This window comes from Pseudomonas sp. SID14000, assembly GCF_002165135.1.
Taxonomy (GTDB): Bacteria; Pseudomonadota; Gammaproteobacteria; order Pseudomonadales; family Pseudomonadaceae; genus Aquipseudomonas.
Window position 1 is genome coordinate 1 of record NZ_NFZQ01000021.1, and the last position, 56,338, is coordinate 56,338.

Here is a 56,338-nt window from a genome sequence, read left to right on the forward strand (position 1 = left end):
GATGCATTCTTTATCGGCGCTTTGGTGGAAGGGGTGGGGCGATGTCTCCCACGGTCTGTACTGCTGTGAACAGTCAGAATCGGGCATTTAGTCCCACCCCCCCTTCAAGTCTAACCATACAAGCGGGCTTGTCCCGCGAAGCGCCGCGCGGGCGGCGCTCGATCTCGACGCACACACAAACCTGAAGGCATGCGTCTGAGGCCCCTTGGTCGAAATGGCGCGATGCGCGACAATGACGATCATTTGCGGAGCCCCCCATGACCGATTTCACCCCCGACGCCATCCTCGACGCCACCGGCCTGAACTGCCCGGAACCGGTGATGATGCTGCACCAGCACGTGCGTGACCTGGCCGCTGGCGGCTTGCTCAAGGTCATCGCTACCGACCCCTCGACCCGCCGCGACATCCCCAAGTTCTGCAACTTCCTTGGCCACGAACTGCTGCAGCAGCAGGAAGACGCCGGTACCTTCCTGTACTGGATCCGCAAGAAAGCCGACTGAGCCGCTCTGGATCAAGCCCGGCGTTGCGCCTACACTGCGTTCCCCAGACAGGAGAGCGCCATGCTGATAGTTGCCGACGAGAACATCCCGCTGCTCGATGCCTTCTTCCAGGGTTTCGGCGAAATCCGCCGTTACCCGGGCCGAAGCCTCGACGCCGCCAGCGTCAAGGACGCCGACATCCTGCTGGTGCGCTCGGTGACCAAGGTCAACCGCCAGTTGCTCGAAGGCAGCCGCGTGCGCTTTGTCGGCACCTGCACCATCGGTACCGACCACCTCGACCTGAACTACTTTGCCGAGGCCGGTATCTGCTGGAGCAGCGCGCCGGGCTGCAATGCCCGCGGCGTGGTCGATTACGTGCTGGGCAGCCTGCTGACCCTGGCCGAGCTGGATGGCGTGGCACTGTCCGAGCGCGTGTATGGCGTGGTGGGCGCGGGTGAGGTGGGCGGCCGCCTGGTGCGGGTGCTGCACGGCCTGGGCTGGAAGGTGCTGGTATGCGACCCGCTGCGCCAGGCCGCCGAGGGTGGCGATTACGTCAGCCTCGAGACCATCCTGCAACAGTGCGATGTGATCAGCCTGCACACCCCCTTGCAACGTGGCGGCGAGCACCCGACATGGCACCTGCTGGGCCAGGCGCAGTTGGCGCAGTTGCGCCCGGGTGCCTGGCTAGTCAACGCCAGCCGTGGCTCGGTGCTGGACAACGCCGCCCTGCGTGAACTGCTGCTGGACCGCGAAGACGTGCATGCGGTGCTGGATGTGTGGGAGGGTGAGCCACAGGTCGACCTGCAGCTGGCCGACCTGTGCACGCTGGCTTCGCCGCACATTGCCGGCTACAGCCTCGATGGCCGCCAGCGTGGTACGGCGCAGATCTACCAGGCGCTGTGCCGCTTCCTCGGTGTGGATGAGCAGGTGCAACTGGCCGACCTGCTGCCTCGGCCGCCGCTGGCGCAGATCGAGCTTGATGCCAGCACCGACCCGGCCTGGGCCTTGGCCACCTTGTGCCGCGCGGTGTACGACCCACGCCGCGACGATGCCGATTTCCGCCGCAGCCTCAGCGACGACCCGCAGCAGCAGCGTGCAGCGTTCGACCAGTTGCGCAAGCATTACCCGCCGCGGCGCGAGATCGAGGGGCTGGCGGTGCGCTTGCGTGGGGAGTCGCCCCAGTTGGCGCAGCTGGTCAGTGCCTTGGGTGGGGTGTTGGTCTGACGGTATGTTGAGCGCAGCACTGGCCTCTTCGCGGGTAAACCCGCTCCCACAGGTGCCCCGCTGATCTCAAGGCTTGTGTGGTCCCTGTGGGAGCGGGTTTACCCGCGAAAGGGCCAGCACAGGATTCAGGCAAATAAAAACCCGGCGCAAGCGCCGGGTTGCAAGGAATTCGCCGATCAACCTTTGCGTACGCGCTCGACCCGGCTTTCTTCCAGGGCCTTGCAGGCCTGCTGGATCATCTGCTCGGTGATCGGTACTTCGCGCCCCTGGGCATCGATGATCGAACCGCACACCTGCGGCTGCGGGGTGGTCCGGGGCTTCTGGTTGTCGCTGCCATGCTGCAAGCTCATGTATTGTCTCCTCATCAGGTTCAAGCTCAGGGTAACCCTGTGCCGTGACTGGCCTGTGACAGTTCCTGCAGGGTCACGGCAGGAACAGTCCACCAGAAACGGCAGTAAAGCTCCATAGCCTGGTTAGAACAATGGGCTATAGCAACCTTGCAAGGGTTCCCCAAGCCTGGATGAGTGGTAGGCTGCGGTTTCCTCGCCATTGTGGTCAGCGCCATGCCCGAATCGGTTTCCCCGCGTCAACGCCGCGCCTTGCGCCTGGGTTGGCAGTTTGTCCGTCCGTACCGTCGTCAGGTGCTGCTGGCCTTGCTGGCCCTGGTAGTTACCGCCGCCATCACCCTGTCCATGGGCCAGGGCATCCGCCTGCTGGTGGACCAGGGCTTCATGACCCGCTCCGCGCATCAGCTCAACCAGACCATCGGGCTGTTCCTGTTGTTGGTATTGGCCCTGGCAGTGGGTACCTTCAGCCGCTTCTACCTGGTGTCCTGGATCGGCGAGCGCTGCGTGGCAGATATCCGTCGGGCCGTGTTCGATCACCTGATCGGCTTGCATCCTGGGTTTTTCGAAGACAATCGCAGCTCCGAGATCCAGTCGCGGCTGACCGCCGACACCACCTTGCTGCAATCGGTTATCGGCTCTTCGTTGTCGATGTTCCTGCGCAACGCGCTGATGGTCATCGGTGGCGTGGTGTTGCTGTTCATCACCAATCCCAAGCTCACCAGCATCGTGGTGGTGGCCCTACCGCTGGTGCTGATGCCGATCCTGCTGTTCGGCCGCCGGGTACGCAACCTGTCGCGGCAGAGCCAGGACCGGGTGGCCGATGTGGGCAGCTACGTGGCCGAAACCCTCGGGCAGATCAAGACCGTGCAGGCCTACAACCACCAGGCGCATGACCGCGAACTGTTCGCCGGCACGGTCGAAGCGGCGTTTGCCGTGGCCCGGCAGCGGATTGCCCAGCGTGCCTGGCTTATCACCCTGGTGATCGTGCTGGTGCTGGGAGCGGTGGGGGTGATGTTGTGGGTTGGCGGCATGGACGTGATCGCCGGGCGCATTTCCGCAGGCGAACTGGCCGCCTTCGTGTTCTACAGCCTGATCGTCGGCAGTGCCTTCGGCACCCTCAGCGAGGTGATCGGCGAGTTGCAGCGGGCGGCGGGCGCGGCCGAGCGCATTGCCGAACTGTTGGCGGCGCGCAGTGCAATCCTGCAACCCGCCGTGGCGCAGGTGCTGCCGCAGCAGCGGGCCAGTGGGCGTATCGAGTTGCAGCAGTTGGTGTTCGCTTATCCGTCACGGCCCTCGGTGGCGGCAGTCGATGGCCTGAGCCTGGCCATCGAGCCGGGGCAGACCGTGGCGCTGGTGGGGCCCTCGGGGGCGGGCAAGTCGACCTTGTTCGATTTGTTGCTGCGCTTCTACGACCCCCAGCAAGGGCGCATCCTGCTCGATGGCCGGGCGATTACCGAACTCGACCCCGATCAGTTGCGCCAGCAGTTCGCTCTGGTGGCACAAAACCCCTCGCTGTTTCGCGGCACGGTCGAGGCCAACATTCGCTATGGCCGGCCCGAGGCGACCCTGGCCGAGGTCGAGGCAGCGGCCCGGGGTGCTCATGCCGACGCATTCATCCGGCAATTGCCGCAGGGCTACCAGACCCCGCTGGGCGAGGGCGGCATTGGCCTGTCGGGTGGGCAGCGGCAACGGCTGGCCATCGCCCGTGCGTTGCTGGTCGATGCGCCGATCCTGTTGCTGGACGAAGCTACCAGCGCCCTCGACGCGCAAAGCGAACACCTGATCCAGCAGGCGTTGCCCAGCCTGATGGCCGGGCGCACCACCCTGGTAATCGCTCATCGCCTGGCTACGGTGCAGCATGCCGACCGTATTGCGGTCATCGACAAGGGCAGGCTGGTGGCGGTGGGGACGCATCGCCAGTTGATCGAAGAGAGCCCGCTGTATGCACGGCTGGCGGCCTTGCAGTTCAGCACGGGGTAGCTTGTCGTGGCTTTGTAACATTTCTGTAGTATTTGCCTGAGAGTATCTAGCTCAACTGTTGCGTAAGTGCTCGATCTGGCTGCCATTGTTTGATGGCAGCCTTTTTTTGGCCTGCCAGTAACCGGCTGCGTTGCATCCCATTGCCAGCTTGCGCGGCCCCCGGTCTTCCTCCTGCTTTCCGAGATCCAAGATGTTGCGTAATTCCCTCAGAGTGCAAATTCTCTCCCTGCTCGGCGGTAGTCTGGTGGCGATGTTGCTGATCGCCCTGGTGTGCTTCCAGTTCCTCTCGTCCAGCGTGCGCGGCTACGCCGAGCTGGTCGACGGGCCATTGCGGGCCTCGCAATTGATCGACGAAGCCAACCTGCAGTTCAAGATCCAGGTGCAGGAATGGAAGAACGTGCTGTTGCGCGGGCGCCAGCCGGCTGACATGGAAAAGTACTGGCAGCAGTTCCAGGCTCGCGAGCAGCAGGTGCAGCAACTGCTCGGGCAATTGATCGACAGCAGTGACGCCAGGCTCAAGGCGCCGCTGCAGCAACTGCGAGACAGCCACCGGCAGTTGGGCCAGGCCTATGCGCAGGGGCGCCAGGCATTCCTGGCGGCGGGTGGCGACCCGGTAGCCGGCGACCAGGCGGTCAAGGGCGTGGATCGCGCCGCCAGCGAGCAGATGAGCAAACTGGTCGAGCAACTGCGTGCCGAGGCACGTCAGCAAGCCGCCAGCCTCAGTGCCGGCGCCGAGCGCACGGTATGGTTGGGCCTGCTGGTGATGCTGGCCTCGGCGCTGTTGGTAGGGCTGTTCAGCCTGTGGTTGGTCAACCGCAGCCTGGTCGAGCCGATCAGTCAGTTGATCGAGTACGTCGCGCAGCTCAGCCAGGGCCGCTTTGCCGACCGGGTAGACAGCCGCCGCGAGGACGAACTGGGCCGCCTGGCGCGGGCCGCCAACACCCTGCGCGACTTTCTCGCTGACACGGTTGGCCGGTTGCAGGACAACGCCCAGGAACTGGAAGGCGCCAGCGGCCAGTTGCGCAGCATCGCCGGCGACATGGCCCGTGGCACCCACGACCAGTTCCAGCGCACCGACCAGGTGGCCACGGCCATGCACGAGATGTCCGCCACCGCCCAGGAGGTCGCGCGCCACGCCGCCGAGGCTGCCCGTGCGGCGGACGATGCCGACCACAGCGCTCAGGCGGGCGAGCAGGTGATGCAGCAGACCATCGACATCATCGGCGTGGTCAACCGCGAAATTGCCAGCACAGCGGCGGTGATTCGCGACCTGGAGCATGACAGCACACGCATAGGCAAAGTCCTTGAAGTAATCCGCGGCATTGCCGAGCAGACCAACCTGCTGGCACTCAACGCGGCCATCGAAGCGGCCCGTGCCGGCGAGGCAGGGCGTGGTTTTGCGGTAGTCGCCGATGAGGTGCGCAGCCTGGCCCAGCGCACGGCTGCGTCGATTGCCGAGATCCACCAGATCATCGAAGCGGTGCAGTCGGGGGCGGTGGAAGCGGTCAAGGCTATCGAAAGCGGCCAGCAGCGCAGCCAGGAGGGTGCCGAGCAGGTGCAGCAGGCCGGGCAGATGCTGCAGCGCATCACCCTGGCGGTGGAAGCGATTCGCGACATGAACCGGCAAATCGCCACGGCGGCCGAAGAGCAGACCAGCGTGGCCGAGGACATCTCGCGCAACCTGATCGAAATCACCCGCATCGCCACGGCCAACCAGGAGGCGGTGCAGCATACCGAACAGGCGGGGCAGCGCCTGCATGGGTTGTCGGGGCAGCTGGGTGAAGTCACCTCACGCCTCACCGCCTGACGTGGCTCTTGTGGGAGCGGCCTTGTGTCGCGAAAGGGCCGCAAAGCGGCCCCGGCAATCTCTGCACGGAGGCTGATATCCTGGGGCCGCTGCGCGGCCCTTTCGCGACACAAGGCCGCTCCCACAACGGTGCGGCGCCAAGTTGGCTAATGGGGAAACCCGCCACTTCCACTGCTTCATTCCATGGCCTCTGGCGGATTGTCGCCATCCTCGCCGTCGCCTAACCCCCGTATTCACTGCTCCAGACCCAGTTGGCACGTTCCCTGCTCAAGGCCGCGCGCGTGTACACAACAACTGGATAACATCAATGAAGAAATTCCTGCTGACGTTCCTCTGCCTGGGCGTCATCGGCTGCTCCAAACCCGCGGAGCCGGAAAAGACCGTCGACGTGCTGCTGATCGGCGGTGGCATCATGAGTGCGAGCCTGGGCACCTACCTCACCGAGCTGGAGCCCTCCTGGAAGGTCGACGTCTATGAACGTCTGGATCAAGTGGCCGAAGAAAGCTCCAACGCCTGGAACAACGCCGGCACCGGTCACTCCGCCTTCTGCGAGCTGAACTACACCAGCGTCGGCAAGGACGGCAGCATCGACATCAGCAAGGCCGTGGGGGTCAATGAGCAGTTCGAGGTGTCCAAGCAGTTCTGGGCCTACCAGGTCGAGCAGGGCGTGCTGAGCAACCCGAAGTCGTTCATCAACAACGTGCCGCACATGAGCTTTGTCTGGGGTGACGACAACGTTGCCTTCCTGCACAAGCGCGTCGACGCGCTGCAGCACAGTTCGCTGTTCCGCGGCATGGAAATCTCCGAAGACCGCGAGCAGATCCGTAAGTGGGCACCGCTGGTGATGGAAGGCCGTGACCCGGGGCAGAAGGTCGCCGCCACGCGCATGGCCATCGGCACCGACGTGAACTTTGGTGAAATCACCCGCCAGCTGTTCGCCGCGATGACCCGCAACCCTAACGTATCGCTGAACCTGCGCCATGAGGTGCGCGACATCGTGCGTAACGATGACGGCACCTGGCAAGTGCGGGTGGCCGACCTGGCCAACGGCGGCAAGGAAAAGGCCGTCAATGCCCGCTTCGTGTTCATCGGTGCTGGTGGTGGCGCGCTGAAGCTGCTGCAGAAGTCGGGCATCCCTGAAGCCGAAGGCTATGCCGGCTTCCCGGTCGGTGGCCAGTTCCTGATGACCGACAACTCCGACCTGGTCGCCCGCCACCAGGCCAAGCTGTACGGCAAGGCCTCGGTTGGCGCGCCGCCGATGTCGGTACCGCACCTGGATACGCGGATGATCGATGGCAAGCAGGTACTGCTGTTCGGCCCGTTCGCCACGTTCTCCACCAAGTACCTCAAGCACGGCTCGCTGCTGGACATGTTCGCCTCGCTGAACAGCCACAACGTGCTGCCGATGGTCAACGCCGGTATCGACAACATCGACCTCAGCACCTACCTGATGGGGCAGTTGATGCTCAGTTTCGATGACCGCATGAACGCGCTGCGCGAGTACTTCCCCAACGCCAAGAACGAAGACTGGAAGCTGCTGCAGGCCGGCCAGCGGGTGCAGGTGATCAAGAAGGACCCGGTACTGGGCGGCGTGCTGCAGTTCGGTACTGAAGTAGTGGCGGCGCAGGACGGCAGCATCGCTGCGTTGCTGGGCGCTTCTCCGGGTGCCTCTACCGCGGCGCCGATCATGCTGACCGTGCTGGAAAAGACCTTCAAGGACCGTATCCAGTCGCCAGCCTGGCAGGCCAGGCTCAAGGAAATCGTGCCGAGCTATGGGCAGAAACTGAACAACAACCTGGCGCTGACCAACCAGACCCGGGCATGGAGCAGCGAGCGCCTGCAGTTGCTGTATGTGCCGGTGGAGGCTGAGGTGTCGCACTGACACATGTGGGAGCGGCCTTGTGTCGCGAAAGGGTCGCAACGCGGCCCCAGGATTTCAGCCAGGCTGCACAAGTTGCTGGGGGCTGCCTTGCAGCCTTTTCGCGACACAAGGCCGCTCCCACAAGGGGGCGCGCGCGCTGGGGCAGGGCACTTTTCAATGCACAACAAAAAGCCCGCACAAGGCGGGCTTTTTGACGAGGATTTGGTCGGAGAGACAGGATTCGAACCTGCGGCCTTCTCGTCCCGAACGAGACGCGCTACCTGGCTGCGCTACACTCCGATGAAAGAAATCCTACTGCATCCTGTTTTTGCCCGCAAGCCCTTGTTGTTAAAAGGGCCTTTGCAAAAACGCCGGCTGCGATCAGAGCTCTTTGACGGTGCGGATCTGGTCCTTGTTCAGGCGCGTGCGCTTGCCGTCCAGTTGCTCGAATTCGTAGAAACCGGAGTCTTCATCGTACTTCGGCGTGTCGGTGGCCTGGATTTCGCGACCGTCGTTCAGGGTAATGACGGTTGGCGATGCGCAGCCAGCGAGGGCGCCCAGGCTCAAGGCGAGCAGGAAAGCGGGTAGGGTCCGTTGAATCATCGTGTTTCTCCAGTGCGATGGTGCTAGATGACATTAAGACGCAGGGCGTCCACGCAAGTTCCGTCTACAGTGCAGCATAGCGGCAAAGCCGAGGCATTGATCGAGGGCAAGGGCCACGGGCGTCACGCTGCGACGTACGCGTGCTGTGTTATAACTGCGGGCATTCCATCTTCTCGTGACGGATCCCCATGAAAACCAAGGCAGATACCCCCTTCGTGCCGCTGAACATTGCCGTGCTCACGGTCAGCGACACTCGCACCTTCGATACCGATACCTCCGGCCAGATGTTCGTCGACCGGCTGAGCGCAGCCGGCCATCGCCTGGCCGAGCGCGTGTTGCTGAAGGACGACCTGTACAAGATTCGCGCCCAGGTCGCCACCTGGATTGCCGATGACAGCGTGCAGGTGGTGCTGATCACCGGCGGCACTGGCTTTACCGGCCGCGACAGCACGCCCGAGGCCGTGGCCTGCCTGCTGGACAAGCAGGTAGAAGGCTTTGGTGAGCTGTTCCGGCAGATTTCCGTGGCTGACATTGGCACTTCCACCGTGCAGTCGCGCGCCCTGGCCGGGCTGGCCAACGGTACCTTGGTGTGCTGCCTGCCGGGTTCGACCAACGCGGTGCGCACCGGTTGGGACGGTATCCTGGCCGAGCAGCTGGATGCCCGTCATCGCCCGTGCAACTTCGTGCCGCACCTGAAGCAGGCAGCGGCCTGTGACGGCCGTGGCTGAGGTCACCCAGGCCCGGCCTCTGATGCCGGTGGAACAGGCCCTGGAGCAGCTGCTGGCATTGGCCGAAGCGGCGCCGATCCGCGACACCGAGAACCTGCCACTGGCCGAGGCTCAGGGCCGTGTGCTTGCCACCGACCTGGTGGCCTCGCTCGACCTGCCGCCCTGGCCGAACAGCGCCATGGACGGTTACGCCCTGCGCCTGGCCGACTGGCAGGGCGAGCCGCTGCCGGTCAGCCAGCGGATTTTCGCCGGCCATGCGCCGCAGCCGCTGCAACCGGGCACCTGCGCGCGCATCTTCACCGGTGCACCGCTGCCCGAAGGTGCCGACTGCGTCGAGATGCAGGAAAACTCCGAAGTGGCGGAAGATGGCCGGGTACGCTTTCTCGAGCCGTTGAAGACCGGGCAGAACATTCGTCCCCAGGGCCAGGAAACCCGCAAGGGCGAACAGGTGATGAGCGCCGGCACCCGTCTGGGGCCTGTCGAGCTGGGCCTGGCTGCCACCCTGGGCCACGGCAGCCTGGAAGTGGTGCGCAAGGTGCGGGTGGCGGTGTTGTCTACCGGTGACGAACTGGTCGAACCCGGCCTGCCGCTGGGGCCGGGGCAAATCTACAACAGTAACCGCCGGTTGCTGGTCAGCTGGTTGCAGCGGCTGGGCTGCGACGTGGTCGATGCGGGCATCCTGCCGGATGACCTGGCACGCACCCGCACCTGCCTAGCCGAGCTGGCCGGTGTCGACCTCATCCTGTCCACCGGTGGTGTCTCGGTGGGTGAAGCCGACTACCTCGGCGCCGCCCTGCGCGAGGCCGGCGAGCTGGCCTTGTGGAAGCTGGCAATCAAACCGGGCAAGCCGCTGACCTTCGGCCACTTCCAGGGCGTGCCGGTAATCGGTCTGCCGGGTAACCCGGCCTCGACCCTGGTCACCTTCGGTCTGCTGACCCGACCCTACCTGTTGCGGCGTCAGGGCGTGGCCGATGTCACGCCGCTGCGCTTCGACATGCCGGCCGGTTTTGACTGGCCCAAGCCCGGCACGCGCCGCGAATACCTGCGCGCCCGCATCGAACAGGGCCATGTGCGCATCTACAAGAACCAGAGCTCTGGCGTGCTGCGTAGCGCGGCCTGGGCCGACGGGCTGGTGGAAGTGCGCGAAGGCAGTACGCCGAAGCAGGGTGACAGCGTGCCGTTCATTCCCTTCAGCGAGCTACTTGGCTGAGCGGCCCAGTCAGGCACTGGCCAGCGGTGCGGCCTCGACTGGTGCTGCCTGGGCCAGGCGCATGTGCACGCTCTCCAGTTGCTGGGCGGCCACGCTCCAGTCGTGGCGCTGGCGGGTGAACTGGCGCCCGGCCTCGCTCAACTGGCTCATGCGCCAGGGCTGGTTGAGCAATTGGGTGATCAGCAGGGCCAACTGGTCGCCATCCTCACTGCCCAGGTAGTGTTCACCATTGTTCGCAGCCAGGCCTGAAACGCCTTTGCCGGTGGTGATCACCGGCAAGCCGGCGGCCATCGCCTCGAGAATTTTCACCTTGGAGCCACCGGCATAGCGCAGCGGTGCGAAGAACAGTGCCGAACGCCGCTGCAGTTCACGCAGGTCGGGACGGTAGCCGAACCACTCGATACGCGGGTCGTTCCAGTGCAGTTTCCAGCTGGCCGGCATGGCATGCCCGGCAATCGCCAGACGCACCGCCGGGTTGCTCATCCATACCTGCGGCATGATGTCTTCCAGCGCCCATTCTATGGCCTCCAGGTTGGCGCCATACTCGAAGTTGCCAACGAACAGCAGGCGCTGACTGTGCAGCGCGGGTTGCACGTGCTGGTAGAAATCACAGTCCACGCCATTGACCACCACGTTCACCGGGCGCCCGCTGATCTGAGCAATCAGCTCGGCATCATGGGCGCTGACCGCTACCAGTTCGGTGGGCTGGCGCAACACCCGCTGTTCCCAGCGTCGATAGCGCCAGCGGTCGAAGGCGTTGAGCGGGCGCAGCCATATCGGCAGCCGATCGTGGCAGGCGCCACCCATCACCGACTCCAGGGTGTGCTCGCTGAGCATGTAGGGCAGTCCGCGTGCCTGCAGGGCCTTTTCGAAGGGCTGGAAACTGTAGCTGTGCTCGATCTGGATCACGTCCCAGGGTTCGTCCAGCAATTGCTCGAAGCGGTGCCGCAGGCAAGGGGCCAGGCCATTGATGATTGCCCGCATGGGGTAGTCGATGATCGGCGAGGCCAGCAGGTTGAGCGGGCTGTGCAGAGGCCGGCGAGGCAGCACGATCAGGCGTTCGAGCAGTGGTTCCAGTGCCTCGCGGGCGGCATCGCCGAGGGGGACCTTCGATTGCACCAGCAAGGTAATCCGGTGTCCCCGTTGTGCCAGTGCGCGTATCAGATGGTATTGCCGGGTCTTGCTGCCGCTGGTGGTCGGCCAGGGCAGGTAAGGCAGTGTCCAGAGAATGCGCATGACCCGAAATCCTCGCTAAAGGCTGCGGATAGCAAGACGCGCCCGTAGGCGGCAGTGGTAAAACCACTGCCGGGGCGCGTCCATGGCAAGAAGGGTGTATCTGCTGAGCATAGCTGCGCATTACCGGGCGTGGAGGAATTGACCGACCTACGCGATTAGTGGGGCCTGCTATTTTTTTGGGGCATGCAACGATCCGGCATTGCAGAGGGTCGAGATCTGGGTAGATCACTTCACGGAGGCGCGCAAATGCAAGTGGGCAAGGCAATGCTGATCCTGCACGGCAAGCAGGCGATGAACGAAGACTTGCGCAGCGCCGTGTATGGCCTGCGCGCCAGCGGCTGGGTGCTGGACGTGCGGGTCACCTGGGAGGCCGGTGACGCCCAGCGCCTGGTCAGCGAGGCGCTGGATGCCGGCTACGGCCATATCGTCGCCGGAGGCGGGGATGGCACGCTGCGCGATGTCGCCGAGGCCATGGGGCTGGCGGGCACCGACGCCAGCTTGGCGTTGTTGCCGCTGGGCACGGCCAACGATTTTGCCAAGGCCGCTGACATACCCCTGGAGCCTGCCACGGCGCTGGCCTTGCTGAACATACCTGCACAGCCAATAGACCTGGCCCAGGCCGGCGACCAGTTGTTCCTCAACATGGCCACGGGCGGTTTTGGCAGCCAGGTCACGGCCAGCACCTCCGAAGACCTGAAGAAAGTGCTGGGCGCTGCCGCCTACCTGTTCACCGGGTTGTCGCGCTTCAGCGAACTGCAGGCGGCCTCGGTGGAGCTGCAAGGGCCGGGCTTTCACTGGCAGGGTGACCTGCTGGCGTTGGGGATCGGCAACGGCCGTCAGGCCGGAGGCGGGCAGGTGCTGTGCCCCGAGGCAGTGGTAAACGACGGCTTGCTCGACATTGCCGTGCTGCCGGCCCCCCAGGAGGTGGTCGGGGCGCTGCGTGAGCTGTTGGCCGGTAACGGGCTGTTTGTCCGCACCAGGTTGCCCTGGGTAGAGATCAAGTGCTCGCAGGGGTTGGACATCAACCTCGATGGTGAGCCGGTACAGGCCGACAAGTTGCGCTTCCAGGCAAGGCCTGCTGCATTGCGCCTGCACCTGCCTGCCGGGTCGCCGTTGCTCAGTCATCCGGGCTGATGATTTTCTCGCGCACGGCGAACAGCACCAGACCGGCCACGTCATGGATTTGCAGGCGTTTCATGATTTGCGAGCGGTGGGTTTCCACGGTCTTGATCGACAGCCCCAGGCCGGTGGCGATTTCCCGGGTTGCCTTGCCGCGCACGATCAGACGCAGGATTTCCAGCTGTCGCGCTGTCAGGTTATGCCGCTCGCCAGCGGGTTGCTTGCCCTGCCTGGCGTGCTGCAGCGCCTGGTTGATCACCGTATGGGCGATGGCTGGGCTGAGGTAGCGCTCGCCGTTGCGCACCGCGGCCAGGGCCTGCCCCAGTTCGGTGGCGCTGGTGTCCTTGAGCAGGTAGCCGTGGGCGCCGCTCTCCAGGGCTCGCATGATCAGGTCCGGGTCGGTGTGCATCGACAGGATCAGCACCTTGCAGGTGCTGCCGCTGGCGCGCAGTTGGGTGAGGGCATCCAGGCCGCTGGTCGAGCGCATGGAGATGTCCAGCAAGACGATGTCCGGCGCCAGTTTGCGTACCTGCTCAAGCAACTGACTGCCGTCGTCTGCCTCACCGATTACCTCATAGCCGGGAATGTCGCCGACCAGTGCGCGCACCCCGGCGCGGATCAGCGAGTGGTCGTCTACAAGCAGCAATCTACAGGTCATGGGTGGCAGTACTCCTGGCGCGTTGCTGAGTGCGCGGTGGCCATGGGAACACCGCCTCGATGCGCGTGCCCAGGCCGAGCTGGCTGGTGATCTCGAGGCTGCCCTGCAACGCCGTTACCCGCTCCTGCATGCCGGCCAAACCACGCTGGCCAGCTTCGGCCGGTTGCCTGGCGGGCACGAAGCCACGGCCATCGTCATGGATCGACAAGGCCAACCCCTCGGGGGTGCGCTGCAGACGGACGACCAGGTTGTGTGCCTGGGCGTGGCGCAGCATGTTGGTCACGGCTTCCTGGGTAATGCGGAACACCGCCATGGCCACAGCCTCGTCGATGCCCCCCAGGCGCTGGTTGCACGCCAGGCTCCAGTGCACGCCGCTGTTGCCCAAGGTGCGTACCAGGTGCGCGCGCAGGCTGGCTTCCAGGCCAAGGCTGGCCAACTGCCGCGGGTTGAGCAGGGCGGAGACATCGCGCACGTTGCCCAGGGTGTTATCCAGCGTGCTGCGCAGGGCGTCGCAGTGGCCTTGCAGCTCATCGGGCATGCGCTTTTGCAGCCACTGCAGTTGCAGTTTGGCGGCCGTGAGCAGTTGGCCGATGTCGTCGTGCAGTTCCCGGCTCAGGTGTTGACGCTCGTCTTCCTGGACCTTGAGCATGCGCTCGGCCAGTTCCGCCGGGCGCAGGCTGATCGACCTGGCGCCCAGGCTCAGGTGCACGGCGGCGCCCAGCGTAGCAGCCAACTGCAGCACCAACAGGCTGGTCGGGATCGCCTGGTCGGTCAGGTACAGCATCAGGTTGGCGACCAGCGAGGCCACGCACAGCCCGACCGTCGTCCAGCGCAGCAGGGTAGTGCGGGGGCAGCAGCGCAAAGGAGTCTTAAAGCGTGGAGACATAAGTAGGGAAGCCACTGAAGTATTGCTGATGGAGGCCTTGCACAATCCTTGTCAGAGGCTTTGGAGCAGTACTTTCGATTATTTTTTCGAACCCGTGATCTTGCGACCTTGCTGCAGGTTGCAAACGTTTGTGGGGGGGCATATTACCACTTCGGAATGCATCGGTCGCGGCTGGGTAACGCTTTGAAACGCCTGTCGGGCGCGCGCTGGAGGGTAGCAAAGTGCCACCTGGCTTGATCGCGCAACACACACTTGTCGTGGAACTTACGCGCAATTGATTCAACTTGGCCCACGGTAACTTGGAAAACTTCGGAGACTTTCCAAGTTCGACCAGGGTGGGTTTGAATAAAGGTGCCTGGTTGCACTTTGTGCCGGGTCAATATGTTGGAGATGAGCGGCCGGGGGGCGTGCCGTCTGCCGTCTCGGTGTGCGGGTGGATGCACACGCCACCTTGGTCGTTGCAGGACGTGCAGGCTTGCACAAAAGGTTGCTGCACGACTTTGGCCAGTTCACCCAGCAGCACCAGCTGCTCGCCGATGTCCAGGTTAAGCCGCCCGGTACACGGGTCGACCAGTTCCAGTTGCCAGGCCAGCAGGGTCAGGCAGGCCCCTACTGCGGGCAGGGCTTCGCGCGGCAGGCAACCGCCATGGCAGGCCGGGCCCAGCAACTGCTGCAGGGCTGTGGTGTAATGGGCGACTTCGCGCAGGCCCAACTGCGTGGCCTGTCGAGCGAGGTTGTCGAGGGTATTGTCCAGGCAGTGGCAGGCATCCGGGTCGTTGTCGATCAGTTCCAGGTGATGCAGGCATTCCTGGGCCTGGGTCAGCAGCACCTGGGCATCCAGCAGAAACCCCTGCAGGGCTTCATCGAACGATAAGGCGCTGTCCATCATGAGGCCCCCGCGCGTGAGGCAGGCGCAGGGGACGGGCACGCCAAAACGATAGCTAGCAAAAGCCTGACTCCATTCATGCAATGAGAATGGCGTCACATTAATGGCTAAAGGATATCGCGAACATCAGGTTGCACCCGATTGTGGCTAAGGGTTTCCCTGATATTGGCTACGGTGGGGAACTTTTGTCGTGCCGCAGGTTCACTCCGGGCTGCTCGCAGTAAAGCATGGTGGCAAAGTGATATCAATTGCCTTCACGGCATTTCCCCACAAGGGTCAAGGTGTGCGTGAAGCGGCCGATACAGGGTGGATGATTTCACTTTCTCCGACTCAAGCCTGGGGGTTTTCCAATGGCTGGCATTCTCGACACGGTAGACCAACGCACGCAACTGGTGGGTGAGAACCGCCTGGAAATCCTGATGTTTCGCCTGGCTGGCCGCCAGCTGTTCGCGATCAACGTGTTCAAGGTGCAGGAAGTGCTGCAACTGCCCAAGCTGACCCTGATGCCCCAGCGCCATGCTTTCGTGTGCGGGGTGGTCAACCTGCGCGGCCAGACCCTGCCGGTGATCGACCTGTCCCAGGCGATCGGCATGCGTCCGCTGCAGCCGGGGCCGGACAGCACCATCATCGTCACCGAATACAACCGCTCGGTGCAGGCCTTCCTGGTGGGTGGTGTCGACCGCATCGTCAACATGAACTGGGAGGCGATCATGCCGCCGCCGTCCAGCGCAGGACGCCAGCATTACCTGACCGCCATCACCAAGGTCGATGACAAGCTGGTGGAAGTGATCGACGTGGAGAAGGTGCTGGCCGAGATCGTGCCGTACAACGCCCGGGTTTCCGGCGACAAACTCGCCGACCCGGTACTGGCTCGGGCCCGTGGTCGCGAAGTGTTGCTGGTGGACGACTCCAGCGTGGCCCTGGCGCAATTGCGTGACACCCTGTCCCAGCTGGGCGTGAAGCTGCACGTGGCCAGTGATGGCCTGAAGGCGCTGCGTATGCTCAAGGGCTGGGCCGACGCCGGTGAGGATGTGTGCGAGAAGCTGCTGATGGTGTTCACCGACGCCGAGATGCCGGAGATGGACGGCTACCGGTTGACCACCGAGATCCGTGGCGATGCTCGTTTGCGCCAGCTGTACGTGGTGCTGCATACCTCGCTGTCGGGTAGTTTCAACGAATCGATGGTGAAAAAGGTGGGCTGCGACAACTTCCTGTCCAAGTTCCAGCCTGATCGCCTGGTCGACGTGGTCAAGCAACGCCTGTTGCTGGAGGCCGCTACTGCGTGATCCCGGCCCCTGCCGGGTATAAGCTTGGCGTTTTGGCATGACGCGAGGCGGCAGGGATGTTTCTCAGTGAGCTGTATCGGTACCCGGTGAAGTCGGGGCAGGCGCAACGCCTGCAGGCTTCACTGGTAGGCTTGTTGGGGGTGCAGGGCGACCGGCGCTGGATGGTGGTGGAGGAAGAAAACGGACGTTTCCTCACCCAGCGCGCCTGGCCACAGTTAGGCCAGGTCAAGGCAAGCGATGATGACAGCGGCCAGTTGCTGCTGGAAACACCTGGGCAAGCACCGTTGCGAGTGCCTGTGCCATCTGCCGATGACGCCCTGCGCGGCGTGACCATCTGGCGCGATACCCTGCGCGTGCCGGATGCGGGCGATGCGGCGGCAGCCTGGCTGAGCCAGCTGCTGGGCAAGGCCGTGCGGCTGGTGCATTGCCCGGAGCAACGCGCGCGTTATCTGCCCAATGGCTATGGCCTCAACAGTGACCGGGCGGCGTTTCCGGACGGCTTCCCCTTGTTGCTGATCGGCCAGGGTTCGCTGGACGAGCTCAACCGACGTATCGGTCGGCCCATGGATATGCTGCGCTTTCGGCCCAACCTGGTGGTGCGGGGCGCGGAACCGTTTGCCGAGGATGGCTGGAAGCGCATTCGTATCGGCAGCCTGGAGTTTCGCGTGCTCAAGCCCAGTGTGCGGTGCATCTTTACCACCATCGACCCGGCTACCGGCGAGCGCAGTGAGGATCGCGAGCCGATGGCCACGCTCAGGACTTTCCGCGAGAAGGAGGGGGATGTGCTGTTCGGGCAGAACCTGGCGGTGGATGGTAGTGGGTGGCTGGAGGCAGGGATGCAGGTCGAAATTCTGGAGTAGCTGTGTTGCCTGTGCCGGCCTCTTCGCGGGTAAACCCGCTCCCACAGGTACTGCACCGCATTCAGGACTGGTGCAATACCTGTGGGAGCGGGTTTACCCGCGAAGAGGCCGGCACAGGCTCAGCAACAATCACATGTCATCGAAGTACCGCTCATGCCAATCCACCAGCGGCTGCGGCGAGTTCAGTTTCTGCCCGTAGATCACCGAATACGACAGCACGTTCTGCACGTACTGGCGCGTTTCGTCGAACGGGATCGACTCCACCCACACATCGAAGCTCAGGTGCTTGGCGCCTTTCAGCCACTGGCGCACACGCCCCGGCCCGGCGTTGTAGGCTGCCGAAGCCAGCACCCGGTTGCCGTTGAACTGGCTGTGCACCTGGCTCAGGTAGGCCGCGCCCAGCTGGATGTTCTTGTCCGGGTTGAGCACCTGCGCCGGTGACGCCAGCGGAATGCTGAACTTGCGGGCGGTTTCCTTGGCCGTGGCCGGCATCAGCTGCATCAGGCCGCTGGCGCCCACCGGCGAACGGGCATCTTCCATGAAGGCACTTTCCTGACGAGTGATGGCAAATACCCAGCTCGAATGCAGGCCTCGGACCTTGGCCTCGCGTACCAGGGTGTCGCGGTGGGCCATCGGGAAGCGAATGTCCAGATCGTCCCAGTACTGCGCCTGGCTGATGGTGCGAATGGCTGGGAAGTACCAGCGCAGGTCGTAGCCCAGGCGCGCCTGGGCGACCATTTCGTCGCGGCTGAAGTGGCGGCTGACGTGGTACCACTCGCGGCGGCCTTCGACGATCTGGCCGCGGGCGTGGAACTCCAGGGCACGGCGAATGCCCGGGGTGTTGCGCACCTTGTTGACCAGTTGCGGGCTGAGCACCAGCGGCTTGTTGTTCAGTTGGTAAGGTGTCTGTGCCCGGTCGGCGGCGAGGAAACCGTAGAAGTCACGCTCACGCGCCACGGTCTTGTACAGCAGCGGGATCTGCGGGTTGTTCGGCTGCGCCAGCTCCAGGCTGCGGGCCTGCCAGTACTTCCAGCGGCTGCTGCTGGCCAGGTCCTGGGGCAGGCGGCGGGTCAGCTCGTAGGCGTCCTCCCAGCGGCCCAGGCGCAGCAGCAGGCGCAGGCGCCATTCGCTGACAGTGTTGTCACGCAGCTCGGGGTCGTAGCGGGTCATCAGATCGAGCGCGCGCGGGTCGTAGCGGCGCGCCAGGGTCAGGCCGATTTCGCGGGCGATGGCCACTTTCTCGTCACGGGAAAAGTGCATGCGCTGGGCGTAGTCGTCGAGCAGCGCCATGGCCCGCTCCGGGTCCTGTCGGGCCAGGCGGCGCAGGCCGAGGCTGACCACGTCGGACATGGCTTCGTTGACCGGGGTGAAGCGCGACGGTTGGTTGAGCAGCTCGGGCTTCTGCGCCACATCGACCAGCAGGCGCCCCTGCGGACCGAGCGTAGTCAGGGTCTTGACCAGGTTGTTGGCCAGGCTGTAGTTGCGCGCCTGGGCCGCCAGTTTGGTGCGGTGCCAGCGCTTGGCCTCGGTCAGCTGGCCTTCGGCCGCCCACATGCCGAACAGCGTGTCGCAGGTGGCTGGCTGCGACTTGCCGACGTTCCACAGTTTTTCGGCCGTGGCGTACCCCTCGGCGCGCAGACCGTGGCTGAGCTGGTACTGGCCATTGAGGCAGTCCAGTTCGGTGAAGTTGAGCTTGGGCTCGTAGTACTTGACGAAGGTGTTCCATTCGCCGCGTTCGGCCAGCCAGCGCAACCAGCGCAGTTTCATCCAGTTGGCCTGGGGCAGGTCGCCATGCTTGGCAAGGAAGTCTTCGATTTCCTGGTTGCTGGCGCTTTTCAGGCGGGCAGTGAGTTCGTCATAGGCCAGGTAGGGCGTCAGTGGGTAGTCGCTGAGGGCCTGGGCATAACGCAGGTACGGGCCTTTGTCGCCCTTGGCCAGCGCACGCTTGGCCTCGTCATAGTACTGGCGTTGCAGGGTAAGGTCGGCGGCCTGCGCCGCGCAGGTGGCGGCGGTAAGCAGCAGGCAGGATGCAATATGTAACAGGCGGCTGCGCATGATACGTCCGGGCAGTTGAACCATGGGGAAGTGACGGCTGAGCCAGCACTGTTGGAAGCTATTGCCTTAGCTTAGCTGTTTGCCGGCGGGGGGTGAAAGCACTGTGCTTGTATCGGGATATTAAGTTCGACCAGATGTCGCAAAACCCTCGCCGGGTGGCCTGGCGGATGCTGTCGGGGACCAAGTCAGGTAGAATGCGCGCCCGATTTATGGAGACCAACATGACCCTGCTCAAATTCAGCGATGTGTCCCTCGCATTCGGCGCCATGCCGCTGCTGGACAAAGTGTCCTGGCAGATCGCTCGTGGCGAGCGGGTGTGCATCATCGGCCGCAACGGCACCGGCAAGTCGAGCATGCTGCGCCTGGTCAAGGGCGAGCAGAAGGGCGACGACGGCGAAATCTGGCGTGCCCCGGGCCTGAAGATCGGCGAGCTGCCTCAGGAGCTTCCGGTAGCCGACGAGCGCACGGTGTTCGACGTTGTGGCTGCAGGCCTGGATGGCGTGGGCGAGTTGCTGGCGCAGTTCCACCACTTGAGCCTGAACATCCAGGGCGATGAAGACCTGGAAAAACTCATGCACGTCCAGCACGAGCTGGAAGCCCGTGACGGCTGGCGCCTGCAGCAGGTGGTGGAGAGTACCCTCAGCCGCTTGCAGCTGCCGGCCGACAAGACCCTGGCTGAGCTGTCCGGTGGCTGGCGCCGCCGCGTGCTACTGGCCCAGGCGCTGGTGTCTGAGCCCGACCTGCTGCTGCTCGACGAGCCGACCAACCACCTGGACATCGGTGCCATCGCCTGGCTCGAAGAGGCTCTGCGTGGCTTCAACGGCGCGGTGCTGTTCATCACCCACGACCGTTCCTTCCTGCAGAACCTGGCCACCCGTATTCTCGAACTGGACCGCGGCGGCCTGATCGACTGGAACGGCGACTATGCCAGCTTCCTGGTGCACAAGGAGGCTGCGCTGGCCGCCGAGGAAACCGCCAACGCGTTGTTCGACAAGCGCCTGGCCCAGGAAGAAGTGTGGATCCGCCAGGGCATCAAGGCCCGCCGTACCCGCAACGAAGGCCGCGTACGCGCGCTGAAGGCCCTGCGCGTGGAGCGCAGCGAACGCCGCGAGCGCCAGGGCAAGGCCAACATCCAGATCGAGGCGGCGGAGAAGTCCGGCAAGCAGGTGATGGTGCTGGAGAACGTCAGCTTCCATCACCCCGAAGGGCCTGTGCTGGTCAAGGATTTTTCCATGGTCCTGCAACGTGAGGACCGCATCGGCCTGCTGGGTGCCAACGGTACCGGCAAGACCACCCTGCTCAAGCTGATGCTCGGCGACCTGGAGCCGACTGCAGGTAAGGTCGAGCGCGGCACCAAGCTGGAAGTGGCCTATTTCGACCAGATGCGCCACCAGCTCGACCTGGAAAAGACCGTTATCGACAACCTGGCCGAAGGCCGTGATTTCATCGAGATCGACGGCCAGAACCGCCACGTGCTGAGCTACCTGGGCGACTTCCTGTTCAGCCCCCAGCGTGCCCGCACGCCAGTCAAGGCGCTGTCGGGTGGCGAGCGTGCACGGTTGCTGCTGGCCAAACTGTTCAGCAAACCTGCCAACCTGCTGGTGCTTGACGAACCGACCAACGACCTTGATGTGGAAACCCTCGAGCTGCTCGAGGAGGTACTGTCCAGCTACAAGGGTACCGTGCTGATGGTCAGCCACGACCGGGCCTTCCTCGACAACGTCGTCACCAGCACCCTGGTGTTCGAAGGCGAGGGCAAGGTGCGCGAGTATGTCGGTGGGTACGAGGACTGGATTCGCCAGGGGGGCTCGCCGAAGCTGCTGGGCGTGACCGAGAGCAAGGGTGGCAAGTCCGAGCTCAACAGCGCGGTGGTAGAGAAGGTCGAGGCCAAGCCGGCGCCTGCACCTGTTGCAGCGGCGGCCGATGGTTCGAAGAAGAAGCTCAGCTACAAACTGCAGCGTGAGCTGGAAATGCTGCCGGCGCAGATCGACGAGCTGGAGCAGCGTATGGCCGAGGCCCAGGAAGAAGTGAATGCGGCGGGCTTCTATCAGCGGCCGATTGCGGAAACTTCGGCTGTGCTGGCGAAGATCGAGAAGCTGCAGGGTGAGCTGGATGTGCTGGTGGAGCGCTGGGCCGAGCTGGAAGGCTGATTGGCGTTAGCCTGCCCCGGCCTTTTCGCGGGTGAACCCGCTCCCACAGGTACTGCACCGCATTCAGCAGCGCGCGGTCCCTGTGGGAGCGGGTTCACCCGCGAAGAGGCCAGCCAGGTTGAATCATTCCTTCTTCTGCAACCGCACCGCTAACACATCGCACGGCGCACCATGCAGCACGTCATTGGCCGTGGAGCCCAGCAGCAACGCCAGGCCGTGACGGCCATGGCTGCCGACCACGATCAGGTCGCATTTCTGGTCCTTGGCCAGCTGGTGGATTTCCTGGCGCGGCTGGCCATAGGTCAGGTGCGAGTCGCCGCGGTGGATGTCCGGGTATTTGTTGAACAGGCGCTCCATGCGCTCCTTGGCCTGGTCGAACTGCTGCTGTTGCAGCTGCGACAGGTCCATCGGCACGTCACCGCCAAACGCCATGGCCATCGGCTCGACGATGTGTACCAGCGAAACCTTGGCATTCGACGGCGCAGCCAGCGCCATGGCGCGTTTGATCACCGGGTCGCATTCTTCGGTCAGGTCGACGGCGACCAGAAGATGTTCGTAGGACATGAGCGGAACTCCTGACAATCGCGATAGAAGAAGTATGGTCGCTTTCGGGCGGGTCTTCCGTGAAAAATGGCTAACCAGCTCATTTGCAACGTTTTATGGGAACTACTGATATGACGGTATTGCTGGTGGTGTCAATCCTCGCGCTGATTCTCAGCCCGCTTTCCTGGTTGCGCACCTCGCGCAAGCAGAGCGAGCAGATGAAGCTGCGCCTGGAGGCGCGGCGCATGGGCCTGGCCATGCAACTGGCGCCCCAGCAGTGGCCGCACTGGCTGGAAAAGGAGCCGCCAAGCCCGTGCCCGCAGTACCACCGGGCGCGCCGCCGCGGGCACGAGGACAGCTTCAGCTTCTGGCAGGTCACCCCGGGAGTGTGGTGGAACCAGTGGCGTGAACCCTGCGAGGACCCACGCTTCATGGAGGCCCTGGCGCGCTTGCCGGCGAGCGTCTACAAGGTCGAGGCCGATGCCCGGATGATCGCGCTGTACTGGACCGAGCGGGGCGATACGGCTGTGTTGCAGGATGTTGCCTACGTCCTCGAAACCCTGGCCTGAGATTTGCCTTTGCGCGGCCTCTGTGGGAGCGGGTTTACCCGCGAAGAAGGCGACTCGGTGCATGGCACCGGCTCTGCCGGTGTTCGCGGGTAAACCCGCTCCCACAGGGCCCCGCTAAGCCCTCCCATTGGTCTTCTCATCCGAAGGCAAGCACAAAACGACAAAGCGGCGGCTTGGCCGATCCCCTGAAGGGGTGGGGTGCCAAGTCGCCGCTTTGCGTTCTGCTGCGCAGAAAAGGCCAGGCAGGCCGGGTATGCATTCAAGCAAGTGCCAGTGTAGCCGTTCGAGGTCGCCGCGCAAGGCAGAAGCTGCGGTGATCTCCCTCGGCTCGTGGTCAATCGTCGACATGAATGGCCTGCAATCACTGTCATCATGTTTTGTACCAGGCGCTACAAAATGACCGGAAAGTCGTGTTTTCACCTTGCTCGCGAGCATTTGACAACGCCGATCTTTTCGGAGAATGTGTGCACACCCAAATCAAACGGGCGTATGAATTGAGCGTTTGTATGTCATGACGCCAAGCCATACTTCCGACTAGCGCGCTGACGGGTGTGCCTGGGGCAGGGCAGCTACGCCTGCTTTTGCTGCAGCGATCGGCGTGTACAGTTCAGCTTCCATATCGTGGAGATCAGTTGATGATTTACGAAGGTAAAGCCATCACGGTTAAGGCTCTTGAAAGTGGCATCGTCGAGCTCAAGTTCGACCTCAAGGGTGAGTCCGTCAACAAGTTCAACCGCCTGACCCTGAACGAGCTTCGCCAGGCCGTCGATGCCATCCAGGCCGACGCCTCGGTCAAGGGCGTGATCGTCAGCAGTGGCAAGGACGTGTTCATCGTCGGCGCCGACATCACCGAGTTCGTCGACAACTTCAAGCTGCCCGAGGCCGAACTGGTCGCCGGCAACCTGGAAGCCAACCGCATCTTCAACGCCTTCGAAGACCTCGAAGTACCGACCGTCGCCGCCATCAACGGCATCGCCCTGGGCGGCGGCCTGGAAATGTGCCTGGCCGCCGACTACCGGGTCATGTCCACCAGTGCCAAGATCGGCCTGCCGGAAGTCAAGCTGGGTATCTACCCGGGCTTCGGCGGTACCGTGCGCCTGCCGCGCCTGATCGGTTCGGACAATGCCATTGAGTGGATCGCCGCCGGCAAGGAAAACCGTGCCGAAGACGCCCTGAAAGTGGGGGCCGTCGACGCCGTGGTCGCGCCAGAGCTGCTGATGGCCGGTGCCCTTGACCTGGTCAAGCGCGCCATCAGTGGTGAACTGGACTACAAGGCCAAGCGCCAGCCCAAGCTGGAAAAGCTCAAGCTCAATGCCATCGAACAGATGATGGCCTTCGAAACCGCCAAGGGCTTCGTCGCAGGCCAGGCCGGCCCGAATTATCCGGCCCCGGTCGAAGCCATCAAGACCATTCAGAAAGCTGCCAACTTCGGCCGTGACAAGGCTCTTGAAGTCGAAGCCGCAGGCTTCGCCAAGCTGGCCAGGACCTCGGTTGCCGAGAGCCTGATCGGCCTGTTCCTGAACGACCAGGAACTCAAGCGCAAGGCCAAGGCGCATGACGAAATTGCCCATGACGTGAAGCAGGCCGCCGTGCTCGGCGCTGGCATCATGGGTGGCGGCATCGCCTACCAGTCGGCGGTCAAGGGCACCCCGATCCTGATGAAGGACATCCGTGAGGAAGCCATCCAGCTGGGCCTGAACGAGGCCTCCAAGCTGCTCGGTAACCGCGTCGAGAAGGGCCGCCTGACCCCGGCGAAGATGGCCGAGGCACTCAACGCCATTCGCCCGACCCTGTCCTATGGTGACTTCGCCAATGTCGACATCGTCGTCGAGGCCGTGGTCGAGAACCCGAAAGTCAAGCAGGCCGTGCTGGCCGAAGTGGAAGGCCAGGTGAAGGAGGATGCGATCCTCGCTTCCAACACCTCGACCATCTCCATCAGCCTGCTGGCCAAGGCGCTCAAGCGCCCGGAAAATTTCGTCGGCATGCACTTCTTCAATCCGGTGCACATGATGCCGCTGGTGGAAGTCATTCGTGGCGAGAAGTCCAGTGAAGTAGCGGTCGCCACCACCGTGGCCTACGCCAAGAAAATGGGCAAGAACCCGATCGTGGTCAACGACTGCCCGGGCTTCCTGGTCAACCGCGTGCTGTTCCCGTACTTCGGCGGCTTTGCCAAGCTGGTCAGCGCCGGTGTCGACTTCGTCCGTATCGACAAGGTCATGGAAAAGTTCGGCTGGCCGATGGGCCCGGCGTACCTGATGGACGTGGTAGGCATCGACACCGGCCACCACGGCCGCGATGTGATGGCCGAAGGCTTCCCGGACCGTATGAAGGACGAACGCCGTTCGGCCGTTGACGCACTGTACGAGGCCAACCGCCTCGGTCAGAAGAACGGCAAGGGCTTCTATGCCTACGAAACCGACAAGCGCGGCAAGCCGAAGAAGGTCGTCGACGCCAGCGTGCTCGACGTGCTCAAGCCGATCGTCTTCGAGCAGCGCGAAGTCACCGACGAAGACATCATCAACTGGATGATGATTCCGCTGTGCCTGGAGACCGTGCGCTGCCTGGAAGACGGCATCGTCGAGACTGCCGCCGAAGCCGACATGGGCCTGGTCTACGGCATTGGCTTCCCTCCCTTCCGCGGTGGTGCGCTGCGCTACATCGACTCGATCGGCGTGGCCGAATTCGTTGCCTTGGCCGATCAGTACGCCGACCTGGGGCCGCTGTACCACCCGACCGCCAAGCTGCGTGAAATGGCCAAGAACGGCCAGCGCTTCTTCAACTGAGCGGTCAACGAGCTAGAGCGAGAGATTTGATATGAGCCTGAATCCAAGAGACGTGGTGATTGTCGACTTCGGTCGCACGCCGATGGGCCGCTCCAAGGGTGGCATGCACCGCAATACCCGCGCCGAAGACATGTCGGCACACCTGATCAGCAAGCTGCTGGAACGCAACGACAAGGTCGACCCGAAAGAGGTTGAGGACGTGATCTGGGGCTGCGTCAACCAGACCCTCGAGCAGGGCTGGAACATTGCCCGCATGGCCTCGCTGATGACCCAGATCCCGCACACTTCCGCAGCGCAGACCGTCAGCCGCCTGTGCGGCTCGTCGATGAGCGCGCTGCACACCGCCGCCCAAGCGATCATGACCGGCAACGGTGATGTATTCGTGGTCGGTGGCGTGGAGCACATGGGCCACGTCAGCATGATGCATGGTGTCGACCCCAACCCGCACCTGTCCTTGCACGCCGCCAAGGCGTCCGGGATGATGGGCCTGACTGCGGAAATGCTCGGCAAGATGCACGGCATCACCCGTGAGCAGCAGGACCTGTTCGGCCTGCGTTCGCACCAGTTGGCCCACAAGGCCACGGTCGAAGGCAAGTTCAAGGACGAAATCATCCCGATGCAGGGCTATGACGAGAATGGTTTCCTGAAGGTGTTCGATTTCGACGAAACCATTCGCCCGGAGACCACCCTCGAAGGCCTGGCGTCGCTGAAGCCGGCATTCAACCCGAAAGGCGGTACCGTCACTGCCGGTACCTCGTCGCAGATCACCGACGGTGCGTCGTGCATGATCGTCATGTCCGGCCAGCGCGCCATGGACCTGGGTATCCAGCCATTGGCGGTCATTCGTTCCATGGCGGTGGCCGGTGTCGACCCCGCGATCATGGGCTACGGCCCGGTGCCGTCGACCCAGAAGGCCCTCAAGCGTGCTGGCCTGACCATGGCCGACATAGACTTCATCGAGCTCAACGAAGCCTTCGCCGCACAGGCCCTGCCAGTGCTGAAAGACTTGAAAGTACTCGACAAGATGGATGAGAAGGTTAACCTGCACGGCGGCGCCATTGCCTTGGGCCATCCGTTCGGTTGCTCCGGGGCCCGGATTTCCGGCACCCTGCTCAACGTCATGAAGCAGAATGGCGGTACCCTGGGTGTGGCGACCATGTGCGTCGGCCTCGGCCAAGGTATCACCACTGTCTTCGAGCGCGTCTGATCGCGTAGCGGGACAGCGACCGGGGCCTTGTGCCCCGGTTTTGTTTTTTTCAGGTTTTATTCAAGAGGGTGGGCAACATGCAGATACAACCAGGCGTATACCGGCATTACAAAGGGCCTGAGTACCGTGTCTTCAGTGTTGCGCGGCACTCCGAGAGCGAAGAGTGGATGGTGTTCTACCAATGCCTGTATGGTGATTACAGCTTCTGGGTACGGCCACTTTCGATGTTCCAGGAGTCCGTCGAGGTTGACGGCGAGCAGGTGCCACGCTTTGCTTTGGTCAAGGCCGAAGAAGGGCTGTCCGGGTTGCTGGGCAAGTCGCACGAGTGATAGTCCGAACTTGACCTCACACTTTTGCCACTATATATAGCGGTGCCGCGTCTGGCACCTGACGCGTTTTTCATCTTCAGATTCAGGAATACTCCGATCCATGGGCAAATCGCTGGTCATTGTGGAATCCCCGGCCAAGGCCAAGACCATCAACAAGTACCTGGGCAACCAGTACGTGGTGAAGTCGAGTATCGGCCATATCCGAGACCTCCCCACCAGCGGTTCGGCCAGCGCCAGCAAAGAGCCGGCCGCCAAGCGTGGCAAGGCCGCGGGTGAGGCTCCGGCCCTGTCGCCCAAGGAAAAGGCACGCCGCCAGCTGGTGGCACGCATGGGCGTCGATCCCGAGCATGGCTGGAAGGCCAAGTACGAGATCCTGCCTGGCAAGGAAAAGGTGATCGAAGAGCTGCGCCGCCTGGCCAAGGATGCCGACACCATCTATCTCGCAACCGACTTGGACCGCGAAGGGGAAGCCATTGCCTGGCACCTGCGCGAGGCCATCGGTGGTGATGACACCCGCTACAAGCGCGTGGTGTTCAACGAAATTACCAAAAAGGCCATTCAGGATGCCTTCTCGCAGCCGGGCGAGCTGGATATTGACCGGGTCAACGCCCAGCAGGCCCGGCGCTTCCTCGATCGCGTGGTCGGCTACATGGTTTCGCCGCTGCTGTGGGCCAAGATCGCCCGTGGCCTGTCCGCCGGCCGTGTACAGTCGGTGGCAGTGAAGCTGGTGGTGGAGCGCGAGCGCGAAATCCGCGCGTTCATCCCGGAAGAGTACTGGGAAATCCACGCCGACCTCGGCACCGCCAAGAACGCCAAGGTGCGTTTCGAGGTGGCGCGCGAGAAGGGTGAAGCCTTCAAGCCGCTGAACGAAGCCCAGGCCATGGCGGCGCTGGAGAAGCTCAAGGCGTCCAGCTACAGCGTGGTCAAGCGCGAAGACCGTCCGACCAGCAGCAAGCCGTCGGCACCTTTCATTACCTCCACACTGCAGCAGGCAGCCAGCAATCGCCTGGGCTTCGGTGTGAAGAAAACCATGATGATGGCCCAGCGCTTGTACGAAGCCGGCTACATCACCTACATGCGTACCGACTCGACCAACCTGTCGGCCGACGCCTTGGACATGGCTCGCAGCTACATCGAGCGCGAGTTCGGCAAGCAGTATCTGCCTGAGGCGCCGCTGGTGTATGGCAGCAAGGAAGGTGCTCAGGAAGCGCACGAGGCGATTCGTCCTTCCGATGTGAATACCCACCCCACCAAGCTCAGTGGCATGGAGCGCGACGCCGAGCGCCTGTACGAGCTGATCTGGCGCCAGTTCCTGGCCTGCCAGATGCCGCCAGCGCAGTACCTGTCCACCAGCGTCACCGTGGCTGCGGGCGATTTCGAGCTGCGTGCCAAGGGCCGCATCCTCAAGTTCGACGGTTACACCCGTGTGCTGCCGCAGCAGAGCAAGCCGGGCGAAGACGACGTGTTGCCGGAAATGGTCCAGGGCGAAGCGCTGAAGCTGATCCAGATCGACCCGAGCCAGCACTTCACCAAGCCGCCGGCGCGCTTCACCGAAGCCAGCCTGGTCAAGGAAATGGAAAAGCGCGGCATCGGCCGCCCGTCTACCTATGCGGCGATCATCTCGACCATTCAGGATCGTGGCTATGTGACCCTGCACAACCGCCGCTTCTATTCCGAGAAGATGGGCGACATCGTCACCGAGCGCCTGTCCGAGAGCTTCTCCAACCTGATGGACTACGGCTTTACCGCCGACATGGAAGAGAACCTCGACGACGTGGCCCAGGGCGAGCGTGACTGGAAGAACGTGCTCGACGAGTTCTACGGCGACTTCAGCAAGAAGCTGCAGACTGCCGAGTCCAGCGAAGACGGCATGCGCGCCAACCAACCGACCATGACCAACATTCCGTGCAAGGAGTGTGGCCGGCCGATGATGATCCGCACCGCCTCTACCGGCGTGTTCCTCGGTTGCTCGGGCTATAGCCTGCCGCCAAAAGAGCGCTGCAAGGCCACCGTCAACCTGGTGCCGGGCGACGAGATTGCCGCTGACGACGAGGGCGAGTCGGAGTCCCGCGTGCTGCTGGGCAAGCACCGCTGCCCGATCTGTGCCACGGCGATGGATGCCTACCTGCTGGATGAGAAGCACAAGCTGCACATCTGTGGTAACAACCCGGATTGCACCGGCTACGAGATCGAGGAAGGCAACTACCGCATCAAGGGCTACGAAGGGCCGAGCCTGGAGTGCGACAAGTGCGGCAGCGAGATGCAGCTGAAGACTGGCCGCTTCGGCAAGTTCTTCGGTTGCACCAATCCGTCGTGCAAGAACACCCGCAAGTTGCTCAAGAGCGGCGAGGCGGCGCCGCCGAAGATGGACAAGGTGGACATGCCAGAGCTTAGGTGCGAGAAGGTCGACGATACCTACGTGCTGCGTGATGGCGCTTCGGGGTTGTTCCTGGCCGCCAGCCAGTTCCCCAAGAACCGCGAAACCCGTGCACCGCTGGTGCTGGAGATCGTGCCGCACAAACATGAGATCGACCCGAAGTACCACTTCCTGTGCGATGCGCCGCAGAAAGACCCGGAAGGCCGTCCGGCGGTGATCCGCTACAGCCGCAAGACCAAGGAGCAGTACGTGCAGTCCGAGGTTGATGGCAAGCCGACTGGCTGGAAGGCGTTCTACGACGGCAATGCGTGGAAGGTTGAAGACAAGCGCTGATCTGTCAGTGCTGTAATTGGGGCCGCTTCGTGCCCCTTCGCGGGCGTGCCCGCTCCTACAGGTACAGCGCAGGCCTTGGGCTTGATGCAATTCCTGTGGGAGCGGGCACGCTCGCGAAGGGGCGCAAAGCGGCCCCAATCATTTATGATGCAGCTATCCGCCTTGCAGCCTCATGGGAGGGCACTGAAATGGCCCAGGAACTCTACACCCGCACCAATCAGAAACTGTTCTTTGCCGGCCTCGCCCTGGAGTCCATGGCCAAGGCCGAGCAAAGCCAGGCCATGAATGCCCAGGGCCTGGTCCAGGCCGAACGCGAGTCGGCGCTGTTCCACCTGTACGGCGCGCTGCTGGGCCTTTGCCATGAAATTGGTGGCTTCTACCGGCTGCCGGCCGTTGCAACGGTCGAGCAAGCACTGGCTGACGAGGCCCTGAACGGCATCACTATTCCGGAAGTGGCCGAACTGCTGGAGCTGGCCCGCCAGCGCGAAACCTGGCTGGCGCAAATGCTCGGTGCTTATGCCGATTTGTTCCGACCACCGGTCGCGAAAAAAGCGTCGAAAACCGACGTCACCCAGCCATTGATCCAGGCGGTCAATCTCGATGAGCCCGAGCATCCGGCGCTGTCGCGTGCCGAACTGGAAAGTTGGCGCAGTAACCTCAAAGGCCTGGTGCGACGTTTCCGCGACGCGTTGAGTGAGTGCTGATAGCTGCTACGGCTGGTACAATAGCGGCCTTTCGCGGAGAACTGCCATTTATGTCTACGTCGTTTCTGGAAATTGTCGAGTTGCCTGATGGCCGCATCGAACTGCGTCGTGCCGAGGATGAGGGCTCTCTGGTAACCCTGGATTTCTCGGAAGACGCCAAGGCGTTCCTGCAGGGCCAGCATGTGGAAGTGGCCAAGGCCATGCTCAGCGTGGGCGTGCAGATGGCCGGTCGCCTGATGGATGGCGAGCTTGAGCGTGATGAAGGGCCGCGTGTGCTGCACTGAGGTGCAGCAGGGCATCAGGTTTTATGCAGTGACAGGCAAAGCCTGAACATCAGCCGAGGCGGATGTTCAGGCTTTGTGCGTTTCCGGCGCCGGCGGCGCGCAGCAATTGCTGGCGTGCAGTGACGTTGAGGTTGCCCAGCCAGCTGACCACGGTGTGGCTGCGGCCCAGGCGCAAGGCTTCGCAGGCCAGTTGAAGCGGGCTTTGATTGCCACGCGGTTGCAGCAGCAGGATACGTTCACGGTTGAGCCCGGCATCGCGTAGCCAGGCCTGGGTCAGGCTCGACGGTGGGGCGATCAGGGTCAGCCAGCGGGTTTCGTCCTCTTCGCTCAGTTCGCGCAGCACTGGTGCCAGCAGGCTTTGGCAGTGCCCGGGCGCTCCGCGCAGCGACAGTTCGCTGAACAGCTCGGGCTGGCTACTCTTGCGCGTTACTTCGCTGGCCTTCAGGCCAGGCAGTACGGGCTGGGCGAGGAATGCTTCGAACAATGGCAACTGGGCTTGCTCGGGTGCGTGAATGAACTGCTGCATGACGCCTCCTGGATCAGCGGCGAATGACGCCGACGCTCAAGCCCTCGATCACCAGCTCCTGTTCTTTCAGGTCGACTTCGATGGGGGCGAATTCGGGGTTCTCGGCAAGCAGCCAGACCTTGCTACCTTCGCGCTTGAAGCGCTTGACGGTGACTTCGTCGCCGATACGGGCCACGACGATCTGGCCGTTTCGGGCTTCGCGGCAGGTGTGCACTGCAAGCAGGTCGCCGTCGAAGATGCCGACATCCTTCATGCTCATACCGTGTACGCGCAGCAGGTAGTCGGCCTGGGGGTGGAAGAAGTCGGGGTTGATGTTGCAGGATTGCTCAATGTGCTGTTCGGCAAGGATCGGCGCACCAGCGGCAACCCGGCCGATGATCGGCAGGCCGCTTTCTTCGGTCTTGGCTTCCAGGCCAGGGATCCGAATGCCGCGGGAGGCGCCCGGGGTCATCTCGATCGCACCCTTGCGGGCGAGGGCCTTGAGGTGCTCCTCGGCGGCGTTGGGCGACTTGAAGCCCAGCTCCTGAGCGATCTCGGCGCGCGTCGGCGGGAAGCCGTTGTCTTCCAGGCAACGCTTGATGAACGCGAGAATTTCGGCTTGGCGTGGCGTCAGTTTCAACATGGTGGGCGCTCTGTCTTTTTGTACAGTGACTGGAATTATATACAGTACTGTATGCGCTGCAAGCCAAAACCTGCAATAAACAGCGGGAATGTCGCTTGCAGCGACCCGTCTGGCGCATTTAAATGGCGACCGACCGGTCACCGAGAGCCTTGACAGAAGCAGGGCTGAAACGTATGTTTCAAACACCTGTTTGTCTGGCGGAGTAGTCGGAGTAGTCATGGCCCAATCGGAAACCGTTGAACGCATTCTCGATGCTGCCGAGCAGCTGTTCGCGGAAAGGGGGTTCGCAGAAACCTCGTTGCGGCTGATTACCAGCAAGGCCGGGGTCAACCTGGCGGCGGTCAACTATCACTTCGGTTCCAAGAAGGCCTTGATCCAGGCGGTGTTCTCGCGCTTCCTCGGGCCGTTCTGCGCCAGCCTCGAACGTGAACTGGAGCGGCGCCAGGCCAAGCCGGAGCAAAAGCCCAGCCTCGAAGAGCTGCTGGAAATGCTGGTGGAGCAGGCTTTGGCCGTGCAGCCGCGCAGCAACAATGACCTGTCGATCTTCATGCGTCTGCTGGGCCTGGCTTTCAGTCAGAGCCAGGGCCACCTGCGGCGCTACCTGGAAGACATGTACGGCAAGGTGTTTCGTCGCTACATGCTGCTGGTCAACGAGGCCGCGCCGCGCATCCCGCCGCTGGAACTGTTCTGGCGCGTGCATTTCATGCTCGGTGCCGCCGCTTTCAGTATGTCCGGCATCAAGGCCCTGCGGGCGATTGCCGAGACCGATTTCGGCATCAATACCTCGATAGAGCAGGTGATGCGCCTGATGGTGCCGTTCCTGGCTGCGGGCATGCGTGCCGATAGCGGTGTTACCGACGACGCCATGGCCACCGCGCAACTGCGCCCGCGCGCCAAGACCAGCGCAAGCGCTACCACCGCCAAGGCTTGAAGACTGGGCGGGGCAGGGCGCTTCGGCTAAGCTAGCGCCCATGCCTGACCTCGACTTCCTGCACATTTCCCTCGCCGACCAGCACCTTTATGGCTTTGCCCATGGCCAGCTGCGCGTACGCCTGCCGGTTTCCACGGCGCGCAACGGCGCCGGCGAGCGCAATGGCTCGGGCTGCACGCCGTGTGGCTTGCACCAGGTGCGGGCGAAGATCGGTGCGGGCTTGCCGCTGAATGCGGTATTGGTCGGGCGACGCTGGACCGGTGAGGTGTGGTCCCCAGTCTTGCATGCGCAATATCCCGGTCGGGACTGGATCCTTACCCGCATTCTCTGGCTCAGTGGCTGTGAGCCGGGTGTAAACCGCCTTGGCGCGGTCGACACCTTCCGCCGTCATATCTACTTGCACGGCACCCCGGATACGGAACCCATGGGCGTAGCGCTGTCCCATGGTTGCATACGTCTGCGCAACACCGATTTGCTAAGCCTGTTCGAGCAGGTGCCGGCCCATTGTCCGGTGCGCATCGAGCAGGCCGCCTGCCCCCAGTGGGCTTCTCTCAGTCTTCAATGAAGGATTACCCATGACTGTCAGCCTGCAAGGCTCCCTGATGGTGGATATCGCCGGTAAATGGCTGACCGCCGAAGACCGTCACCTGCTGCGCCAGCCTGAAGTGGCCGGCCTGATCATCTTTGCCCGGAACATCGACAGCCCGCGCCAGGTGCGTGAGCTGTGCGCGTCGATCCGCGCCATCCGCCCCGACTTGATCCTGGCGGTGGACCAGGAGGGCGGCCGCGTGCAGCGCCTGCGCCAGGGCTTTGTACGCCTGCCGGCCATGCGTGCGCTGGCCGACAATGACAACGCCGAGTACCTGGCCGAGCAGTGCGGTTGGTTGATGGCGACCGAGGTGCTGGCGGTTGGCCTGGACCTCAGCTTTGCCCCGGTACTCGACCTGGACCACCAGCGCAGCGCCGTGGTGGGCAGCCGCGCCTTCGAGGGGGACCCGCTGCGGGCCACGCAACTGGCCGGGGCGTTCATTCGTGGCATGAATGCGGCGGGCATGGCGGCCTGTGGCAAACACTTCCCGGGGCATGGCTGGGCCGAAGCGGACTCGCATGTGGCCATCCCCACCGATGAGCGCAGCCTCGAGCAGTTGCGCCAGGCCGACCTGGTGCCGTTCACCCGCCTGAGCGGGCAGTTGGCGGCAGTGATGCCGGCGCACGTCATCTATCCGCAGGTCGACAACCAGCCGGCTGGCTTCTCGCGGCGCTGGTTGCAGGACATCCTGCGTGGCGAGCTGGGCTTCGACGGGGTGATTTTCAGTGACGATTTGTCGATGGCCGGCGCACATGTTGTCGGGGATGCGGCCAGTCGGATCGAGGCGGCGTTGAGCGCCGGTTGTGACATGGGCCTGGTGTGCAATGACCGGGCGGCGGCGGAGCTGGCGCTGAGTGCGGCGCAGCGGATGAAGGTCAAGCCGTCGCCGCGGATTGCGCGGATGCGTGGGCAAGGGTTTGCGCGGACGGATTATCGCCAGCAGCCGCGGTGGCTGGAGGCGTTGGGGGCGTTGCGGGAGGCGCAGCTGGTCGATTGACCGCGTCGGCCCCTTCGCGGGCATGCCCGCTCCCACAGGTGCTGTGCTGGTTTCGAAATTAGTGTTGTACCTGTGCTGGCCTCTTCGCGGGTGAACCCGCTCCCACAGATACAGCACCGCCCTTGAGGGCACTGATATCCCTGTGGGAGCGGGTTTACCCGCGAAGAGGCCGGCACAGGCAGCGAAGGCTTCTGGGCTACCGCCCGCGCTTCCCGGGCAGCGGCGCAAACAGCGCTTCGATCTCTTCATCCCCCAGTCGCCATTGCCCGGCCTGCCCGCCATCGAGCAGGCTCGCCGCAAGCGCCGCCTTCTCCTGCTGCAACAGCTGGATCTTTTCTTCCACCGTTCCCCGGGTGATCAGCTTGAACACGAACACCGGCTTGTCCTGGCCGATGCGGTAGGCGCGATCGGTGGCCTGGTTCTCGCTGGCCGGGTTCCACCAGGGGTCGAAGTGGATCACCGTGTCTGCAGCCGTCAGGTTCAACCCCACGCCACCCGCCTTGAGGCTGATCAGGAACACTTCGCTGTCACCCTGCTGGAATTGCTGTACCGGCGTACGTCGGTCGCGGGTGTCGCCGGTCAGCAGGCTGTAGCGGATCTTGCGCTTTTCCAGCTCCTGCTCGATCAACGCCAGCATCGAGGTGAACTGCGAGAACAAAAGCACCCGGCGCCCTTCGCTCAGCAGCTCTTCGAGCATTTCCAGCAGCGCGCCCAGTTTGCCCTTGTCGGCCTGGTTGCCTTTGCTTTCCACCCCTTTGACCAGGCGCAGGTCGCAGCACACCTGGCGCAGCTTGAGCAGGGCGTCGAGGATGATGATCTGGCTGCGCGCGGCGCCATTGCGGGCGATTTCATCGCGGACTTTCTTGTCCATGGCCACCCGCACGGCCTCGTAGGTGTCGCGCTGGGCATCGCTAAGCTCGACCCAATGCACCATCTCGGTCTTGGCCGGCAGCTCGGTGGCCACCTGTTCCTTGGTGCGGCGCAGCAGGAACGGGCGTATGCGGCTGGCAAGGTGGGCCATGCGCTCGCTGTCGCCGTGGCGCTCGATCGGTGTGCGATAGTCCTGGTTGAAGCGCTTCAGGTCACCTAGCCAGCCAGGCATGAGGAAGTGGAAAATCGACCACAGCTCGCCCAGGTTGTTTTCCATTGGCGTGCCGGTCAGGCAGACGCGCTGATTGGCCCGCAGTTCGTAGACGGCGAGGGCGGCCTTGCTGGTGCTGCTCTTGATGTTTTGCGCCTCGTCCAGCACCAGCACATGCCAGGCCTGGGCGCGCAGGTGCTCGAGGTCGCGCGGCACCAGGGCATAGGTGGTGAGGACCAGGTCGTATTCGTGCAGTTTGGCGAAATGCTTGCTGCGCCCCGGGCCTTGCAGGGCCAGCACGCGCAGCCCGGGGGCGAAGCGCTGGGCTTCGTCCAGCCAGTTGGGCACCAGGCTGGTCGGCATCACCGCCAGGGCTGGTGCGCTCAGGCGCCCCGACTGTTTCTCCAGCAGCAGGTGTGCCAGTGCCTGCAGGGTCTTGCCCAGCCCCATGTCGTCGCCGAGGATGCCGCCGGTGCCCATCTCGCGCAGCGCCTGCAGCCAGTTCAGGCCTTGTTGCTGGTAAGGGCGCAGGCTGGCCTGCAGCCCGGTCGGCGGTTCTACCTGCAATTCACGGGCATCGCCCAGGCGACGGCCCAGATCGCGCACGTGCTCGCCACCCTCCCAATGCAGGGGCAGGCCGTCGATGTCGTTCAGGCGTGCAGCATCGGCGCGGTCCAGGCGCAGGGACGGACCTGCGGCGTCTTCGTGCAGGTACAGCTCGCCCAGAGTGCCCATCACTGCCTTGATGCGGCCATAGGGCAAGGCAACGCGCAGGGCCGGGGCATCGAGGCGGCCGCGGTTTAGGTCGATCAGCAGGTGCTCATCGTCACTGCGCCGGGCCAGTTCGCTGGGGCGCAGCAGTTCCGGGTTGCTGCGCAACAGTTGCAGCACGATCGGCAGCAGGCTGTGGCGCTGGCCATCGACCACGATGCCCAACTCCAGGTCGAACCATTCATGGCCGGGCGCTTCGTCGATGGTCGCGTACCAGTCGTCCACCTCCTGAAGGTTGAAGGCGAAGTCGCGGTGGATGTCGATGTCCCAACCGGCTTCGCGCAGGCGCGGCAGGCCTTCGCGGGCAAAGTGCAGCCAGGCTTCGTCATCGGGCAACTGGAGCATTTCGCCGGCGCTGTCAGGCAGGGCCTTGCTCTGCCGGGTGGCGGCCTTGAAACCGAGGTCGCGCAGCACTTTGCGTAGCGCCTGCTCGGCCTGGGGTTGGCGGCGGATGCGCTGGCTGGTGTCGCCGACCAGGCGGGTCAGCGGCTTGTCGTCGCTGCCGCTGGCGCGCAGGCCGTCGTAGTCGAATGCCAGCGCTGCACGGTGTTGCATCTGCCGTTGCATCCGCCCGGTCTTGGGCATGTAGGCGCTGAATTCGAGGCTGCCGAGGGTCAGGTGCGGCCTGGGTGGTAGGTCGTCGATGAGTTGTTCGTTCAGCGTGGTCGGCGTTGGGAGTTGGTGGTTCAAGGCGTTGAGCTTGTGGCTGAGGGGGACTACGAGGTGTTCCGGAACGTCAGGAGCGATGGTCAGTTGCAGGGCAATGTGCGAATCGAGTGAGTGTTCGATCTTGCCCACTTCACTGGTGGCGAAATTGAAATAGTAAAGGGGCAGTAGCGGAATCACGCAGTTCAGGGGCGTTTCGCCGTGATACCAGATGCCGCGATAGTGGCCGTTGTCCAGGCGTACCCAGCGGAATTCCGCCGCAAGCGCCGCACCCTCGCGCAGCATTGGCTTGTATTCGTCGTAAAGCATGCGACCGGTATCCAGGGCACGCTGGAACAATTCGCCGCCTTCACGGCCCTTGAGCTGGTAACCACGGTCCTGGCTGCCGACTTGATTCAGGGCCGAAAGCAGGCGCAGGATGCGGATATCCTCTTCCCTGACGAAGCGAGGGGGCTCGTACAGAAATTCATACAGTGACTGAACGCGGCTGTAGCGTATGCCGTTTTCTTCGCGGGTGCCTTTGCGCACTCGCAAGGCGCAGCCAGGCTCGTCGGTCAGCCTGAGCTGATAGCAGACCATGCGGCCGCGTTTGTCTTGCGCCTCGGCGGGTTCCTGAGCTGGCTGTTCCAGGCCCTTGAGCCAGCGTTGGAGGTTGGCCGGCAGTGTGTCACTGCCCTTGTCCCACGCGGCCTGCGGCTCGCTCAAAACGAACAAGGCAGCGGCGCAATGCTTGCAATTGTGTCCTACGGGGCAGCTGCACTGGCCGCGTACGTGGCAGCGGCCAGCCATGGCGGTGAGCGTGATCTTCTGGCGATACGGGCTGCCTTCGCTTCCGCGGCAGGTGGCTTCGATGAGCGGGCCACTGCATTTTTCGATTTCTACCCGGTCTTCCCGGGCGTAACGCTCACCGCGCTGCAGAACCGGGTCGGTGAACGACTGGGTCCAGTTCGGGTACTCGCGCAGCAGCTGGAGAGCGTCACGACTCATTGCATCACTGTTCCATCATCTCCGGGTCCATCACCGGCATTTTCGGCGTACCCGGTGGCGTCACCTTCAGCAGCACCGCCAGGTGCCCGCCGTCGAGGAAGGTCAGCTGGCCGCCCTTGACGTTGCTGTTGCTCTGCTTGAACTGCTCGCTTTGCAGCACGCTGCCGTTGCCGTCCAGCTGGTTGACCCAGAAGTTGGCCTCGACCGCGATGAAGCGGCCCTCGGCGATGCTCAGGTTGCCTTCGATGGGGAAGTGGCCGAACTGCTCGGCACCTTCGCCCAGGGCGATGCGGCTGGGCTCGCTGCCCACTTGCTGCTGCCAGGCCTTGTGCAGCAATACGGTGTAGTCGGCGGTGGCTTCCAGGCGGGTGGCTTCGTCTTCCAGCGCCAGGCGGCGCTCGGCGGCCTTCTCCAGACGTGGAGCACCGGCGCTCCAGTCTTCGGGAGCAAACGGGCTGGTGAAGGCGGGCACGCTGTTCTGCCGCACCAGGATCATTTCTACCTGATACAGGCCTTCGGCGAAGGCGGCCGGGGCGAATAGCGCCAGCAGCAGGGTCAGGCAACGGATGGCACGCATGGGTCTTCCTTAGGCAGGCTGTGGGGTCAGGCGCTCGAACAGCGCCTCCAGGGTATTGAAACGTTCGTCGGGGCGTTCCATAGGCACCAGGAAGCGGAACTGGGTGGCGCCTTCGAACTTGTAGCGTTTGGGCTGGCCCTGGATCAGCTTGATCAGGGTCAGCGGGTCGACCGGGGTCTCGGCCTCGAACTCGAGCTTGCCGCCGTTGGGGCCGGCGTCGACTTTCTTGATGCCGAGCTTTTCCGCTTGCAGCTTGAGCGAGGTCAGGCGCATCAGGTTCTTGGTCGGCTCGGGCAGCAGGCCGAAGCGGTCGATCATCTCGACCTGCAGGTCCTTGAGGCCTTCTTCGTCGGCGGCCGAGGCAATGCGCTTGTACAGGATCAGCCGCGCATGCACGTCTGGCAGGTAGTCCTCGGGGATCAGTGCCGGCAGGCGCAGGTTGATCTCCGGACCACCGCCCAGCGGCTGCTCGAGGTTCGGCTGGGTGCCCTTGCGGATCGCCTTGACCGCGCGCTCGAGCATTTCCATATAAAGGGTAAAGCCCACCGCCTGAATCTGCCCGCTCTGGCCTTCGCCCAGCAGCTCGCCGGCACCGCGAATCTCCAGGTCGTTGGTGGCCAGCACGAAGCCTGCACCGAGGTCCTGGGTGTTGGCGATCGCCTCCAGGCGTTTTTCGGCGTCGGCACTGACCTTCTGCCGGGTTGGCGTCAGCAGATAGGCGTAGGCCTGGTGGTGGCTGCGCCCCACCCGACCGCGCAACTGGTGCAGCTGGGCCAGGCCGAACTTGTCGGCGCGTTCGATGACGATGGTGTTGGCACTGGGCACGTCGATGCCGGTTTCGATGATGGTCGAGGCCACCAGCACGTTGAAGCGCTTGTGGTAGAAGTCGCTCATCACCTGTTCCAGCTCGCGCTCGCGCATCTGCCCATGGCCGATGCCGATGCGCGCCTCGGGCACCAGTTCGGCAAGGTCGGCCGCGCATTTCTCGATGGTTTTTACATCGTTGTGCAGGTAGTACACCTGGCCACCGCGCAGCAGCTCACGCAGCAGCGCCTCCTTGACCGTGCTCTTGTTCTGTTCCATGACGAAGGTGCGTACCGACAAGCGACGTGCCGGCGGCGTGGCGATGATCGACAGGTCGCGCATGCCCGCTACCGCCATGTTCAGCGTACGCGGGATCGGCGTGGCGGTGAGGGTGAGGATGTCCACCTCGCTGCGCAGGGCCTTGAGCTGTTCCTTCTGGCGCACGCCAAAGCGGTGCTCTTCGTCGATGATGGCCAGGCCCAGGTCCTTGAAACGCACATCGTCCTGCAGCAGCTTGTGGGTGCCGATGAGGATGTCGATCTTGCCTTCGGCCAGATCGGCGGCGGCGTTGGCCACTTCCTTGGCCGACTTGAAGCGGCTCATCACCTCCACGGTCACTGGCCAGTCGGCGAAGCGATCGCGGAAACTGTTGTAGTGCTGCTGGGCGAGCAGGGTGGTGGGCACCAGCACGGCCACCTGGCGGCCGCTGTGCACGGCGATGAACGCCGCGCGCATGGCCACTTCGGTCTTACCGAAGCCGACGTCGCCGCATACCAGGCGGTCCATAGGTTTGGGCGCCAGCATGTCGGTGCGCACGGCCTCGATGGCAGCCTGCTGGTCCGGGGTTTCCTCGAACGGGAAGCCGGCGCTGAAGGTGGCGTAGTCGGCGGACGGGTCGGCAAACGCATAGCCCTTGCGCGCGGCGCGGCGGGCATAGATGTCGAGCAGTTCGGCAGCCACGTCGCGCACCTGTTCGGCGGCCTTGCGCTTGGCCTTCTGCCAGGCCTCCGAGCCTAGCCGGTGCAGGGGTGCCAGGGCATCGTCGCTGCCCGTGTAGCGGGCAATCAGGTGCAGGTTGGCCACCGGCACGTACAGTTTGGCGCCCTCGGCGTATTCCAGGGTGAGGAATTCGGCGGCCTGGCCATCGATTTCCAGGGTGGCCAGGCCCAGGTAGCGGCCCACGCCATGGTCGATGTGCACCACCGGTGCGCCTTCGCGCAGCTCGGTGAGGTTCTTGATCACCGCGTCGTTGGCGGCTTCGCCGCGTTTGTCGCGGCGGCGGCGCTGCATGACCCGCTGGCCGAACAGCGGGCTTTCGGCAACCAGGGCGATGGCCGGATCGTCCAGCAGCAGGCCGTCGTCCAGCGGAGCGATGGTGATCGCCAGGCGCTCGCTGCCGGTGATGAAGTCGGCCCAGCCGTCGACGGTGTGCGGGCGCAGTTTCAGCCGTTCGAGCAGCTCCAGCAGTACTTCGCGACGTCCCGCCGATTCGGCGGTGAACAGCACGCGGCCGGGGAACTGGTCGAGGAAGTTGGCCAGTTCAGCCAAGGGCTGGTTGGCCTTGGCCTCGATTGCCAGGTTGGGCAGGGCGCGTGCGGGGAGGCGCTCGCGGCCCACGCCCGGGTCGAGGTCTTCGCTGCTGACCACCACCCGTGGCCATTGCTTGAGCCTGGCGAAGCAGTCTTCCACTGGCAGGAACAGCTCGGCTGGCGGCAGCAGCGGCCGGCTCAGGTCGCCACGGCGGTCTTCATAACGCCCGCGCACGTCGTTCCAGAAGTGTTCGGCGGCCTGTTCCACGCCGGGTAGCGAGAACACCTGGGTGTCGGCCGGCAGGTAGTCGAACAGGGTCGAGGTTTCTTCGAAGAACAGCGGTAGGTAGTACTCGATGCCGGCGGGGATGATGCCGCTGGCCAAATCCTGGAAGATCGCGCTGCGGCGGAAGTCGACGTCGAAGCGTTCGCGGAAGCGCGCCTTGAAGCGGGTGACTTCCTCTTTCTGCATCGGGAACTCGCGCGCCGGCAGCAGGCGCACCGAATCGACCTTGTCGATCGAGCGCTGGGTCTCGGGGTCGAAAGTGCGCAGCGTCTCGATCTCGTCATCGAACAGGTCGATGCGGTAGGGCAGTTTGCTGCCCATCGGGAACAGGTCGATCAGTGCGCCGCGTACGGCGAACTCGCCATGCTCGTAGACGGTGTCGACGCAGCGATAGCCACTGGCTTCCAGGCGTGTGCGCATCTGCTCCACGTCGATGGTCTGGCCCACATCCAGCACCAGGCTGCTGCCCAGCAGGAAACGGGTCGGCGCCAGGCGGTGCAGGGCGGTGGTGACCGGCACCACGAGGATGCCGTGGCTCAGCTCCGGCAGGCGGTAGAGGCTGGCGATGCGCTGGGAAATGATGTCCTGGTGCGGCGAGAACAGGTCGTAGGGCAGGGTTTCCCAATCGGGGAACGGCAGTACCGGCAGGTCCGGGGCAAAGAAACGAAGTTCCTGTTCCAGACGATCGGCTGCCTGGCTGTCGGCAGTCAGCAGCAAAGTGAAGCGGCCCGCGCTGCTGGCGGCCTCGGCGATGGCCAGGCTGAGGGCGGCACCGGGTAGATTGCCCCAGGTTTGTTTGCCGGCCGTGGCCGACATTTGCGGTAGGCGCAGAACTGACACGGGAGATTGCACTCCAAGCGTTGCGGCAAAGAGATCGATTGTACCGGTGACGATGCCGGCTGTCAGGTTCGAAAGGGCATGAACGCTGGCTTGCGTGGCCGCGACAGGCGCTCATTGCCGGTTACGCGTTGGGGCGTCATAATGTAGCCCCTTTTTTCTGTCCCTACATGTGGAAGGTTCCCGTGACTCAGAAGCCCGACCAGTGTCTTGGTGAGTGGATTGATCGTGAAGCCCTGGCTGAAGCGATGATCCCGCTTATCGGTCAGCTCTACCGCAACAACAATGTGGTGAGCTCGATTTATGGCCGTAGCCTGATCAACCGTTCGGTTATCTCGATCCTCAAGGCGCACCGCTTTGCGCGTCATCGTCAAGCCGACGAAACCGAACTGTCCGTCCACGAGACATTCCCCCTGCTCAAGGCCATGAGCGAGCTGAAACTGGGCGCCGCTTCGGTCGACCTGGGCAAGCTGGCCAACAAGTTCAAGCAGGAAGGCAATGGCCGTACTGCCGAGCAGTTCGTCCGTGAAGAACTGGCCGAGGTGGTTGGCCAGCAGAACGCTTCGGCGCGCAAAGGCACTGACGTTGTCCTGTACGGCTTCGGCCGCATCGGCCGCCTGCTGGCACGCATCCTGATCGAGAAGACCGGTGGTGGCGACGGCCTGCGCCTGCGCGCCATCGTCGTGCGCAAAGGCGCCGAGAACGACCTGGTCAAGCGTGCCAGCCTGCTGCGCCGTGACTCGGTGCACGGCCCGTTCGATGGCACCATCACCATCGACGAAGCCAACAACACCATCACCGCCAACGGCAACCTGATCCAGGTTATCTACGCCAAGAGCCCGAGCGAAGTCGACTACACCCAGTACGGCATCGAAAACGCGCTGATCGTCGACAACACCGGTGTATGGCGTGATGCCGATGGCCTGGGCCAGCACCTGGCCTGCCCGGGCGCTGCCCGTGTCATCCTCACCGCACCTGGCAAGGGCGCGCTGAAGAACATCGTGCACGGCATCAACCACGGTGACATCGCTGCCGATGACAAGATCATCTCGGCCGCTTCCTGCACCACCAACGCCATCGTGCCGGTGCTCAAGGCCATCAACGACCAGTACGGCATCGTCAACGGCCATGTCGAAACCGTTCACTCGTTCACCAACGACCAGAACCTGATCGACAACTTCCACAAGGGCAGCCGCCGTGGCCGTGCCGCGCCGCTGAACATGGTCATCACCGAAACCGGCGCCGCCACTGCTGCCGCCAAGGCACTGCCAGTGCTCAAGGGCAAGCTGACCGGCAACGCCATTCGCGTACCGACGCCGAACGTTTCGATGGCCATCCTCAACCTGAACCTCGAGAAGGCCACCAGCCGCGACGAGATCAACGAGTACCTGCGCCAGACCGCCATGCACTCGGAACTGCACAAGCAGATCGATTACGTCAGCTCGCAGGAAGTGGTTTCGACCGACTTCGTAGGTTCCCGCCACGCCGGTGTGGTTGACGCCGAAGCGACCATCGCCAACGACAACCGCGTTGTTCTGTACGTCTGGTACGACAACGAATTCGGTTACAGCTGCCAGGTGGTTCGCGTGATGGAAGAGATGGCCGGTGTGAACCCGCCAGCGTTTCCACGCTGATACGCTTGTAAGGCAATGAAAAAACGGGAACCTTCGGGTTCCCGTTTTTTTATCCAGAATTTTTGTTGCCTGTGCCGGCCTCTTCGCGGGTAAACCCGCTCCCACAGGGGCGCTTCGTCCTTGAGGGCGGTGGTAAACCTGTGGAAGCGGGTTTACCCGCGAAGAGGCCGGCACAGGCAACCGAGAACCCGAACCTTGCGCACTGCCTTGCTGTTCATCCTCATGCTGCTCACCGCCTGCAACCAGCCTCCCACCCTGGAGCGCCTGGGCGGCCCGACCATGGGCAGCAGCTATAGCATCCAGTACGTCCGCGAGCCCGGTGGGCCGGCGCCGGCCCAAGTGCAGGCGGCTGTCGAAAGCATCCTGCACGGCATCGACCAGCACTACTCGACCTACCGCGGCGACTCTACCGTCAGCCGCTTCAACCAGTTGCCCGCCAACCAGTGCCTGGTCCTGCCGCCCGACATGCTCGAACTGGTCAGCCTTGGTCAGCACCTGGCCGAGCAGAGTGATGGCGCCTTCGACCTCACCGTCGAACCCTTGCTCGACCTGTGGGGCTTCGGCCCCCAGGCCCGTCACGAGCAGGTGCCCGACCCGTTGGCTCTGGCCCAGGCACGCCGGCGTGTGGGTTACCGGCACTTGCACATCGACGGCCAGGCCCTGTGCAAGGACGCCCCGGTACAGCTCGACTTCAACAGCCTCGCCGCAGGCCATGCGGTCGACCTTGTTGCCGCTCGCCTGCAGGCCATGGGCGTGGCCAACTTCGTTGTCGAAGCCACCGGCGAGCTCAAGGCCGTCGGCCACAAACCCGATGGCAGCCCTTGGCGCATCGCCCTGGAGTTGCCGCGCGAAGACCGCCAGATCGCCCGCCAGATCATCCCGGTAAATGGCCTTTCAGTATCAACCTCGGGTGACTATCGGCACTATTTCGAGGAGAATGGCCGGCGCTATTCGCATACCTTCGATGCCCGTCTTGGGCGCCCGGTGCAGCACGACCTGGCCGCGGTCACCGTGCTCGATGCCTCGGCGCTGCAGGCCGACGGCTATTCGACGCTACTGTTGATCCTCGGCCCGGAACGTGGCTGGGATTTTGCCGTGGCGCATGGCTTGGCCGCGGTATTGGTGACTCGGGCCGTGGGTGGCTTCGTCTCTCGAGCTACGCCCGCCTTCGAACGGGCAGTGAAAGGCGAGTGAAAGCACAAGCAGGGATGATCGCCGCCAGGGAATGGTTCACACATGTAGTGCGGGCAAAATTGGCTTACGACGCGACCAAGGGTTAATGTGCGCGGCGTTCACGCTTGATTAGACTGCACCCGAATTTTCTCATGACGCCCCGGCGGCATGATCGCGCCCCGCGAGCGACCGTGGCTTGCGGGCCAGTTCTGAAGGAGTACGCATGGCTGTCTACAACTACGACGTAGTGGTGCTGGGTTCCGGCCCGGCCGGAGAAGGTGCGGCAATGAACGCCGCCAAAGCAGGGCGCAAGGTGGCGATGGTCGATAGCCGTCGTCAGGTCGGGGGCAACTGCACCCACCTGGGCACCATCCCGTCCAAGGCACTGCGTCATTCGGTGCGGCAGATCATGCAGTTCAACACCAACCCGATGTTCCGTGCCATTGGTGAGCCGCGCTGGTTCTCGTTCCCGGACGTGCTGAAAAGCGCCGAGAAGGTCATCGCCAAGCAGGTGGCGTCGCGCACCGGCTATTACGCACGCAATCGCGTGGATGTGTTCGTCGGCACCGGCAGCTTCGCCGACGAGCAAACCATCGAAGTGGTCTGCCCGAACGGTGTGGTGGAAAAGCTCAACGCCAAGCACATCATCATCGCGACCGGCTCGCGCCCGTACCGCCCGGCCGACATCGATTTCCACCACCCGCGTGTCTACGACAGCGACACTATCCTCAGCCTCAGCCACACACCGCGCAAGCTGATCGTGTACGGTGCCGGGGTGATCGGTTGCGAGTACGCCTCGATCTTCAGCGGCCTGGGCGTGCTGGTGGAGCTGGTGGATAACCGTGGCCAGTTGCTGAGCTTCCTGGACTCGGAGATCTCCCAGGCACTGAGCTATCACTTCAGCAACAACAACATCACCGTGCGCCACAACGAAGATTACGAGCGCGTCGAAGGCCTGGACAACGGGGTGATCCTGCACCTGAAGTCGGGCAAGAAAATCAAGGCTGACGCCTTGCTGTGGTGCAACGGCCGTACCGGCAACACCGACAAGCTGGGCCTGGAAAACATCGGCATCAAGGTTAACAGCCGTGGCCAGATCGAGGTCGACGAGGCCTATCGCACTAGCGTGCCGAACATCTATGGCGCTGGCGATGTGATTGGCTGGCCAAGCCTGGCCAGTGCTGCCCATGACCAGGGCCGTTCCGCAGCCGGCAGCATCGTCGACAATGGCAGCTGGCGCTTCGTCAACGACGTGCCGACTGGTATCTACACCATTCCGGAGATCAGCTCGATCGGCAAGAACGAGCAGGAACTGACCCAGGCCAAGGTGCCGTACGAAGTGGGCAAAGCCTTCTTCAAGAGCATGGCCCGGGCGCAAATCGCCGGTGAGCCGCAAGGCATGCTGAAGATCCTGTTCCACCGCGAAACCCTGGAAGTGCTGGGCGTACACTGCTTCGGCTACCAGGCTTCGGAAATCGTCCACATCGGCCAGGCGGTGATGAACCAGCCGGGCGAGCTGAACAACCTGAAGTACTTCGTCAACACCACATTCAACTACCCGACCATGGCCGAAGCCTATCGGGTAGCAGCCTACGATGGCCTGAACCGGCTTTTTTGAGCGGCTCCGACCGGTGGCCTGAGCCGGTCGGAGAGACCGATTTCAACCCTGCCCGAGGGTGGTCCTGGCCAAACCGGGAAAGTCTGTAATCAGGCTGTCCACACCAAAGTCAGCGAGCCGGCGCATCAGTGCCGGTTCGTTGACCGTCCACACCGACACGTGCAAACCCTGGGCCTGTGCCTTGAGCAGGCGCTCCGGGGTGCACAGTGTCCAGTTCAATGCCAGCAGCTCGCAACCATAGTTCTGGGCCACCTTCAACGGGTCGAGCCAGGCGTATTCGGCTACCAGCCCGCGTTTGACGTCCGGTACCAGTTCCAGGGCGGCACCCAGCACTTCGCGTGAGCTGGAGGTGATGGTCACCTTGTCCAGCAGCCCGTATTGCTGAGCCAGTTCGCGGATTGCCAGCACCATGGTGGCGGCGCGGGTGCGCGAGGCGCTCTTGACCTCCAGTTGCCAATGCTCGAACGGGCACTTCTGGAACAGTTCTTCCAGTCTCGGGATCGGGCAGGGCTGGACATGGCCCGGGCCGCCTTTGCGGGCATCGATCTTGACCAGGTCGGCGGCCGAGTGCTCGACCACCTTGCCGCGTTTGCCGGTGGTGCGCTTGAGGGTGGGGTCGTGGATCACCATCAGCTCGTTGTCGGCTGACAGGTGCAGGTCCAGCTCGCAGCGGGTCACGCCATGGGCGAGGCATTGCTGGAAGCTCTTCAGGGTATTCTCGGGCGCTTCGCCCTTGGCGCCGCGGTGGCCGTAGATCAGGGTCACGTTCGTTCCTTCAAATCAGAGAAAAATGGGCTCAGGAGGCAGGGGCGTTCTGTTCCAGCTGCTGGCGCCGTTGCTGCTGCTGACGCTGCAGAATGTAGCGGGCCAGCAGTTGCCGTTGGGCGTCGGTCATGTCGATGAATTCGGTGCCGACCTCGAAACCGCCCTCCGGGTGCGGGCCGCAATGGGTGACCTTGCCGCGCAGCAGCAGGCCATGGGCGCGCGGCATCAGCACCATCTTCACCTTCACCCGGGTACCGGGGGCAACCGCTGTGGCTTGCGTGAATTCGATGCCACCCTCGGAAATGACCACCGGCTGGGGCTGGCCGACTTCGCCGATCAGGGTCTGGGCAACCACCGCGCTAAGCAGGTCGAGGCGTTTGTTCTGCGCGCGCAGGAAGGCGGCGAGGGTGCGGTCCTTTTCGCTCAGCTGGCGCAGCAGGTGTTGTGACTCGAAGTCGGACAGGTGCAGCTCGCTGAGCAGGTTGAACAGTGGCGAATCATCTTGCAACACATCTGGGTCAAGGACTTCGGCCGCACTGAGGGGGCTGATTTGAAGTGCGATCCGATCTTCGATGCGGTAGTATTCGCGGCGATCTTCTTCGTCTAATGTCGTCATGGCGAACCCAAGGTAGCGGCGGTGGTCCGAGTGTAAAGCCGCCGTAGGCGCCTCGCCACAAGGACGTTCCCTTTCATCCGAACAAGCCCCGACATGTTCAGACCTCTTTTCGCATTCATCGGCACGCGTTATACCCGTGCCAAACGTCGCAATCACTTCGTCTCGTTCATTTCCCTGACCTCGATGATCGGCCTCGCCCTGGGCGTGGTGGTGATGATCGTGGTGCTGTCGGTCATGAACGGTTTCGACCACGAGATGCGTACCCGCGTGTTGGGCATGATCCCCCATGCCACACTGGAGAGCGGCCAGCCCATTGCCGACTGGCCGGCCCTTGCCCAACAAGTAAAGCAGAATCCGCAGGTGGTGGCGGTTGCGCCCTTCACCCAGATGCAGGGCCTGCTGACCCATGAAGGCAAGGTGCAGAAGGTGCTGCTCAACGGCATCGACCCGGCCCGCGAGCGCGAGGTGTCGATCATCGACAAGTTCGTCCTGCAAGGCCACCTCGACCAGCTGGCGCCGGGCGAGTGGGGCATCATGATCGGCGACAAGGCCGCGGCCAAGCTGGGCGTGGCCATCGGCGACAAGCTCACCTTCGTCGCCCCCGAGGTCAGTGTGACCCCCGCCGGCATGTTCCCGCGCATGAAGCGCTTCACCGTGGTCGGCACCTTCCACGTGGGCGCTGGCGAGATCGACGGCTACCTGGGCCTGACCAACATCAGCGACCTGTCCCGCCTGCACCGCTGGAAGCCCGACCAGGTCCAGGGCCTGCGCCTGAAGTTCGACGACCTGTTCCAGGCGCCGCGAGTGGCCTGGGACATCGCCCAGCGCCTGGGTGACCAGGAGTTCTACAGCCGCGACTGGACCCGTACCCACGGCAACCTGTACCAGGCGATCCGCATGGAAAAGGCCATGATTGGCCTGCTGTTGCTGCTGATCGTGGCGGTGGCGGCGTTCAACATCATTTCCACACTGGTGATGGTGGTCAACGACAAGCGTGGCGACATCGCCATCCTGCGTACCCTGGGTGCCACGCCCGGGCAGATCATGCTCATCTTCATGGTCCAGGGCACGGTGATCGGGGTGATCGGTACCCTGATCGGTGCCGTGGTCGGGATCGTCGCCGCGCTGAACGTCAGTGCGGTGATCGCTGGCATCGAGAAACTGATCGGGCACAAGTTCCTCAACGCCGATGTGTACTTCATCGATTACCTGCCGTCGCAGATCCAGGCCCAGGACGTGTACATGGTCTGTGGCGCGGCGCTGGTCCTGAGTTTCTTCGCCACCCTGTATCCGGCCTGGCGTGCGGCCCGCACCCAGCCTGCAGAGGCGCTACGTTATGAGTGAGTCGCGCATGAGTGATAAAGCCGTTCTGAGTTGCCGCAACCTGGGCAAGTCCTACGACGAGGGCCCGGAGTCGGTGCAGGTGCTGTCCGGGCTCAACCTCGAGCTGCACGCCGGTGAGCGGGTAGCCATCGTTGGTAGTTCCGGCTCGGGCAAGAGCACCCTGCTCAATCTGTTGGGCGGCCTCGACCGGCCTACCCAGGGCAGCGTCTGGCTGGCCGGCGAGGAGCTGTCGGCACTCGGCGAGCGTGCCCGTGGCCTGCTGCGTAACCGCGAGCTGGGGTTTGTCTACCAGTTCCACCACCTGCTGCCGGAATTCACTGCCATCGAGAACGTGTGCATGCCGTTGCTGATCGGCCGCACGCCCATCCCCGAGGCTCGCGAGCGTGCCGAGGCGCTGCTCAAGCGCGTGGGCCTGGCCCACCGCTTCAACCACAAGCCGGCCGAGCTGTCCGGTGGCGAGCGTCAGCGGGTAGCGATTGCCCGGGCACTGGTCAACCGCCCCGGCCTGGTAATGCTCGACGAGCCGACCGGCAACCTCGACCATCACACGGCCCAGGGCATCCAGGAATTGATGCAGGAACTGTCCAGCGCGTCGCGCACGGCGTTCCTGGTGGTCACCCATGACCTCAACCTGGCGCGCCAGATGGACCGTGTATTGAAGCTCGATGACGGCCACCTGGTGGCTATCTGATCGACTGCACGGGGTGGCCGGTGCCGCCCCGTTTTCCTGTTTTCATTGGGTGTTTCCGTACATGTTCAGACCCTTGCCCATCTTCATCGGCGCGCGCTACACCCGAGCCAAGCGCCGCAACCACTTCATCTCGTTCATCTCGATGACCTCGATGATCGGCCTGTCGCTGGGCGTGCTGGCGATGATCGTGGTGCTGTCGGTGATGAACGGCTTCCAGCGCGAAATGAGCTCGCGCATCCTCGGCCTGGTGCCGCATGCCGCCATCCTCGGCGTTCAGCCGCTGGACGACTGGCGCAAGGTGGCCGACGCGGCCATGCGGGACCCGGCGGTGATGGCGGTGGCGCCGATTACCGAAATGGAGGGCATGCTGTCCTACAAGGGCGCGATGCAACCGATCCAGGTCGGCGGCATCGACCCGGCCGAAGAGGGCAAGGTCTCGATCGTCGGGCAGCACATCGTTCAGGGCCGTCTGCAGGACTTGCAGCCGGGCGAGTTCGGCGTGGTCATCGGTGAGCTGACTGCGCGGCGCTTCCGCCTGAACACCGGCGACAAACTGACCCTGATCGTGCCGGAAATCAGCAAGGAGCCGGGTGGCATCACTCCGCGCATGCAGCGCCTGACCGTGGTCGGCATCTTCAAGGTCGGCGCCGAGCTGGATGGCTCGCAGGCTTACATTCACGTGGCCGATGCTGGCGCCATGCAGCGCTGGGCGCCGGGCCAGGTGCAGGGCGTGCGCCTGAAACTGCACGACCTGTATGCCGCGCCGCAGGTGTCCAAGGCCATCGCTGCCGGGCTGGGCGATGCCTACCGCGCCGATGACTGGTCGCATACCCAGGGCAGCCTGTTCAGCGCCATGAAGATGGAAAAGACCATGATCGGCCTACTGCTGATGATGATCATCGCGGTGGCAGCGTTCAACATCATCGCCACCCTGGTGATGGTGGTTAACGACAAGGGGCCGGACATCGCCATCCTGCGCACCCTGGGCGCCACGCCTGCGCAGATCATGGGCACGTTCATGGTCCAGGGCAGCCTGATCGGTATTGTCGGGACGCTGATCGGTGGCGTGCTGGGGGTGATTGCAGCGTTCAACGTCAGCCAGATTGTCGGCTGGCTGGAGCGGGTGAGCGGGCAGCACATCTTTACTTCGGATGTGTACTTCGTCAGCAGCTTGCCGTCGCAGCTGCAGTGGGGCGATGTGGTGATCATCTGCACTGCCGGGTTGGTGATGAGCTTCCTGGCGACCATTTACCCGGCTTATCGGGCATCGCAGGTGCAGCCGGCGATTGGCCTGGCAGTTTGATGTTTACCTGAGAGTCTGGGGGCGCTTTGCGCCCCTTTCGCGACACAAGGCCGCTCCCACAAGGATCGCGAATTGGCCAAGCTGACGCGATCCCTGTGGGAGCGGCCTTGTGTCGCGATGGGCTGCGTAGCAGCCCCAATTTCACCGATCCTGAGTGAACTCGATCAAAAACCGCGTCCACCCATCCTCGCATTGCGCCCGAATGCTCCCGCCATGGGCCTGCACGATCGACCGGGTAATCGCCAACCCCAACCCGGCATGCTCGCTACTGCCTTCCCGCCGCGCCGGGTCAACCCGGTAGAAACGGTCGAACAACCGCGGTAACGCAGCCGGTTCGATAGCCGCCCCGGTATTGGCCACGCCAATCCTCGGCCCTGGCCCCAAGGTCACCCGTATCTGCCCACCCGCCGGGGTAAAGCGCAAGGCATTGTCCAGCAGGTTGGACAGCGCCCGACGCAGCATATGCCGGTCGCCCTGCAACAGCGCCTCACCCTCGCGCAGCAGCTGTACGCCGCTGTCCTCTGCCAGCGGCGCGTAGTACTCCAGCAGCGCATCCACCTCTTCATGCAGCACCAGCTTTGCCTGCCCCGGTACCAGCAGGCCATGGTCGGCCTTGGCCAGGAACAGCATGTCGTTGATCATCTGCGCCATCCCTTGCAGCTCCTCGAGGTTGCCATGCAGGGCCTCGCGGTACTCTTCGAGGCTGCGCGGGCGGGTGAGGGTGACCTGGGTGTGGGTCAGCAGGTTGGACAGCGGCGTGCGCAGTTCGTGGGCGATATCGGCAGAGAATGCCGACAGCCGCTGGAAGGCATCGTCCAGGCGCTGCAGCATGGCGTTCATGGCTGTCGCCAGCTCGGCCAGCTCTTCGGGCATCTGTGCCACCGGCAGGCGGGTGGTGAGCGAGCGCGCCGATACGCTGGCGGCCACCTGGCCCATCTGCCGCAACGGGCGCAGCCCGCGGCGTGCGGCCCAGGCACCGAGCAGCGCGGTGGCCAGGGCCGACAGGCCGACCGTCAGCCAGATCAGCCGTTGCATGCCCTGCAGGAAGTGTTGGTGGTGAGTGATGTCGAGGTACAGGGTCAGTTGTGGCGACTGCGGGGCGCCTTGGGTCAGGTGCACGGCCAGGCTGCGGTAGTCGGTGCCTTGCGCATGCAGGGTTGCCAGCCCCTCGGGCAGGGGTGGCTGGGGCAGGCCTGTGCGGCTTTCGAACCAGGTGGTGCCGTCGCTGCCGTTGATGCGCAGGGCCAGGTCGGCCTGGTGGCCCAGTTCATCGCGCAGCTCGGGCAGGCGCGCGTGCAGCTCGGCCGGAGTGGTAATGCCGGCCAGTTGGGTACGGAACAGCGACAGGCGCGATTCCAGCAGTTGCTGGTCCAGTTCGACGAAGTGCTGCTCGCTCGCCCGGCTGAATATGAGGCCGGCGCCGAGCGAGACTGCGGCGGTGCAGGCGGCGAACAGCAGGGCCAGGCGCCTGCCGAGAGAGACCCGGCGCATCACTCTGCGCGCTCTTCGAGTACATAGCCCATGCCGCGTACGGTGTGGATCAGCTTGTTGGGGTGCGGGTCGTCGATCTTCAGGCGCAGGCGGCGGATCGCCACTTCGATCACATTGGTGTCGCTGTCAAAGTTCATGTCCCACACCTGCGAGGCTATCAGCGATTTGGGCAGCACCTCGCCCTGGCGGCGCAGCAGCAGTTCAAGCAGGGCGAACTCCTTGGCGGTCAGGTCGATGCGCTGGCCGGCGCGATCGGCGCGGCGGCGGATCAGGTCCAGGCGCAGGTCGGCCAGGCCCAGGGTGGTGTCCTGGCTGGGGCTGGTGCCCCGGCGCAGCAGGCTGCGCACCCGGGCCAGCAGTTCGGAGAAGGCGAACGGTTTGACCAGGTAATCATCGGCGCCCAGCTCCAGGCCGTGCACCCGGTCTTCCACAGCATCGCGGGCGGTGAGGAACAGCACCGGGGTGTCCAGGCCAGCCTGGCGCACGGCCTGGAGGATCTGCCAGCCGTCACGGCCGGGCAGCATTACATCGAGAATCAGTAGGTCGTGGTCGCCGGTCAGGGCGAGGAACTGGCCAGTCTCGCCATCAGTGGCCAGCTCGGTGGCGAAGCCGGCCTCGTTCAGGCCCTGGCTCAGGTACTGGCCGGTGCGGGCCTGGTCTTCGACGATCAGCAGTTTCATTGGATGAATTGACTCCAGCAAGCGGCACAAAGCCCTGTGGGAGCGGGTTTACCCGCGAAGCATTCAACACGGTGCATGGCACCGGCTTTGCCGGTGTTCGCGGGTGAACCCGCTCCCACAGGGATTGGGTGATACTGAGATGATACGTGACGATGCACCCGCTCGCCCCAAACTGACGAAGTTGTAATCCCGCTGACGTGCGCTCCAAGGCCGGGCGCAAAACCGGTAGACTAGGGGCAATTTCGAACCTTCAGGTCAGTTTCCATGCATCCCGCTGCCGAACACTCCCCGCTGGGCAAGTCCAGCGAATACATTGCTACCTACTCCCCGGAGCTACTGTTCCCGATTCCGCGTACCGCCAAGTGGGCCGAGCTGGGCGTTACCGCCCAGACCTTGCCTTGGCAGGGTGTGGATTACTGGAACTGCTTCGAGCTGAGCTGGCTGCTGCCGTCGGGCAAGCCGGTAGTGGCAATCGGCGAGTTCGCCATCCCCGCCGATTCACCGAACATCATTGAGTCCAAGTCGTTCAAGCTGTACCTGAACTCGCTGAACCAGACCGTGTTCGCCTCGCTCGGCGAGCTGCAGGCGTGTCTGGAGAAAGACCTGTCCGCTGCTGCCGGCAAGCCGGTTGGCGTGAAGGTGCGCACCCTGGCCGAGGTCGAGGCCGAAGGCGTGGTGGCCTTGCCGGGGCAATGCATCGATGTGCTGGACGTTGCCATCAGCAACTACGAACAGCCGCAGCCAGAGCTGCTGCACTGCAACCCGGAGCGGCTGGTGGAAGAAACCCTGCACAGCCACCTGCTGAAATCCAACTGCCCGGTGACCGGCCAGCCAGACTGGGGCAGCGTGGTGATCGAGTACAAGGGCAGGGCGCTGGACCATGCCAGCCTGCTGACCTACCTGATCAGCTTCCGCCAGCATGCCGACTTCCATGAGCAGTGCGTGGAGCGTATCTACCTGGACTTGAAGAACCTGCTGCAGCCGGAGCATTTGACGGTGTATGCGCGCTATGTGCGTCGGGGTGGGCTGGATATCAACCCGTACCGTAGCACTGGGGCGATCAGCCCGGAGAACCAGCGACTGGTTCGGCAGTAAGTCCAAGTACGCCGGGGGCCGCCTTGCGGCCCATTCGCAGCACAAGGCTGCTCCTACAGGGAAACGCATGACCCCTGTAGGAGCAGCCTTGTGCTGCGAATGGGCTGCGAAGCAGCCCTTGGCTTTTCAGATCCCCATGCTATGCAGCGAGTTGGCAATGCTGCGCAGGGTGGCGGTAAGGTCGGGGTGGTCGGCCTCGAAGCGTTCTATCGCCAGGTTCACGCCGTCCACCAGGTTATGGTCTGGCGTGGCTTCCTCAAGCTTCAGTTGCGCCTCGATCTGGCGCGCTTCTTCGTGCAGCGCGGCCAGTTCCTCGTCCGAAAGCGGCACGTTGCGTTCCAGTTGCTCGCGCAAGCTGTTCAGGCGCTCTTGCAATTCGCGGGCAGGCATTGGCAGTTCTCCATCAATGGCTTGGCAAACCATGGACCTCAGCGAAGCGGCAAAGGTCCTGGCCTGTTTTCAGCGTAATCCACCTGCCGTTGCTTTGCATGATCCGCGTCAAAGGTGCTGTATCAGGGTTTTTCGCCCTTGCGCCGGCGCCGGGCGATGTCCTGCAGGCAGGTGTCCAGCGCTTCCAGGTGGTCGATCACCGAATGTACGCCCAGGTTGAACAGTTCCAGCGTCGCCTTGCCACGGGCCAGCTCCTGTTCCTGCGGGGTCATGGCTTGCCATCGCCGCGAGCTGCGGTCGCACAACGGGCTGCAGGCGGCCAGCCCCACCGTCCATAACCCCGCATTGAGGCCGGATTGCAGCAGACGTGGGTCGCCGCTGACCAGCACACAGCCGTCCAGGCGTTCGCTGTCCAGTGTCATCAGGGCCTGCCAGCAGGCGTTCGGCGCCGGCCAGCGCACGCCGTTCACCGAATGCCCCGGCAGCCAGGCGGGCAGTACATGAGCCAGGCGCTTGCTTTGGGTGGGGTTGAGGTCATCCAGCCAGATGCACGGCACCTGGCGTTGACGCAGGCTGGCGAGGGTAGCCAGGGCGCCGGGGGCAGGCGAGGGGGTGCCATTGACGGCTTGCACCAGGCAGCCGCGCAAGCCGAACAGCACAGCGGTGAAGTCGGGTGCAGCGTCCATGGCAACTTCCCTCAAATAGTCCGCAGGCTATTCGGCGATTGTTACCGCGCTGTGACAACGGGCGCCGCGCAACAGTTGTTCACAAATTATTGAACAGAGATGTGTAAGGCTGTTTATCAGCCCGCAAGCCTCTATACTGCCGCCGTACAGCAGCGCGACCCGTTTGCGCTTGCGGCCGAGAAATTCGATGGAGAAACATCTATGCGTAGGATCGGTGCCAGTGTGATCGAACGAGTCACCCAGGCCTGTGTCTGTGCCAGCATGCTGCTGGCGCCCGTGGCAGCCCAGGCAGCCACCGAGGAAGATCCCTGGGAAGCGGTCAACCGGCCGATCTTCCGTTTCAACGATACCCTCGATACCTATGCCCTCAAGCCATTGGCCAAGGGTTACCAGGCGGTCACCCCGCAGTTCCTCGAAGATGGCATCCACAACATCTTCCGCAACCTGGGTGACGTGACCAACCTGGCCAACAACCTGCTGCAGTTCAAGCCCCATGCGGCGGGCGTGGACACGGCGCGGCTGATCGTCAACACCACCTTCGGCCTGGGCGGCTTCTTCGACGTGGGCACCAGGATGGGCCTGCAGCGCAGCGACGAGGACTTCGGCCAGACCCTCGGCTACTGGGGCGTGCCGAGTGGCCCGTACGTGGTCATCCCGCTGCTGGGCCCAAGCACCGTGCGTGACGGCTTGGCCAAGTACCCGGATACCTATACCAAACCCTACCGCTACATCGACCATGTGCCGACGCGCAATTCGATCTTCGCCCTGGATATCATCGACACCCGCGCGGACCTGCTGTCGGCCGAGAAGCTAATCCAGGGGGACAAATACATCTTCATTCGCAACGCCTACCTGCAGAACCGCGAGTTCAAGGTCAAGGATGGCGAGGTTGAAGACGACTTCTGATCTGTGAATGTGGGGCTGCTTTGCAGCCCTTCGCGGGCTCGCCCGCTCCCACAGAGGTAGCGTGATGCGAATGGATTTGCGGTCCTTTTGGGAGCGGGCAAGCCAGGGCGTCGAACCGCCGCGAAGGGCCGCAAGGTGGTCAATCGGGTTGCGCTGGTCGACTTTCTTATAACTCCCGGTGATTTGCCCTGTTAAAGTGCGGCGAGGTCGACCCTTGCATGCTTGAAACGCTTGCCGGA

General features: G+C 63.6%; 48 protein-coding genes and 1 tRNA gene. 29 read left to right on the forward strand and 20 right to left on the reverse strand.

Annotated features, from left to right (window positions below):
• Positions 1-257 precede the first annotated feature (257 nt).
• A complete protein-coding gene (tusA, locus tag CAY82_RS23415; protein WP_016500764.1) occupies positions 258-500 on the forward strand; it encodes a sulfurtransferase TusA in 243 nt (80 codons plus the stop codon).
• Between the two features lie 60 nt (positions 501-560).
• On the forward strand, positions 561-1,703 hold the full coding sequence (gene pdxB, locus CAY82_RS23420; RefSeq protein WP_087503275.1) for a 4-phosphoerythronate dehydrogenase PdxB: 1,143 nt from the start codon (positions 561-563) through the stop codon (positions 1,701-1,703).
• Positions 1,704-1,879: 176 nt separating this feature from the next.
• Here pdxB and CAY82_RS26760 read toward each other — a convergent pair whose 3' ends face one another.
• Positions 1,880-2,053: a PA1571 family protein gene (locus tag CAY82_RS26760; RefSeq protein WP_170929323.1), complete on the reverse strand. Its 174-nt coding sequence runs from the start codon at positions 2,051-2,053 to the stop codon at positions 1,880-1,882.
• Positions 2,054-2,266: 213 nt separating this feature from the next.
• On the opposite strand from CAY82_RS26760, the gene CAY82_RS23425 reads away from it, so the two are divergent.
• From CAY82_RS23425 to mqo, 3 genes are all read left to right on the forward strand, one after another.
• Entirely contained in the window at positions 2,267-4,030 is a 1,764-nt protein-coding gene (locus CAY82_RS23425) for an ABC transporter transmembrane domain-containing protein (RefSeq protein WP_087503314.1), read from the forward strand.
• A gap of 190 nt (positions 4,031-4,220) precedes the next feature.
• The gene (locus tag CAY82_RS23430; RefSeq protein WP_087503276.1) at positions 4,221-5,837 is read left to right on the forward strand and encodes a methyl-accepting chemotaxis protein; all 1,617 of its coding nucleotides are present in this window, start codon (positions 4,221-4,223) and stop codon (positions 5,835-5,837) included.
• A 307-nt stretch (positions 5,838-6,144) separates the two neighbouring features.
• Positions 6,145-7,719 carry a malate dehydrogenase (quinone) gene (gene mqo, locus CAY82_RS23435; protein ID WP_087503277.1) on the forward strand — a complete coding sequence of 525 codons (1,575 nt, stop codon included), beginning with the start codon at positions 6,145-6,147 and terminating at the stop codon, positions 7,717-7,719.
• Positions 7,720-7,921: 202 nt separating this feature from the next.
• On the opposite strand, the gene CAY82_RS23440 is transcribed toward mqo, so the two are convergent.
• Positions 7,922-7,998 (reverse strand) — tRNA-Pro (locus CAY82_RS23440).
• Between the two features lie 81 nt (positions 7,999-8,079).
• Positions 8,080-8,301, reverse strand: coding sequence for a YgdI/YgdR family lipoprotein (locus CAY82_RS23445; RefSeq protein ID WP_087503278.1), 222 nt, complete (start codon positions 8,299-8,301; stop codon positions 8,080-8,082).
• A gap of 188 nt (positions 8,302-8,489) precedes the next feature.
• Here CAY82_RS23445 and moaB point away from each other — a divergent pair, with 188 nt between their 5' ends.
• Both moaB and glp read left to right on the forward strand, forming a co-directional pair.
• Positions 8,490-9,029, forward strand: coding sequence for a molybdenum cofactor biosynthesis protein B (gene moaB / locus CAY82_RS23450; protein WP_087503279.1), 540 nt, complete (start codon positions 8,490-8,492; stop codon positions 9,027-9,029).
• Positions 9,030-9,051: 22 nt separating this feature from the next.
• Positions 9,052-10,239, forward strand: coding sequence for a gephyrin-like molybdotransferase Glp (gene glp, locus CAY82_RS23455; protein ID WP_170931123.1), 1,188 nt, complete (start codon positions 9,052-9,054; stop codon positions 10,237-10,239).
• 9 nt (positions 10,240-10,248) lie between these two features.
• Here the strand turns inward: glp and CAY82_RS23460 are convergent, their stop codons facing one another.
• On the reverse strand, positions 10,249-11,475 hold the full coding sequence (locus CAY82_RS23460) for a glycosyltransferase family 4 protein (protein ID WP_087503281.1): 1,227 nt from the start codon (positions 11,473-11,475) through the stop codon (positions 10,249-10,251).
• Between the two features lie 246 nt (positions 11,476-11,721).
• Between CAY82_RS23460 and yegS the strand changes: the two genes are divergently transcribed.
• On the forward strand, positions 11,722-12,609 hold the full coding sequence (gene yegS / locus CAY82_RS23465) for a lipid kinase YegS (protein WP_087503282.1): 888 nt from the start codon (positions 11,722-11,724) through the stop codon (positions 12,607-12,609).
• Here yegS and CAY82_RS23470 read toward each other — a convergent pair.
• From CAY82_RS23470 to CAY82_RS23480, 3 genes are all read right to left on the reverse strand, one after another.
• Positions 12,593-13,252 (reverse strand): response regulator transcription factor, encoded by a 660-nt coding sequence (locus CAY82_RS23470; protein WP_087503283.1) that lies wholly within the window; start codon positions 13,250-13,252, stop codon positions 12,593-12,595. The two genes, yegS and CAY82_RS23470, sit on opposite strands and share 17 nt — an antisense overlap.
• Entirely contained in the window at positions 13,242-14,138 is an 897-nt protein-coding gene (locus tag CAY82_RS23475) for a sensor histidine kinase (RefSeq protein ID WP_087503284.1), read from the reverse strand. The genes CAY82_RS23470 and CAY82_RS23475 overlap by 11 nt, the downstream gene beginning before the upstream one ends.
• Positions 14,139-14,514: 376 nt before the next feature.
• Complete coding sequence (locus CAY82_RS23480) at positions 14,515-15,024, reverse strand: histidine kinase (RefSeq protein WP_087503315.1); 510 nt, start codon at positions 15,022-15,024, stop codon at positions 14,515-14,517.
• Between the two features lie 350 nt (positions 15,025-15,374).
• Between CAY82_RS23480 and CAY82_RS23485 the strand changes: the two genes are divergently transcribed.
• Both CAY82_RS23485 and CAY82_RS23490 read left to right on the forward strand, forming a co-directional pair.
• A complete protein-coding gene (locus tag CAY82_RS23485; RefSeq protein ID WP_087503285.1) occupies positions 15,375-16,310 on the forward strand; it encodes a chemotaxis protein CheV in 936 nt (311 codons plus the stop codon).
• A 56-nt stretch (positions 16,311-16,366) separates the two neighbouring features.
• Positions 16,367-17,170: an MOSC domain-containing protein gene (locus CAY82_RS23490; RefSeq protein ID WP_087503286.1), complete on the forward strand. Its 804-nt coding sequence runs from the start codon at positions 16,367-16,369 to the stop codon at positions 17,168-17,170.
• Positions 17,171-17,299: 129 nt separating this feature from the next.
• Here the strand turns inward: CAY82_RS23490 and CAY82_RS23495 are convergent, their stop codons facing one another.
• On the reverse strand, positions 17,300-19,225 hold the full coding sequence (locus CAY82_RS23495; RefSeq protein ID WP_087503287.1) for a transglycosylase SLT domain-containing protein: 1,926 nt from the start codon (positions 19,223-19,225) through the stop codon (positions 17,300-17,302).
• A 221-nt stretch (positions 19,226-19,446) separates the two neighbouring features.
• Between CAY82_RS23495 and CAY82_RS23500 the strand changes: the two genes are divergently transcribed.
• Positions 19,447-21,375 carry an ATP-binding cassette domain-containing protein gene (locus CAY82_RS23500; protein WP_087503288.1) on the forward strand — a complete coding sequence of 643 codons (1,929 nt, stop codon included), beginning with the start codon at positions 19,447-19,449 and terminating at the stop codon, positions 21,373-21,375.
• 123 nt (positions 21,376-21,498) lie between these two features.
• On the opposite strand, the gene CAY82_RS23505 is transcribed toward CAY82_RS23500, so the two are convergent.
• The gene (locus tag CAY82_RS23505) at positions 21,499-21,939 is read right to left on the reverse strand and encodes a universal stress protein (RefSeq protein ID WP_085665480.1); all 441 of its coding nucleotides are present in this window, start codon (positions 21,937-21,939) and stop codon (positions 21,499-21,501) included.
• A gap of 110 nt (positions 21,940-22,049) precedes the next feature.
• Between CAY82_RS23505 and CAY82_RS23510 the strand changes: the two genes are divergently transcribed.
• The 7 genes from CAY82_RS23510 (at position 22,050) to CAY82_RS23545 (ending at position 30,504) form a co-directional block, all read left to right on the forward strand.
• Entirely contained in the window at positions 22,050-22,487 is a 438-nt protein-coding gene (locus CAY82_RS23510; RefSeq protein WP_087503289.1) for a hypothetical protein, read from the forward strand.
• Positions 22,488-23,122: 635 nt separating this feature from the next.
• A complete protein-coding gene (fadB, locus tag CAY82_RS23520; RefSeq protein ID WP_087503290.1) occupies positions 23,123-25,270 on the forward strand; it encodes a fatty acid oxidation complex subunit alpha FadB in 2,148 nt (715 codons plus the stop codon).
• A gap of 31 nt (positions 25,271-25,301) precedes the next feature.
• Positions 25,302-26,477: an acetyl-CoA C-acyltransferase FadA gene (fadA, locus tag CAY82_RS23525; RefSeq protein ID WP_013971712.1), complete on the forward strand. Its 1,176-nt coding sequence runs from the start codon at positions 25,302-25,304 to the stop codon at positions 26,475-26,477.
• A gap of 77 nt (positions 26,478-26,554) precedes the next feature.
• Positions 26,555-26,806, forward strand: coding sequence for a DUF1653 domain-containing protein (locus CAY82_RS23530; protein ID WP_087503291.1), 252 nt, complete (start codon positions 26,555-26,557; stop codon positions 26,804-26,806).
• 100 nt (positions 26,807-26,906) lie between these two features.
• A complete protein-coding gene (gene topA, locus CAY82_RS23535; RefSeq protein WP_087503292.1) occupies positions 26,907-29,516 on the forward strand; it encodes a type I DNA topoisomerase in 2,610 nt (869 codons plus the stop codon).
• A 188-nt stretch (positions 29,517-29,704) separates the two neighbouring features.
• Positions 29,705-30,220 carry a DUF6586 family protein gene (locus CAY82_RS23540; RefSeq protein ID WP_087503293.1) on the forward strand — a complete coding sequence of 172 codons (516 nt, stop codon included), beginning with the start codon at positions 29,705-29,707 and terminating at the stop codon, positions 30,218-30,220.
• 50 nt (positions 30,221-30,270) lie between these two features.
• The gene (locus CAY82_RS23545; protein WP_004376430.1) at positions 30,271-30,504 is read left to right on the forward strand and encodes a hypothetical protein; all 234 of its coding nucleotides are present in this window, start codon (positions 30,271-30,273) and stop codon (positions 30,502-30,504) included.
• 49 nt (positions 30,505-30,553) lie between these two features.
• On the opposite strand, the gene sulA is transcribed toward CAY82_RS23545, so the two are convergent.
• Positions 30,554-31,030 carry an SOS-induced cell division inhibitor SulA gene (gene sulA / locus CAY82_RS23550; protein ID WP_087503294.1) on the reverse strand — a complete coding sequence of 159 codons (477 nt, stop codon included), beginning with the start codon at positions 31,028-31,030 and terminating at the stop codon, positions 30,554-30,556.
• Positions 31,031-31,043: 13 nt separating this feature from the next.
• Positions 31,044-31,652, reverse strand: a complete 609-nt coding sequence (gene lexA, locus CAY82_RS23555) for a transcriptional repressor LexA (RefSeq protein WP_087503295.1) — start codon at positions 31,650-31,652, stop codon at positions 31,044-31,046.
• 217 nt (positions 31,653-31,869) lie between these two features.
• Between lexA and CAY82_RS23560 the strand changes: the two genes are divergently transcribed.
• From CAY82_RS23560 to nagZ, 3 genes are read left to right on the forward strand one after another with little or no spacing between them, the layout of a single operon-like run.
• Positions 31,870-32,583: a TetR/AcrR family transcriptional regulator gene (locus tag CAY82_RS23560; RefSeq protein WP_087503296.1), complete on the forward strand. Its 714-nt coding sequence runs from the start codon at positions 31,870-31,872 to the stop codon at positions 32,581-32,583.
• Between the two features lie 40 nt (positions 32,584-32,623).
• Entirely contained in the window at positions 32,624-33,148 is a 525-nt protein-coding gene (locus tag CAY82_RS23565) for a L,D-transpeptidase (protein WP_087503297.1), read from the forward strand.
• A gap of 22 nt (positions 33,149-33,170) precedes the next feature.
• Positions 33,171-34,169 carry a beta-N-acetylhexosaminidase gene (gene nagZ / locus CAY82_RS23570; RefSeq protein WP_170931124.1) on the forward strand — a complete coding sequence of 333 codons (999 nt, stop codon included), beginning with the start codon at positions 33,171-33,173 and terminating at the stop codon, positions 34,167-34,169.
• Between the two features lie 196 nt (positions 34,170-34,365).
• Here nagZ and CAY82_RS23580 read toward each other — a convergent pair whose 3' ends face one another.
• Genes CAY82_RS23580 through mfd form a run of 3 tightly spaced genes read right to left on the reverse strand, consistent with a single transcriptional unit; the run spans position 34,366 to position 41,710 of the window.
• Positions 34,366-37,674, reverse strand: a complete 3,309-nt coding sequence (locus CAY82_RS23580) for a DEAD/DEAH box helicase (RefSeq protein WP_087503299.1) — start codon at positions 37,672-37,674, stop codon at positions 34,366-34,368.
• A 4-nt stretch (positions 37,675-37,678) separates the two neighbouring features.
• Entirely contained in the window at positions 37,679-38,251 is a 573-nt protein-coding gene (locus tag CAY82_RS23585) for a CsiV family protein (RefSeq protein ID WP_087503300.1), read from the reverse strand.
• Between the two features lie 9 nt (positions 38,252-38,260).
• Positions 38,261-41,710: a transcription-repair coupling factor gene (gene mfd, locus CAY82_RS23590; RefSeq protein ID WP_087503301.1), complete on the reverse strand. Its 3,450-nt coding sequence runs from the start codon at positions 41,708-41,710 to the stop codon at positions 38,261-38,263.
• Between the two features lie 167 nt (positions 41,711-41,877).
• On the opposite strand from mfd, the gene CAY82_RS23595 reads away from it, so the two are divergent.
• From CAY82_RS23595 to sthA, 3 genes are all read left to right on the forward strand, one after another.
• Entirely contained in the window at positions 41,878-43,341 is a 1,464-nt protein-coding gene (locus CAY82_RS23595; protein WP_087503302.1) for a glyceraldehyde-3-phosphate dehydrogenase, read from the forward strand.
• 195 nt (positions 43,342-43,536) lie between these two features.
• The gene (locus tag CAY82_RS23600) at positions 43,537-44,535 is read left to right on the forward strand and encodes an FAD:protein FMN transferase (RefSeq protein ID WP_087503303.1); all 999 of its coding nucleotides are present in this window, start codon (positions 43,537-43,539) and stop codon (positions 44,533-44,535) included.
• Between the two features lie 202 nt (positions 44,536-44,737).
• Positions 44,738-46,132 (forward strand): Si-specific NAD(P)(+) transhydrogenase, encoded by a 1,395-nt coding sequence (gene sthA, locus CAY82_RS23605; protein ID WP_087503304.1) that lies wholly within the window; start codon positions 44,738-44,740, stop codon positions 46,130-46,132.
• 42 nt (positions 46,133-46,174) lie between these two features.
• Here sthA and CAY82_RS23610 read toward each other — a convergent pair whose 3' ends face one another.
• Both CAY82_RS23610 and CAY82_RS23615 read right to left on the reverse strand, forming a co-directional pair.
• Complete coding sequence (locus tag CAY82_RS23610; protein ID WP_087503305.1) at positions 46,175-46,897, reverse strand: glycerophosphodiester phosphodiesterase; 723 nt, start codon at positions 46,895-46,897, stop codon at positions 46,175-46,177.
• A 31-nt stretch (positions 46,898-46,928) separates the two neighbouring features.
• Positions 46,929-47,513, reverse strand: coding sequence for a PilZ domain-containing protein (locus CAY82_RS23615; RefSeq protein WP_087503306.1), 585 nt, complete (start codon positions 47,511-47,513; stop codon positions 46,929-46,931).
• Between the two features lie 93 nt (positions 47,514-47,606).
• Between CAY82_RS23615 and CAY82_RS23620 the strand changes: the two genes are divergently transcribed.
• The 3 genes from CAY82_RS23620 (at position 47,607) to CAY82_RS23630 (ending at position 50,851) form a co-directional block, all read left to right on the forward strand.
• Complete coding sequence (locus tag CAY82_RS23620; protein ID WP_087503307.1) at positions 47,607-48,857, forward strand: lipoprotein-releasing ABC transporter permease subunit; 1,251 nt, start codon at positions 47,607-47,609, stop codon at positions 48,855-48,857.
• A gap of 7 nt (positions 48,858-48,864) precedes the next feature.
• Complete coding sequence (gene lolD, locus CAY82_RS23625) at positions 48,865-49,548, forward strand: lipoprotein-releasing ABC transporter ATP-binding protein LolD (RefSeq protein WP_169774647.1); 684 nt, start codon at positions 48,865-48,867, stop codon at positions 49,546-49,548.
• Positions 49,549-49,609: 61 nt separating this feature from the next.
• Positions 49,610-50,851 (forward strand): lipoprotein-releasing ABC transporter permease subunit, encoded by a 1,242-nt coding sequence (locus CAY82_RS23630; RefSeq protein ID WP_087503316.1) that lies wholly within the window; start codon positions 49,610-49,612, stop codon positions 50,849-50,851.
• Between the two features lie 141 nt (positions 50,852-50,992).
• Here CAY82_RS23630 and CAY82_RS23635 read toward each other — a convergent pair whose 3' ends face one another.
• Positions 50,993-52,345 carry a heavy metal sensor histidine kinase gene (locus CAY82_RS23635; RefSeq protein WP_087503308.1) on the reverse strand — a complete coding sequence of 451 codons (1,353 nt, stop codon included), beginning with the start codon at positions 52,343-52,345 and terminating at the stop codon, positions 50,993-50,995.
• On the reverse strand, positions 52,342-53,022 hold the full coding sequence (cinR, locus tag CAY82_RS23640; protein ID WP_087503309.1) for a two-component system response regulator CinR: 681 nt from the start codon (positions 53,020-53,022) through the stop codon (positions 52,342-52,344). The genes CAY82_RS23635 and cinR overlap by 4 nt, the downstream gene beginning before the upstream one ends.
• 264 nt (positions 53,023-53,286) lie before the next feature.
• On the opposite strand from cinR, the gene queF reads away from it, so the two are divergent.
• Complete coding sequence (queF, locus tag CAY82_RS23645) at positions 53,287-54,117, forward strand: NADPH-dependent 7-cyano-7-deazaguanine reductase QueF (RefSeq protein ID WP_087503310.1); 831 nt, start codon at positions 53,287-53,289, stop codon at positions 54,115-54,117.
• A gap of 126 nt (positions 54,118-54,243) precedes the next feature.
• Here queF and CAY82_RS23650 read toward each other — a convergent pair whose 3' ends face one another.
• Both CAY82_RS23650 and CAY82_RS23655 read right to left on the reverse strand, forming a co-directional pair.
• The gene (locus tag CAY82_RS23650) at positions 54,244-54,507 is read right to left on the reverse strand and encodes a DUF4404 family protein (protein WP_087503311.1); all 264 of its coding nucleotides are present in this window, start codon (positions 54,505-54,507) and stop codon (positions 54,244-54,246) included.
• Between the two features lie 122 nt (positions 54,508-54,629).
• A complete protein-coding gene (locus tag CAY82_RS23655; protein ID WP_087503312.1) occupies positions 54,630-55,193 on the reverse strand; it encodes a phosphonoacetaldehyde phosphonohydrolase-related protein in 564 nt (187 codons plus the stop codon).
• A 201-nt stretch (positions 55,194-55,394) separates the two neighbouring features.
• On the opposite strand from CAY82_RS23655, the gene CAY82_RS23660 reads away from it, so the two are divergent.
• Positions 55,395-56,099: a VacJ family lipoprotein gene (locus tag CAY82_RS23660; RefSeq protein ID WP_087503313.1), complete on the forward strand. Its 705-nt coding sequence runs from the start codon at positions 55,395-55,397 to the stop codon at positions 56,097-56,099.
• Positions 56,100-56,338: the final 239 nt, after the last annotated feature.

Excerpts from the sequence above, each read along its gene's own strand:
- yegS (WP_087503282.1), top strand. The coding sequence starts at position 11,722 with ATGCAAGTGGGCAAGGCAATGCTGATCCTGCACGGCAAGCAGGCGATG.
- CAY82_RS23630 (WP_087503316.1), top strand. The coding sequence starts at position 49,610 with ATGTTCAGACCCTTGCCCATCTTCATCGGCGCGCGCTACACCCGAGCC.
- CAY82_RS23620 (WP_087503307.1), top strand. The coding sequence starts at position 47,607 with ATGTTCAGACCTCTTTTCGCATTCATCGGCACGCGTTATACCCGTGCC.
- CAY82_RS23560 (WP_087503296.1), top strand. The coding sequence starts at position 31,870 with ATGGCCCAATCGGAAACCGTTGAACGCATTCTCGATGCTGCCGAGCAG.
- CAY82_RS23660 (WP_087503313.1), top strand. The coding sequence starts at position 55,395 with ATGCGTAGGATCGGTGCCAGTGTGATCGAACGAGTCACCCAGGCCTGT.
- moaB (WP_087503279.1), top strand. The coding sequence starts at position 8,490 with ATGAAAACCAAGGCAGATACCCCCTTCGTGCCGCTGAACATTGCCGTG.
- glp (WP_170931123.1), top strand. The coding sequence starts at position 9,052 with ATGCCGGTGGAACAGGCCCTGGAGCAGCTGCTGGCATTGGCCGAAGCG.
- mqo (WP_087503277.1), top strand. The coding sequence starts at position 6,145 with ATGAAGAAATTCCTGCTGACGTTCCTCTGCCTGGGCGTCATCGGCTGC.
- sulA (WP_087503294.1), bottom strand. The coding sequence starts at position 31,030 with ATGCAGCAGTTCATTCACGCACCCGAGCAAGCCCAGTTGCCATTGTTC.
- lolD (WP_169774647.1), top strand. The coding sequence starts at position 48,865 with ATGAGTGATAAAGCCGTTCTGAGTTGCCGCAACCTGGGCAAGTCCTAC.
- CAY82_RS23595 (WP_087503302.1), top strand. The coding sequence starts at position 41,878 with ATGTGGAAGGTTCCCGTGACTCAGAAGCCCGACCAGTGTCTTGGTGAG.
- CAY82_RS23655 (WP_087503312.1), bottom strand. The coding sequence starts at position 55,193 with ATGGACGCTGCACCCGACTTCACCGCTGTGCTGTTCGGCTTGCGCGGC.
- CAY82_RS23510 (WP_087503289.1), top strand. The coding sequence starts at position 22,050 with ATGACGGTATTGCTGGTGGTGTCAATCCTCGCGCTGATTCTCAGCCCG.
- CAY82_RS23470 (WP_087503283.1), bottom strand. The coding sequence starts at position 13,252 with ATGACCTGTAGATTGCTGCTTGTAGACGACCACTCGCTGATCCGCGCC.
- CAY82_RS23580 (WP_087503299.1), bottom strand. The coding sequence starts at position 37,674 with ATGAGTCGTGACGCTCTCCAGCTGCTGCGCGAGTACCCGAACTGGACC.
- CAY82_RS23530 (WP_087503291.1), top strand. The coding sequence starts at position 26,555 with ATGCAGATACAACCAGGCGTATACCGGCATTACAAAGGGCCTGAGTAC.
- CAY82_RS23445 (WP_087503278.1), bottom strand. The coding sequence starts at position 8,301 with ATGATTCAACGGACCCTACCCGCTTTCCTGCTCGCCTTGAGCCTGGGC.
- pdxB (WP_087503275.1), top strand. The coding sequence starts at position 561 with ATGCTGATAGTTGCCGACGAGAACATCCCGCTGCTCGATGCCTTCTTC.
- CAY82_RS23615 (WP_087503306.1), bottom strand. The coding sequence starts at position 47,513 with ATGACGACATTAGACGAAGAAGATCGCCGCGAATACTACCGCATCGAA.
- CAY82_RS23650 (WP_087503311.1), bottom strand. The coding sequence starts at position 54,507 with ATGCCTGCCCGCGAATTGCAAGAGCGCCTGAACAGCTTGCGCGAGCAA.
- CAY82_RS23430 (WP_087503276.1), top strand. The coding sequence starts at position 4,221 with ATGTTGCGTAATTCCCTCAGAGTGCAAATTCTCTCCCTGCTCGGCGGT.
- topA (WP_087503292.1), top strand. The coding sequence starts at position 26,907 with ATGGGCAAATCGCTGGTCATTGTGGAATCCCCGGCCAAGGCCAAGACC.
- CAY82_RS23585 (WP_087503300.1), bottom strand. The coding sequence starts at position 38,251 with ATGCGTGCCATCCGTTGCCTGACCCTGCTGCTGGCGCTATTCGCCCCG.
- lexA (WP_087503295.1), bottom strand. The coding sequence starts at position 31,652 with ATGTTGAAACTGACGCCACGCCAAGCCGAAATTCTCGCGTTCATCAAG.
- CAY82_RS23490 (WP_087503286.1), top strand. The coding sequence starts at position 16,367 with ATGTTTCTCAGTGAGCTGTATCGGTACCCGGTGAAGTCGGGGCAGGCG.
- CAY82_RS23495 (WP_087503287.1), bottom strand. The coding sequence starts at position 19,225 with ATGCGCAGCCGCCTGTTACATATTGCATCCTGCCTGCTGCTTACCGCC.
- CAY82_RS23425 (WP_087503314.1), top strand. The coding sequence starts at position 2,267 with ATGCCCGAATCGGTTTCCCCGCGTCAACGCCGCGCCTTGCGCCTGGGT.
- fadB (WP_087503290.1), top strand. The coding sequence starts at position 23,123 with ATGATTTACGAAGGTAAAGCCATCACGGTTAAGGCTCTTGAAAGTGGC.
- tusA (WP_016500764.1), top strand. The coding sequence starts at position 258 with ATGACCGATTTCACCCCCGACGCCATCCTCGACGCCACCGGCCTGAAC.
- CAY82_RS23505 (WP_085665480.1), bottom strand. The coding sequence starts at position 21,939 with ATGTCCTACGAACATCTTCTGGTCGCCGTCGACCTGACCGAAGAATGC.
- fadA (WP_013971712.1), top strand. The coding sequence starts at position 25,302 with ATGAGCCTGAATCCAAGAGACGTGGTGATTGTCGACTTCGGTCGCACG.
- CAY82_RS23475 (WP_087503284.1), bottom strand. The coding sequence starts at position 14,138 with ATGTCTCCACGCTTTAAGACTCCTTTGCGCTGCTGCCCCCGCACTACC.
- CAY82_RS23565 (WP_087503297.1), top strand. The coding sequence starts at position 32,624 with ATGCCTGACCTCGACTTCCTGCACATTTCCCTCGCCGACCAGCACCTT.
- cinR (WP_087503309.1), bottom strand. The coding sequence starts at position 53,022 with ATGAAACTGCTGATCGTCGAAGACCAGGCCCGCACCGGCCAGTACCTG.
- CAY82_RS23545 (WP_004376430.1), top strand. The coding sequence starts at position 30,271 with ATGTCTACGTCGTTTCTGGAAATTGTCGAGTTGCCTGATGGCCGCATC.
- CAY82_RS23500 (WP_087503288.1), top strand. The coding sequence starts at position 19,447 with ATGACCCTGCTCAAATTCAGCGATGTGTCCCTCGCATTCGGCGCCATG.
- CAY82_RS23480 (WP_087503315.1), bottom strand. The coding sequence starts at position 15,024 with ATGGACAGCGCCTTATCGTTCGATGAAGCCCTGCAGGGGTTTCTGCTG.
- queF (WP_087503310.1), top strand. The coding sequence starts at position 53,287 with ATGCATCCCGCTGCCGAACACTCCCCGCTGGGCAAGTCCAGCGAATAC.
- CAY82_RS23540 (WP_087503293.1), top strand. The coding sequence starts at position 29,705 with ATGGCCCAGGAACTCTACACCCGCACCAATCAGAAACTGTTCTTTGCC.
- CAY82_RS26760 (WP_170929323.1), bottom strand. The coding sequence starts at position 2,053 with ATGAGCTTGCAGCATGGCAGCGACAACCAGAAGCCCCGGACCACCCCG.
- CAY82_RS23460 (WP_087503281.1), bottom strand. The coding sequence starts at position 11,475 with ATGCGCATTCTCTGGACACTGCCTTACCTGCCCTGGCCGACCACCAGC.
- CAY82_RS23485 (WP_087503285.1), top strand. The coding sequence starts at position 15,375 with ATGGCTGGCATTCTCGACACGGTAGACCAACGCACGCAACTGGTGGGT.
- sthA (WP_087503304.1), top strand. The coding sequence starts at position 44,738 with ATGGCTGTCTACAACTACGACGTAGTGGTGCTGGGTTCCGGCCCGGCC.